Annotated in this window: 48 protein-coding genes and 1 other annotated feature (2 of these 49 cut by a window edge); of the genes, 33 read left to right on the top strand and 15 right to left on the bottom strand. The window is 44.6% G+C overall.

From position 1 onward, the window contains the following. The 3 genes from leuS to QNH36_RS18635 form a co-directional block, all read left to right on the top strand. Positions 1 to 1,931: the 3' portion of a leucine--tRNA ligase gene (gene leuS, locus QNH36_RS18645; RefSeq protein WP_144477161.1), read on the top strand. The gene continues 484 nt to the left of window position 1, outside the view; 1,931 of the gene's 2,415 nt are visible here — the last part of the coding sequence; the start codon falls outside the window, past its left edge; the stop codon is at positions 1,929 to 1,931. A gap of 179 nt (positions 1,932 to 2,110) precedes the next feature. After that, positions 2,111 to 2,422 carry a rhodanese-like domain-containing protein gene (locus QNH36_RS18640; protein ID WP_144477164.1) on the top strand — a complete coding sequence of 104 codons (312 nt, stop codon included), beginning with the start codon at positions 2,111 to 2,113 and terminating at the stop codon, positions 2,420 to 2,422. A 56-nt stretch (positions 2,423 to 2,478) separates the two neighbouring features. Then, positions 2,479 to 2,664, top strand: a complete 186-nt coding sequence (locus QNH36_RS18635) for a sporulation protein Cse60 (RefSeq protein ID WP_144477167.1) — start codon at positions 2,479 to 2,481, stop codon at positions 2,662 to 2,664. Positions 2,665 to 2,977: 313 nt separating this feature from the next. On the opposite strand, the gene QNH36_RS18630 is transcribed toward QNH36_RS18635, so the two are convergent. Further along, positions 2,978 to 4,246 carry a BaiN/RdsA family NAD(P)/FAD-dependent oxidoreductase gene (locus QNH36_RS18630; protein ID WP_283903958.1) on the bottom strand — a complete coding sequence of 423 codons (1,269 nt, stop codon included), beginning with the start codon at positions 4,244 to 4,246 and terminating at the stop codon, positions 2,978 to 2,980. 268 nt (positions 4,247 to 4,514) lie between these two features. Here QNH36_RS18630 and QNH36_RS18625 point away from each other — a divergent pair, with 268 nt between their 5' ends. Next, positions 4,515 to 6,143: a putative polysaccharide biosynthesis protein gene (locus tag QNH36_RS18625; RefSeq protein ID WP_283903957.1), complete on the top strand. Its 1,629-nt coding sequence runs from the start codon at positions 4,515 to 4,517 to the stop codon at positions 6,141 to 6,143. A gap of 42 nt (positions 6,144 to 6,185) precedes the next feature. On the opposite strand, the gene QNH36_RS18620 is transcribed toward QNH36_RS18625, so the two are convergent. Then, the gene (locus QNH36_RS18620) at positions 6,186 to 6,434 is read right to left on the bottom strand and encodes a hypothetical protein (RefSeq protein ID WP_144477176.1); all 249 of its coding nucleotides are present in this window, start codon (positions 6,432 to 6,434) and stop codon (positions 6,186 to 6,188) included. A 104-nt stretch (positions 6,435 to 6,538) separates the two neighbouring features. Between QNH36_RS18620 and QNH36_RS18615 the strand changes: the two genes are divergently transcribed. Further along, positions 6,539 to 7,255, top strand: coding sequence for a pseudouridine synthase (locus QNH36_RS18615; RefSeq protein WP_283903956.1), 717 nt, complete (start codon positions 6,539 to 6,541; stop codon positions 7,253 to 7,255). A 76-nt stretch (positions 7,256 to 7,331) separates the two neighbouring features. Here the strand turns inward: QNH36_RS18615 and QNH36_RS18610 are convergent, their stop codons facing one another. After that, positions 7,332 to 7,553 (bottom strand): DeoR family transcriptional regulator, encoded by a 222-nt coding sequence (locus tag QNH36_RS18610; RefSeq protein WP_079510115.1) that lies wholly within the window; start codon positions 7,551 to 7,553, stop codon positions 7,332 to 7,334. 479 nt (positions 7,554 to 8,032) lie between these two features. Here QNH36_RS18610 and pepV point away from each other — a divergent pair, with 479 nt between their 5' ends. The 3 genes from pepV (at position 8,033) to speD (ending at position 11,386) form a co-directional block, all read left to right on the top strand. Continuing rightward, complete coding sequence (pepV, locus tag QNH36_RS18605; protein WP_283903955.1) at positions 8,033 to 9,448, top strand: dipeptidase PepV; 1,416 nt, start codon at positions 8,033 to 8,035, stop codon at positions 9,446 to 9,448. Between the two features lie 32 nt (positions 9,449 to 9,480). Beyond that, a complete protein-coding gene (gene dat, locus QNH36_RS18600; RefSeq protein ID WP_283903954.1) occupies positions 9,481 to 10,335 on the top strand; it encodes a D-amino-acid transaminase in 855 nt (284 codons plus the stop codon). A gap of 196 nt (positions 10,336 to 10,531) precedes the next feature. Continuing rightward, positions 10,532 to 11,386, top strand: a complete 855-nt coding sequence (gene speD, locus QNH36_RS18595) for an adenosylmethionine decarboxylase (RefSeq protein ID WP_251544745.1) — start codon at positions 10,532 to 10,534, stop codon at positions 11,384 to 11,386. A gap of 687 nt (positions 11,387 to 12,073) precedes the next feature. Here speD and cysK read toward each other — a convergent pair. After that, positions 12,074 to 13,009: a cysteine synthase A gene (cysK, locus tag QNH36_RS18590; protein ID WP_144477190.1), complete on the bottom strand. Its 936-nt coding sequence runs from the start codon at positions 13,007 to 13,009 to the stop codon at positions 12,074 to 12,076. A 222-nt stretch (positions 13,010 to 13,231) separates the two neighbouring features. On the opposite strand from cysK, the gene thpR reads away from it, so the two are divergent. The 5 genes from thpR (at position 13,232) to QNH36_RS18565 (ending at position 18,973) form a co-directional block, all read left to right on the top strand. Further along, entirely contained in the window at positions 13,232 to 13,807 is a 576-nt protein-coding gene (thpR, locus tag QNH36_RS18585; protein ID WP_251544744.1) for an RNA 2',3'-cyclic phosphodiesterase, read from the top strand. Between the two features lie 36 nt (positions 13,808 to 13,843). Then, complete coding sequence (locus QNH36_RS18580; protein WP_251544743.1) at positions 13,844 to 14,815, top strand: NERD domain-containing protein; 972 nt, start codon at positions 13,844 to 13,846, stop codon at positions 14,813 to 14,815. 48 nt (positions 14,816 to 14,863) lie between these two features. Continuing rightward, positions 14,864 to 15,844, top strand: a complete 981-nt coding sequence (locus tag QNH36_RS18575; RefSeq protein WP_283903953.1) for a diacylglycerol/lipid kinase family protein — start codon at positions 14,864 to 14,866, stop codon at positions 15,842 to 15,844. After that, positions 15,831 to 17,972, top strand: a complete 2,142-nt coding sequence (gene pulA / locus QNH36_RS18570) for a type I pullulanase (protein ID WP_283903952.1) — start codon at positions 15,831 to 15,833, stop codon at positions 17,970 to 17,972. Before QNH36_RS18575 ends, pulA begins: the two co-directional genes overlap by 14 nt. A gap of 227 nt (positions 17,973 to 18,199) precedes the next feature. Then, positions 18,200 to 18,973, top strand: a complete 774-nt coding sequence (locus QNH36_RS18565) for a phosphotransferase family protein (protein ID WP_144477204.1) — start codon at positions 18,200 to 18,202, stop codon at positions 18,971 to 18,973. A gap of 6 nt (positions 18,974 to 18,979) precedes the next feature. Here the strand turns inward: QNH36_RS18565 and QNH36_RS18560 are convergent, their stop codons facing one another. Beyond that, a complete protein-coding gene (locus tag QNH36_RS18560) occupies positions 18,980 to 19,258 on the bottom strand; it encodes a YtzH-like family protein (protein WP_144477207.1) in 279 nt (92 codons plus the stop codon). A 147-nt stretch (positions 19,259 to 19,405) separates the two neighbouring features. Between QNH36_RS18560 and trmB the strand changes: the two genes are divergently transcribed. Then, positions 19,406 to 20,050, top strand: a complete 645-nt coding sequence (trmB, locus tag QNH36_RS18555; RefSeq protein WP_144477210.1) for a tRNA (guanosine(46)-N7)-methyltransferase TrmB — start codon at positions 19,406 to 19,408, stop codon at positions 20,048 to 20,050. Positions 20,051 to 20,383: 333 nt separating this feature from the next. After that, complete coding sequence (locus QNH36_RS18550; RefSeq protein ID WP_283903951.1) at positions 20,384 to 21,223, top strand: YtnP family quorum-quenching lactonase; 840 nt, start codon at positions 20,384 to 20,386, stop codon at positions 21,221 to 21,223. A gap of 32 nt (positions 21,224 to 21,255) precedes the next feature. Here the strand turns inward: QNH36_RS18550 and QNH36_RS18545 are convergent, their stop codons facing one another. After that, positions 21,256 to 21,570: a PepSY domain-containing protein gene (locus tag QNH36_RS18545; protein ID WP_144477216.1), complete on the bottom strand. Its 315-nt coding sequence runs from the start codon at positions 21,568 to 21,570 to the stop codon at positions 21,256 to 21,258. 200 nt (positions 21,571 to 21,770) lie between these two features. On the opposite strand from QNH36_RS18545, the gene QNH36_RS18540 reads away from it, so the two are divergent. The 8 genes from QNH36_RS18540 to murC all read left to right on the top strand — a co-directional run bounded on the left by QNH36_RS18540 (position 21,771) and on the right by murC (position 32,006). Then, positions 21,771 to 22,844: a M42 family metallopeptidase gene (locus QNH36_RS18540; protein ID WP_283903950.1), complete on the top strand. Its 1,074-nt coding sequence runs from the start codon at positions 21,771 to 21,773 to the stop codon at positions 22,842 to 22,844. A 64-nt stretch (positions 22,845 to 22,908) separates the two neighbouring features. Beyond that, the gene (locus QNH36_RS18535) at positions 22,909 to 23,427 is read left to right on the top strand and encodes a DUF84 family protein (protein ID WP_144477222.1); all 519 of its coding nucleotides are present in this window, start codon (positions 22,909 to 22,911) and stop codon (positions 23,425 to 23,427) included. A gap of 177 nt (positions 23,428 to 23,604) precedes the next feature. Continuing rightward, a complete protein-coding gene (locus QNH36_RS18530; protein ID WP_144477225.1) occupies positions 23,605 to 24,108 on the top strand; it encodes a hypothetical protein in 504 nt (167 codons plus the stop codon). 322 nt (positions 24,109 to 24,430) lie between these two features. Next, positions 24,431 to 24,745: a thioredoxin family protein gene (locus tag QNH36_RS18525; RefSeq protein WP_144477228.1), complete on the top strand. Its 315-nt coding sequence runs from the start codon at positions 24,431 to 24,433 to the stop codon at positions 24,743 to 24,745. A gap of 86 nt (positions 24,746 to 24,831) precedes the next feature. Then, entirely contained in the window at positions 24,832 to 25,626 is a 795-nt protein-coding gene (locus QNH36_RS18520) for a DUF1444 domain-containing protein (RefSeq protein WP_144477231.1), read from the top strand. 205 nt (positions 25,627 to 25,831) lie between these two features. Beyond that, positions 25,832 to 29,257, top strand: a complete 3,426-nt coding sequence (locus QNH36_RS18515) for a DNA translocase FtsK (protein WP_283903949.1) — start codon at positions 25,832 to 25,834, stop codon at positions 29,255 to 29,257. Between the two features lie 83 nt (positions 29,258 to 29,340). Beyond that, complete coding sequence (locus tag QNH36_RS18510; protein ID WP_283903948.1) at positions 29,341 to 30,441, top strand: nicotinate phosphoribosyltransferase; 1,101 nt, start codon at positions 29,341 to 29,343, stop codon at positions 30,439 to 30,441. 263 nt (positions 30,442 to 30,704) lie between these two features. Further along, entirely contained in the window at positions 30,705 to 32,006 is a 1,302-nt protein-coding gene (gene murC, locus QNH36_RS18505; RefSeq protein ID WP_144477238.1) for a UDP-N-acetylmuramate--L-alanine ligase, read from the top strand. A gap of 199 nt (positions 32,007 to 32,205) precedes the next feature. Here murC and QNH36_RS18500 read toward each other — a convergent pair whose 3' ends face one another. Then, positions 32,206 to 33,321: an aminopeptidase gene (locus tag QNH36_RS18500; protein WP_283903947.1), complete on the bottom strand. Its 1,116-nt coding sequence runs from the start codon at positions 33,319 to 33,321 to the stop codon at positions 32,206 to 32,208. 1,521 nt (positions 33,322 to 34,842) lie between these two features. On the opposite strand from QNH36_RS18500, the gene QNH36_RS18495 reads away from it, so the two are divergent. The 3 genes from QNH36_RS18495 (at position 34,843) to ytxJ (ending at position 36,318) form a co-directional block, all read left to right on the top strand. Then, positions 34,843 to 35,322 (top strand): DUF948 domain-containing protein, encoded by a 480-nt coding sequence (locus QNH36_RS18495; protein WP_283903946.1) that lies wholly within the window; start codon positions 34,843 to 34,845, stop codon positions 35,320 to 35,322. 17 nt (positions 35,323 to 35,339) lie between these two features. Beyond that, positions 35,340 to 35,822, top strand: a complete 483-nt coding sequence (locus QNH36_RS18490; RefSeq protein WP_283903945.1) for a YtxH domain-containing protein — start codon at positions 35,340 to 35,342, stop codon at positions 35,820 to 35,822. A gap of 166 nt (positions 35,823 to 35,988) precedes the next feature. Beyond that, positions 35,989 to 36,318 carry a bacillithiol system redox-active protein YtxJ gene (gene ytxJ, locus QNH36_RS18485; RefSeq protein WP_251544733.1) on the top strand — a complete coding sequence of 110 codons (330 nt, stop codon included), beginning with the start codon at positions 35,989 to 35,991 and terminating at the stop codon, positions 36,316 to 36,318. Between the two features lie 23 nt (positions 36,319 to 36,341). Here ytxJ and QNH36_RS18480 read toward each other — a convergent pair whose 3' ends face one another. Beyond that, positions 36,342 to 38,501: a cell division FtsA domain-containing protein gene (locus QNH36_RS18480; RefSeq protein WP_283903944.1), complete on the bottom strand. Its 2,160-nt coding sequence runs from the start codon at positions 38,499 to 38,501 to the stop codon at positions 36,342 to 36,344. Between the two features lie 372 nt (positions 38,502 to 38,873). Here QNH36_RS18480 and QNH36_RS18475 point away from each other — a divergent pair, with 372 nt between their 5' ends. Together QNH36_RS18475 and ccpA are read left to right on the top strand one after the other, a co-directional pair. Beyond that, positions 38,874 to 39,947, top strand: a complete 1,074-nt coding sequence (locus tag QNH36_RS18475; RefSeq protein ID WP_251544731.1) for a bifunctional 3-deoxy-7-phosphoheptulonate synthase/chorismate mutase — start codon at positions 38,874 to 38,876, stop codon at positions 39,945 to 39,947. 260 nt (positions 39,948 to 40,207) lie between these two features. Beyond that, positions 40,208 to 41,206 carry a catabolite control protein A gene (gene ccpA, locus QNH36_RS18470; RefSeq protein WP_144477259.1) on the top strand — a complete coding sequence of 333 codons (999 nt, stop codon included), beginning with the start codon at positions 40,208 to 40,210 and terminating at the stop codon, positions 41,204 to 41,206. 394 nt (positions 41,207 to 41,600) lie between these two features. Here ccpA and QNH36_RS18465 read toward each other — a convergent pair whose 3' ends face one another. Genes QNH36_RS18465 through QNH36_RS18455 form a run of 3 tightly spaced genes read right to left on the bottom strand, consistent with a single transcriptional unit; the run spans position 41,601 to position 44,089 of the window. Then, positions 41,601 to 42,773: an acetoin utilization protein AcuC gene (locus QNH36_RS18465; RefSeq protein ID WP_251544730.1), complete on the bottom strand. Its 1,173-nt coding sequence runs from the start codon at positions 42,771 to 42,773 to the stop codon at positions 41,601 to 41,603. Further along, positions 42,770 to 43,417 carry an acetoin utilization AcuB family protein gene (locus QNH36_RS18460; protein ID WP_144477265.1) on the bottom strand — a complete coding sequence of 216 codons (648 nt, stop codon included), beginning with the start codon at positions 43,415 to 43,417 and terminating at the stop codon, positions 42,770 to 42,772. The genes QNH36_RS18465 and QNH36_RS18460 overlap by 4 nt, the downstream gene beginning before the upstream one ends. Before the next feature lie 39 nt (positions 43,418 to 43,456). Further along, complete coding sequence (locus tag QNH36_RS18455; protein ID WP_144477268.1) at positions 43,457 to 44,089, bottom strand: GNAT family N-acetyltransferase; 633 nt, start codon at positions 44,087 to 44,089, stop codon at positions 43,457 to 43,459. A gap of 225 nt (positions 44,090 to 44,314) precedes the next feature. On the opposite strand from QNH36_RS18455, the gene acsA reads away from it, so the two are divergent. Further along, on the top strand, positions 44,315 to 46,033 hold the full coding sequence (gene acsA / locus QNH36_RS18450; protein ID WP_144477270.1) for an acetate--CoA ligase: 1,719 nt from the start codon (positions 44,315 to 44,317) through the stop codon (positions 46,031 to 46,033). Between the two features lie 98 nt (positions 46,034 to 46,131). On the opposite strand, the gene QNH36_RS18445 is transcribed toward acsA, so the two are convergent. Further along, entirely contained in the window at positions 46,132 to 49,053 is a 2,922-nt protein-coding gene (locus QNH36_RS18445) for a transglycosylase domain-containing protein (RefSeq protein ID WP_144477273.1), read from the bottom strand. A 142-nt stretch (positions 49,054 to 49,195) separates the two neighbouring features. Beyond that, positions 49,196 to 49,415: a binding site (T-box leader), on the top strand. Positions 49,416 to 49,488: 73 nt separating this feature from the next. Between QNH36_RS18445 and tyrS the strand changes: the two genes are divergently transcribed. Beyond that, the gene (tyrS, locus tag QNH36_RS18440; protein WP_144477276.1) at positions 49,489 to 50,748 is read left to right on the top strand and encodes a tyrosine--tRNA ligase; all 1,260 of its coding nucleotides are present in this window, start codon (positions 49,489 to 49,491) and stop codon (positions 50,746 to 50,748) included. 313 nt (positions 50,749 to 51,061) lie between these two features. Here tyrS and rpsD read toward each other — a convergent pair whose 3' ends face one another. Next, entirely contained in the window at positions 51,062 to 51,664 is a 603-nt protein-coding gene (gene rpsD / locus QNH36_RS18435; protein WP_079510073.1) for a 30S ribosomal protein S4, read from the bottom strand. Positions 51,665 to 52,115: 451 nt separating this feature from the next. Here rpsD and QNH36_RS18430 point away from each other — a divergent pair, with 451 nt between their 5' ends. Continuing rightward, positions 52,116 to 54,002 (top strand): sensor domain-containing diguanylate cyclase, encoded by a 1,887-nt coding sequence (locus tag QNH36_RS18430; RefSeq protein ID WP_283903943.1) that lies wholly within the window; start codon positions 52,116 to 52,118, stop codon positions 54,000 to 54,002. Between the two features lie 285 nt (positions 54,003 to 54,287). Beyond that, positions 54,288 to 55,499, top strand: a complete 1,212-nt coding sequence (megL, locus tag QNH36_RS18425; protein WP_144477282.1) for a methionine gamma-lyase — start codon at positions 54,288 to 54,290, stop codon at positions 55,497 to 55,499. A 56-nt stretch (positions 55,500 to 55,555) separates the two neighbouring features. Here the strand turns inward: megL and QNH36_RS18420 are convergent, their stop codons facing one another. Then, entirely contained in the window at positions 55,556 to 56,035 is a 480-nt protein-coding gene (locus QNH36_RS18420) for a GAF domain-containing protein (protein ID WP_251541162.1), read from the bottom strand. Positions 56,036 to 56,188: 153 nt separating this feature from the next. Here QNH36_RS18420 and refZ point away from each other — a divergent pair, with 153 nt between their 5' ends. After that, the gene (refZ, locus tag QNH36_RS18415; RefSeq protein WP_251541160.1) at positions 56,189 to 56,824 is read left to right on the top strand and encodes a forespore capture DNA-binding protein RefZ; all 636 of its coding nucleotides are present in this window, start codon (positions 56,189 to 56,191) and stop codon (positions 56,822 to 56,824) included. A gap of 25 nt (positions 56,825 to 56,849) precedes the next feature. Here the strand turns inward: refZ and hisJ are convergent, their stop codons facing one another. Next, on the bottom strand, positions 56,850 to 57,671 hold the 3' portion of the coding sequence (gene hisJ / locus QNH36_RS18410; protein WP_283903942.1) for a histidinol-phosphatase HisJ. 18 nt of this gene lie beyond the right edge of the window; 822 of the gene's 840 nt are visible here — the last part of the coding sequence; the start codon falls outside the window, past its right edge; it ends in the stop codon at positions 56,850 to 56,852.

Here is a 57,671-nt window from a genome sequence, read left to right as displayed (position 1 = left end):
GAACAGTTTTAGCGAACGAAGAAGTAATCGATGGTAAAAGCGAGCGCGGCGGACATCCGGTGGAACGCCGTCCGATGAGACAATGGATGCTGAAGATTACTGCGTATGCAGACCGTCTTCTTGAGGATCTTGATTTACTTGATTGGCCGGAGAGCCTGAAGGATATGCAACGCAACTGGATTGGCCGTTCAGAAGGTGCGGAAATCACTTTCAACATCGAAGGACATGAGGGAACATTCACGGTTTTCACAACCCGTCCGGATACACTGTTCGGCGCAACTTACGCGGTGCTTGCACCAGAGCATCAATTGGTTGATAAAATCACTACTTCTGAACAAAAAGCTGCAGTAGAAAAATATATTGATGAAATCAAGAGCAAGAGCGATCTTGAGCGTACCGATTTAGCAAAAGACAAAACTGGAGTCTTCACCGGGGCTTATGCGATCAATCCAGCAAACGGCGAAAAAATGCCAATCTGGATCGCAGACTATGTTCTTGCGTCATACGGAACTGGCGCAATCATGGCAGTTCCTGCGCATGACGAGCGCGACTACGAGTTTGCTAAAAAATTCGAGTTGGAAATCAAGGAAGTTGTAGCCGGCGGAAACGTCCAGGAAGAAGCCTATACTGGCGACGGTGATCATGTAAACTCTGAATTCCTTGACGGCATGAATAAGGAAGATGCCATCAGCAAGATGATTGCCTGGCTTGAAGAAAAAGGCATTGGTACAAAGAAGGTCACATATCGCCTTCGCGACTGGCTGTTCAGCCGCCAGCGTTACTGGGGTGAGCCGATTCCAATCATCCACTGGGAAGATGGCACAATGACAGCAGTTCCAGATGATCAGCTGCCACTTGTCCTTCCTAAAACAACTGAAATCAAGCCATCAGGCACAGGCGAGTCCCCGCTTGCCAATATCGCTGACTGGGTGAATGTGGTTGACCCTGAAACAGGCAAAAAGGGCCGCAGGGAAACGAACACCATGCCGCAATGGGCTGGCAGCTGCTGGTATTACCTTCGCTACATCGATCCGAAGAATGATCAGGCGCTTGCCGATGAAGAAAAATTAAAGCAATGGCTGCCTGTCGATATTTACATTGGAGGCGCGGAGCACGCAGTACTTCACTTGCTTTACGCTCGTTTCTGGCACAAGGTTCTTTACGATGTGGGTGTTGTCCATACGAAAGAGCCATTCCAGAAGCTTTTCAACCAGGGGATGATCCTTGGTGAAAATAATGAAAAAATGAGTAAATCAAAAGGCAATGTCGTCAACCCGGATGAAATCGTCGGAAGCCACGGTGCGGATACACTTCGCCTTTACGAAATGTTCATGGGACCGCTGGAGGCATCGATTGCATGGTCAACAAATGGACTTGATGGATCACGCCGATTCCTTGACCGTATCTGGCGCCTGTTCGTCGATGAAAACGGAAGCCTGAGCTCGAAGATCAAGGATGTGGAAAACCAAAACCTTGAAAAAGTCTACCACCAGACGGTTAAAAAAGTAACAGAAGACTATGAAGGACTTCGTTTCAACACAGCGATCTCACAGATGATGGTCTTCATCAACGAAGCATACAAAGCTGAGGAACTTCCTAAGGGATATGTAGAAGGATTTGTGAAAATGCTTGCTCCGATTGCACCGCATATCACAGAAGAGCTTTGGGAAAAGCTTGGGCACAGCGAGTCTATCACCTATGCAGCATGGCCAGCATATGATGAAGCCAAGCTTGTTGATGACGAAGTCGAAATCGTTGTCCAGGTGAACGGCAAAATCAAAGCAAAAATGATGGTACCTGCCGATGCCAACAGAGAGACTCTTGAGCAGATTGCTATGGGCGATAATACCGTTAAAGAACAAATCGACGGTAAGACAGTCCGCAAAGTGATCGCAGTACCAGGAAAGCTTGTCAACATTGTCGCTAACTAATACGTTTTGCAAAGGATCGCTTTTGCGGTCCTTTGTTTTATAAAATTGAAATACCCCATGAGGTTTTTCCTTTGTATTATAAAAAGAGTTTTTATATAATAAATAGGGGAAAATACAATATGGTATTGGATCCTTGAATAATAAGGATAAATTTTATTGAAAATTGGAGGAAATGACTTATGAATAAAATTGAAACAATCTCAACTGAAGAGCTTCAAAAGAAACTGGAAGCAGGCGAAAAGCTTGAAATGGTTGACGTACGTGAACATGACGAAGTTGAATCCGGCATGATCCCTGGAGCCAAGCACATCCCAATGGGCGAAATCCCTGAAAGAATGAACGAATTCGACAAGGACAAGGAATACATCTTCATCTGCCGTTCAAGCGCACGCAGCGGCAATGTCTGCCACTACATGAACGAGCAAGGCTACAAAGTCCGTAACATGGTTGGCGGCATGATGAGCTGGGGCGGAGAAACAAAGCGCCCATAATTATAAAATTCTGAAAATCTGGCCAGAATGGATGGTAAAAAGGAAGGAAGATTACCTTGATCCAGGTCAGAGTGTTTGATCATGAGCATGAAAAAGATCTCGAACAGGATATGAACGTGTTTCTTGAAAAACTAGATGAAAAAAAACTGCTCGACATTAAATACAATGTCGCGGTCATACCTGAAGAAGAGGATGAAGAGCAGATTTACTGTTTTTCAGCCATGATTGTATACAGAGCCTGAGCCTTGAATCAGGCTCTGTTTTTATGTGAAAAAGATTCGTGACAAGGTACTAACGGGGAATAGTGTACGTCATCCAAGCCATGATGGACAAAAGCTGATGGAGACCGAACAAAAGTGTCCGTCATCAGCTCCATGACGGACAAAAATAGATGGAGAGCTAGCAAAAATGTCCGTCATCCAGTCTATGACGGCCAAAAGCTGGTGGAAACCGAACAAAAGTGTCCGTCATCACTCCCATGACGGACAGAAAAACAGAAAAAAACAAAAAAAGTGTCCACCACGTAAAGTGCGTGTGGACACTAAATACAGATATCTATTTCTCCAGCGCAAATCCAGCTGCATTGGTTCCGGCGAGCCTTCCGGTAACTAGCGCGGATGTGATATTGTAGCCTCCTGTATATCCGTGGATATCGAGGATTTCCCCGCAGAAATATAGTCCTTCTGCTTTCTTGGATGCCATTGTTTGCGGCTCGACTTCTTTGACGGATACGCCGCCGCCGGTGACGAATGCTTTATCAAGCGGCAGAGTGCCGTTGACTTTGAACTCGAATTGTTTCACCGAACTCGCAAAGTTCCTGATCTTTTCATGTCCCAGCTGTCCGCCCTGCATTGCTGGGTCAATTTCATTCCGCTCAAACAGGAACAATAAATAGCGTTCAGGCAAAAGTCCCTTAAGCAGATTTTTCAGCGCTTTTTTTGGCTCAGCTTTTATCAACTTATTGATTTCCTGGAACAATTCTTCTTCCTTCATGTCAGGAAGAGCGTCCAGGGACATGACGATCTCTTTCAGATTCCACTTTTGCATCGCTTTGACGACGAACTGGCTGCAGCGAAGCACGGCAGGGCCGCTGATTCCGAAATGGGTGAAAATCATGTCCATCTTGTGTGTGATAAGCGCCTTTCCTTTAGGGTTCAGGACACTGAGCGCAATCCCTCTCAAGGAAAGCCCCTGCAAAATCTTCTCCTTAATAAAGGGTTCAGAAGAGGTTACGGGCACTTCTGTAGGGAACAGGGTGGTGATGGTGTGGCCTGCTTTTTCCGCCCAGGCGTATCCATCACCAGTCGAACCGGTATGGGGAACGGATTTCCCGCCTACTGCGATGATCACGCTGTCTGCTAAAATCCTGTCTCCATTTTTTAATTCCACTGAATCAACTTTTCCGTCCCTGTAATGCACATCGGCCACAGGAGTATTTGTCTTAATTTCTACTTTTAACTCTCTTAGCTTTGATAAAAGAGCATCGACAACCGATTGGGCTTTATCTGTGACTGGGAACATCCGGCCATGGTCCTCTTCTTTCAGCTTGATTCCGAGCCCTTCAAAAAATGAAATGATATCCTCATTGCTGAAAATCGAAAGGGCACTGTATAGGAATCGCCCGTTTCCGGGTATATGTTTAATGATTTCATCGACAGGGAGGCGATTTGTCACATTGCAGCGTCCGCCCCCGGAGATGGCCAGCTTTCGGCCGAGCTTGTCCCCTTTATCGATCAGCAGCACCTTTGCACCTTTCTCGCCCGCAGCAATCGCAGCCATCAAGCCAGAAGGCCCGCCGCCAAGGACGATTACATCGTATTTCATTGCTTCACCAACTTTTCGTTTCACTTTTATAAATGCAGTTGCGCACTTTTCTTATTATAATGCATCTTTACTTTAAAAACATTGCCATGACTGAGAAATTCAAATCTCTTCAGCCTGAAAACTGGCAGTCAGACTGAAGAAGGAGTAAACTAGGGAATGCAGGAAATTTCTGCATCCGTTGATAAATATCATAGTGCCGGATAGTGTTTATGGTAAAATACAAGTTTGTAAACTGATTTTATTTTATAGATTGAAAAGTAGGGATTATATGTCATCTAAGCTATTACGAGGGACGTTCATACTGACAATTGGCACGATTTTATCCAAAGTACTGGGATTGTTTTATGTTATTCCCTTTTTTGCGATCGTAGGAGATTATGGGACCGCCCTATATTCGTTCTCTTATATTCCATATACAATTTTCATAAGCATCGCCACAGCCGGTGTGCCGCTGGCTGTTTCAAAGTTCATAGCAAAATATAATGCTCTTGAGGAGTATGCCGTCGGAAGGAAGTTATTCAAATCAGGAGTCGCTGTCATGCTTGCGACAGGCATTTTGTCGTTCCTGATCATGTATGTAACGGCTCCGGGTCTGGCTGATATAGTCATGAACACTAGTGGGGAAGAAAATGCGAAAATAACGGCTGAAGATGTGACAACGGTGATCCGGGCAGTCAGTTTCGCGCTGATCGTTGTTCCATTCATGAGCTTGATCCGCGGTTTCTTCCAGGGACATCAATCGATGGGACCATCAGCCGTATCGCAAGTGGTAGAGCAAATTGTAAGGATTGTTTTCGTCCTTGCAGGTGCATTTTTTGTTCTGAACGTAATTGAAGGTGATATGGTTACCGCGGTCAGCGTAGCTACGTTTGCTGCGTTCATAGGTGCACTCGGCAGTCTTGGGGTGCTTGGCTGGTATTGGGTCAAAAGAAAACCGCATTTGGATAAATTGCTGGAAGAAGATAAAAAGACGATGGATATTTCCTTGAAGGACATTTATAAGGAAATCCTTCTTTATGCAGCGCCATTTGTATTTGTCGGGATTGCCAATCCTTTGTTCCAGTTTATTGATATGATGACCTTCAACAGAGCGATGATGGCAATTGGGAATAGCCAGAATGAAGCGAATACGGCGTTTTCAGTGCTGAATTTCCAATCCCATAAGCTAGTGATCATTCCAGTTTCTCTGGCTACGGCTTTTTCATTGACGCTGGTGCCAAGCATCACGAAAGCTTTTACGGAGAACGACCGTAAGGGAATGAGGAGGCAGCTTGACCAAACGTTCCAGGTCCTGATGTATCTGACTGTGCCTGCTGCAGTTGGAATTGCCCTTCTGGCGGAACCAATGTATACCGTCTTCTATGCACATAATGATCTTGGAACAGAAGTACTGGCCACATACGCCCCAGTTGCCATCCTGTTTGCGCTATTTTCCGTAACAGCGGCAATCCTGCAGGGAATCAATGAACAGCGTTTTACGATTTTAAGCCTGTTGACGGGTTTGCTGGTAAAATTGAGCCTTAACATGCCGTTGATCAAACTGTTTGAAACACAGGGGGCAGTGATCTCTACAGCGATAGGTTACATTGTTGCAATCATCATCAATATGGTGGTGATCAAAAAGTTCGCAAGGTATCCAATGGGATTTGTAACGAGAAGGATTATCCTGATCCTTGTGTTCGCAGGGTTAATGGCAGGCGTAACGGCTGCCTTCTATGGAGTGCTTGTCCAGTTCCTGTCACCGGCTGGAAAGCTCGAATCCATCATGATCATTGTTATTTCTGCTGTTGTAGGTGCGGGTGTGTATTTTTATCTTGGTTTCCGGACCAAACTGGTGGACAGGCTCTTTGGGGATCGGGTCACAAAAATCAAGCGCAAATTAAGGCTGCCGGTTTAATAAAGAATGGCCTTCGTTTATGAAGGCCATTTTTAATGCATCCTAATAGTAAAACTGCTGGTCATTGTCGCGGATGTTCAAACGGCGCTCAATCCTATCGACCCTTCGGTCCAGCCGGTCGATCTGATTGTTCAATCTTTGGATTTGCCTTTCGAGCTGGTTGAGCCTCTGATTAAATTGGCCTCCGCCGCCAGGATATCCGCCACCAGGATATCCACCTCCTGGATAGCCTCCGCCTGGCACTCCGGGAAGGGGAATGTACAAGCCTTGCCCTTGCTGTCGGTAATTCATTAAGGTCATCTCCTCGTAATCTGATGTAAATTATGATATTAGTCTATGTATGGCAAAAGGAAATGGAATGGGCTTATGCCCATGTGAATTAGAGGGGGTATACCATGAGAATAGATAAAGTGCTTTCCAACCTTGGATATGGGAGCAGGAAAGATGTGAAAAAACTTTTAAAAGATGGTGCTGTTAAAGTGAATGGCGAAGCCATCAAGGATGCTAAACAGCATGTTGACCCTGAAAAAGACTTCATCACTTTGAATGGAGAGGAAATTCATTATCGAGAGTTTATTTATTTGATGATGAACAAGCCGCCTGGTGTCATCTCTGCAACTGAAGACAACCATGATGAGACGGTCATCGACCTGCTTGAGATGGAGGATTTGGTCTTTGAGCCTTTTCCGGTCGGAAGGCTTGATAAGGATACGGAAGGCCTGCTATTGATCACGAATGACGGACAGTTGTCCCACAGGCTGCTATCGCCTAAAAGGCATGTTCCGAAAACGTATTTTGCAGTGATCGAGGGGGAAGTAACAGAAGCGGACATTGAAGCATTTAAACAGGGTGTCACCCTTGATGACGGCTATGAGACAAAACCTGGGGAGCTTGTCATCTTAAAATCCGGTTTGACTTCCGATATCGAACTGACTATTACAGAAGGGAAGTTCCATCAGGTGAAGAGGATGTTCCAGGCAGTGGGGAAAAGGGTTGTATACCTGAAGAGATTGTCGATGGGCCCGCTTGAGCTTGATGAAACACTTGAACTTGGAGAGTACAGGGAGCTTACCGACGAAGAAGTCGAAATGCTGCAAAACTATGAAGTATAAAAAATCGCCGAGGGTGCTCCCCCGGCGATTTTTTCTTATTTTTAATTGTTTAGTGCCATACGTTTCTATTTTTCTGCTATGACGACATCTTTACTTTTTTCCGGGTCGTTGTCCATTTACCTCGGCTCGGACTTTTCACTAAGTCGTTATAAGCCAGGACATTCAAATCCCTCTGGATGGTTCGAGGAGTAATTCCGAATTCCTCTACAAGATCTTGAGTTGTGACAGTTCCATTCTGACATATATACATGTAGATGGATTTGATGCGGTTTATCATCCGGTTAGTCGAAGGTTTCAAACAACCACTCCCTATCCTTTTTTAAACCCCTTTGTCATTTTCCTGCAACCGACTTTGATTGAAGACGAATCCTCAAGTATGTAGTTTTCTTCTTTCCAGACAGCTCCTTTTGCGTCCATTTTAAAAAGGAAGTCATAAGATGTCCTACCTTTTGGACTATTTTACACTTAAATAATACAAAATTCCAGATTATTCACTGTTTTTTATGAAAATTTAACAATTAGTTATTTATCTGCCTCCCTCTATATGGTTTATATACTTAACGATATGGTTTTAAACAGGCTAAATATGACAGTTGTTAGAAAATTTGAAAAGTTTATTGTGATTGAAAGTTTACGAATAGCGAATGGAAGGAGTAAAATAAAATTCAAGTTTTCAAGTGGGGATTTGCGGTACAATAAGAACATCTTCCCGCTTAGGTGAATCCTTTCAGGGGAAAGAAAGATATACATATAACTCTCATTTGGAGGTTTTTGACCATGACTTCGATCAACTGGACGAAGGAAGTAGAGAAAAGAGAAGCGGATTTGATCAAAGATGCTCAGGACCTGTTGAAAATCAAGAGTGTTCTTGATGAAGAGAACAGCACTCCAGACGCGCCGCTTGGTGAAGGTGTAAAAGAAGCATTGGATTTCATGCTTCAATTGGGTGAAAAGGATGGCTTTACCGCCAAAAATGTTGGCAATCTTGCCGGCCATCTCGAATTCGGGCAGGGAGATGATATTGTGGGTGTTCTCTGTCATGTCGATGTCGTGCCAGAAGGGGATGGATGGTCCAGCGACCCTTATGGCGCTGAAATTCGTGATGGGAAAATCTATGCCCGCGGCGCAATCGATGACAAAGGTCCAACCCTGGCAGCATATTATGCTATGAAAATCGTCAAAGAATTGGGCTTGCCCCTTAATAAGCGTGTAAGAATGATCATTGGCACAGATGAGGAAAGCGACTGGCGTTGTGTCGACCACTATTTTGAGCATGAAGAAATGCCTTCGATGGGATTCGCTCCGGATGCTGATTTTCCGATCATCTATGCTGAAAAAGGAATCGCTGATTATGATTTAGTGTGCAAGGCCGCTGGTATAGAAAAAGAAGGCTTTGATGCCGAAGTAATCGAGTTTTCATCCGGACGCCGATATAATATGGTGCCTGATTTTGCAAAAGCTGTGCTGGCTGTTCAGCAGGGCCAGACAGATATTGTCCAGCGCTTTGACGAATTTAAGCGAAAAAATGAACTGGATGGCAAGGTGACCGTCGAGAGCGGCAGGCTAGTCCTTGAGCTGGAAGGAGTTTCAGCCCATGGCATGGAGCCTGACAACGGAAAAAATGCAGGACTTTTCATGTCTGCCTTCCTTTCGGAATTGAGTCTTGATGGAGACAGTGAAAAATTCTTTCAGTTTGCCGCTAAATACCTGGGTAAGGATTCACGAGGCAGGGAATTGGGTGTGGCATTTTCCGATGATATCACCGGAGACTTGACGATCAATGTCGGCAAACTTTCATATACCCGCGAGACCGGGGGCCGTGCCGGATTGAATATGCGTTATCCGGTTACGACGAATCTGGAAAAAACGAAAGAAATCCTGCATCAGCTTTTGGAGGCTGAAGGATTGGCCATCGAGAATTTCTCGAATTCCAATCCGCATCATGTCGATGAAAATGATTTCCTGATCCAGACGTTAAAAAAGGTTTACGAAGAGCAGGTTGGTGAAAAGGCTGAGCTGATCTCGATTGGCGGGGGAACTTATGCAAGGTCACTGAAATCCGGCGTTGCATTTGGCCCGCTGTTCCCTGGCAGACCTGATATCGCACACCAGAAGGATGAGTATATGATCATTGAGGACCTTTTGCGAGCAACGGCGATCTACGCGCAGGCTATTTATGAATTGGCAAAATAATAGTTTTTTTTAAAATCAAGGAGGGAAATCGAATGGAATATGTAATTGTAGACGATAAGGTGCTGGACAGGACCGAAGCCAAGGTGGATATTGAGGATAGAGGCTATCAGTTTGGTGATGGCGTATACGAGGTCATTCGTGTATACAACGGGAAGATGTTCACCGGGATTGAGCATTTGAACCGGCTTGCAGAGAGTGCCGAAAAAATCAGGATGAAGCTCCCGTACAGCCCTGAAGAACTTTTAGCAAGAATGGAAGAGCTAATTTCGAAAAACGAAGTGGAAACCGGAACCGTGTACATGCAGTTCACAAGGGGAACTTCACCCCGAAATCATGTTTTTCCAGGCGAAGAAGTGGCGACAACCTTTGTTGCATATACGCGCAAGGTACCGCGCCCTGTGGATCCGATGGAGAAAGGTGTACGTGCTATCCTTGACGAAGATATCCGCTGGCTTCGCTGTGACATCAAAAGCCTGAACTTGCTAGGTAATTTGCTTTCGAAACAAAAAGCGGCAGAAGCAGGCTGTTTCGAGGCTATTCTCCATCGCGGAGAAACTGTTACGGAGGGCAGCCATTCCAATATCTCGATTGTTAAAGATGGTGTGGTCATCACCCACCAGGCTGACAACCATATTCTGAATGGCATTTCACGGCAAAAGGTGTTGGAAATCTGCAGGAATGAAGGCATTCCTTTTGAGGAGCGAGCATATACGCTTGGGGAATTATCTTCAGCCGATGAAGTCTTCTCATCTGGTACAACCGTCGAAGTTATGCCAGTTGTCGAGGTGGCCGGTAACCCTGTCGGAAACGGGCAGCCTGGTTCAGTCACGAGGAAGCTTCAAACCCTTTTTAAAGCAGAAATCGAACGCCAATGCGGAAATATCTGATCATGAACCTGCGGCTTAAAAGCTGCAGGTTTTTTTATGCGGTAAGATTCATTTCAGTTCAGAACCCCTTTTGCCATTATCGCTTGCTTTGTTTTTTCTTGGCAGGAATGGGTATCATAAAAATATTTAAAACACCAGGACTGCTTTTGTTCATTCAGACAATGTACAGCAGGAAAACCGAACAGGGGGAACAGATATGAAATTCACACCTGAACAGCATATCGAACTGCATGGATTTAATAATCTCACAAAATCATTAAGTTTTAATATGTATGACATCTGTTATACGAGGACGAAGGAAGAACGTGAAGCTTATATTGAATATATTGATGAACAGTATAGTGCAGAACGGCTTACCAAAATCCTTACTCATGTTGCGGATATCATTGGAGCACATGTCCTTAATGTGGCCAAGCAGGACTACGTGCCCCAGGGAGCCAGCGTGACCATCCTCGTATCCGAAGGGCCGGTCGTCGAGGTGCCGGATGAAGCGTATGATGAATCGCCCGGGCCGCTTCCGGACAATGTAGTTTTACAGCTTGATAAAAGCCATATCACGGTCCATACGTACCCGGAGTTCCACCCGGATGAAGGAATCAGTACATTCCGCGCCGATATCGATGTCTCCACCTGCGGAGAAATCACACCGCTGAAAGCCCTGAATTATCTTATCCATTCCTTCGAAACCGATGTGATGACGATTGATTATAGGGTAAGAGGCTTTACAAGGGATAAAGAAGGGAACAAGCTGTTCATCGACCACGACATAAGCTCGATTCAAAACTACATTCCGGAAAATGTGAAAGATCAATTTGATATGGTCGATATCAATGTCTACCAGGAAAACATTTTCCATACCAAATGCAAGCTAAGAGAATTTGATTTAGATAATTATCTTTTCGGCTATACGAAAGAATCTTTGTCCCCCGAGGAACGGGAAGAAATCACCGAAAGGATCCAAGCTGAAATGGAAGAAATCGTGTCCGGAGTGACACTCCATTCGGGGACGATTTTTGAAGACGAAGACGAAGACGAAGAGATGGACAAATAGCACTAAGAAGACATGTGCTGATAAATCATTAAGACTGCAGACGAACTATTGTTTGTCTGCAGTTTTTCATTTTGTCGGTACAAGAGAGACCCCAAAGCCGGAAAGGAACCCTTATGCCAGAGAAACCGGATGCATAAGGGCAAGATAAAGCCCGGGAGATACCCTTATGCCAGAGAAACCGGATGCATAAGGGCAAGATAAAGTCCGGGAGATACCCTTATGCCAGAGAAACCGGATGCATAAGGGTAAGAAAAAGCCCGGGAGATACCCTTATGCCAGAGAAATCTGATGCATAAGGGTAAGAAAAAGCCCGGGAGATACCCTTATGCCAGAGGAACCGGAAGCATAAGGGTAAGAAAAAGCCCGGGAGATACCCTTATGCCAGAGAAACCGGATGCATAAGGGCAAGATAAAGCCCGAGAGATACCCTTATGCCAGAGGAACCGGATGCATAAGGGCAAGATAAAGCCCGGGAGATACCCTTATGCCAGAGGAACCGGAAGCATAAGGGTAAGATAAAGCCCGAGAGATACCCTTATGCCAGAGAAACGGGATGCATAAGGGTAAGATAAAGCCCGGGAGATACCCTTATTCAGGAGAAACCGAACACATAAGGGTACTAAAACACCAAGAAGGTATGAATCTCCTATAAAAAAACTCGCCATCTCATGGCGAGTCCTCTATAGATTACTCATCGAACCGGAATAAATCGCTTGAAAGATATCTTTCCCCGGTATCGCATGCAATGCAGATGACGACTTCATCTGGCTTAAGCTGTTTTGCGACATTGATGGCTGCGAAGCATGCGGCGCCTGATGATGGGCCGACTAGGATTCCTTCCTCCCTGGCGAGCCTTCTTGCGGTTTCGTAGGCGTCCTCATCTTCGATTTTATGGATCTTTTCGTAAACATCCTGATTAAGGATCTCGGGAATGAATCCGGGGCTTGTGCCAACCAGTTTATGCTTCCCTGGCTTGCCGCCTGACAGGACAGGGGACCCTGCTGGTTCGACAACGTGCACTGCCACGTCTGGGTATTCTTCTTTTAATGCCTCACCCGTTCCGGTGATTGTGCCTCCTGTTCCAGCTGTAGCCACGAACGCGCTGAGCGGTTTTTTTAGTTCCTTCATCGCTTCGATGATTTCCTTTGCCGTTGACATCCGGTGGGCATCAGGATTAGCTTCATTTTCGAACTGCATTGGCATATAGCTGTCTGGTATTTCCTTCAATAACTCTTCTGCTTTTTTGATTGCACCTGGCATTTTTTCATCTCCAGGTGTGAGTACGACTTCTGCGCCGTAAGCTTTTAACAGGTTGATTCTCTCCATTGTCATTGTATCGGGCATGACGAGGATTGCTTTGTAGCCTCTTGCCGCAGCATTCATCGCCAGTCCGATTCCGGTGTTGCCGCTTGTTGGCTCGATGATGGTTGAGCCCGGCTTAAGCTTCCCTTCGTTTTCTGCTGTAACGATCATGTTAAAGGCAGCTCTGTCTTTTACACTTTTGCTCGGATTGAAGTATTCAAGCTTCAGATAAACTGATGCTCCGCTCTCAGGTGCCAGGCGGTTTAATTTTAACAGCGGTGTTTCACCGATTAATGCTGCAATATTATTAACGACTCTCATAAGATAGCCTCCTTGAATGTACTCGATTGCTTTAGTATTCCATCTAAGTGAATAATTGATTATCAGCAACTGAAAAATAATGTTAACTTCTCTTTATCATATAAAAAAAGACTATTCCTATCAACTTGTAGGGATTATAAATGTTCATAAGGAATTTCTGCCAATATTACATGCCATTTGCTACAATAAATTCAAGTGGACGAGAAAGGGTGTATTTCATTAATGGGACAGCATGCTCATTTTTTCTATGCTCTTGAACTTCCTGGGGAAGTCAAAGAAGTATTCAAGAGCAAAATCGAACACCTGCAGGAAGAATTACCATTCAAAACCTGGGTCCATCCTCAGGATCTACATATCACACTGGCGTTTCTTGGGAATGCTCCTGATGACAAAATGAAAGCTGCCAGTGAACGAATTGAAGCAGCTATAAAGTTGAAGACCCCATTTGAGATGAAAATCGATCACCTTGGCTTTTTTGGCCGCAGAGACGCACCACGGATTTTCTGGGCTGGGCTCGAAGAATCACAGGAGTTGAGGGGAGTAAGGCAGGATGTATTCTCAGCTTGCCTGGATTCAGGGTTCACCCTTGAAAAGCGTCCCTTCAGTCCTCATATTACCATCGCCAGGAAATGGATGGGGGAAACTCCTTTTTCCTCTGGAACACTTGAGGCAGTGAACACATTTAAAAACGAACAAATTTCTTTTCAGGCCGGAAGGGTCGTTTTGTACAAGACCCATCTGGGGAAAAGTCCTAAATATGAACCAATCAAACAATTCCCGCTTGCTCCCGGTAAATAAAGCCACTGGGATACAGGTACGAAGGCAGGTCAATCTATGGCACAATTAATCAAACTACAAGACTATGTATCACGCTATGCCCAGGATATTTATCTTTATCCTTCGAGATATGTCCGGCTGAAGAAAAAGCAATGGGAGGGATTGAAGGAGAAATGGGAGAACGGACATGGCCAGCCATATAAAGATTTAAAGAACGAATCATCACCAGAACTGCCTGATTCTATCCTTGATAAAATCAAGAGCAGGATCCGCCAGCCCGGAACAGTAAAGGATGAGGAAATTGTTCCTGAAAGCCCGGGACAAAGTGATGACCACGACATTCTTATGGATGCCGATGCATTATCTTCTATCAGCAGCATTAAAACAGAAGATGAATTGAAGCAGCATTTCCTCGATAATTTGCTGCCGTTCCAGCTTAAGTGGGCAAGTTCCACATTGATAGAAAGATCCTTTATCGCAAAAGAATTCACCCATGACCGGACCCTGAAGTTTTTGCTTCAGCGTTTTCCGGATACCTTCCTCATTTTATATAAACCTATCTTTTTACTGAAAAAAGCGCCGGTTGAAGCAGAATTGGTATTGGTCACTCCTTCTGCAGCTATTTGTATTTCATTTGTTGAAGCAGAAGAGGATGCTGCTTTTGTCGGCTCGAAGGACCGATTCTGGATAAAAAAGACAAAAAATAAGGAAACGAAAATCCTCAATCCGCTGATTGCCTTGAACAGAACAGAGAAAATCGTCAAATCTCTTTTTGATATGTACGGGGTGGATCTGCCTGTGCAAAAATTGCTGTTGAGCCGAAACGGCTACTTTGACTATCCTTTGCCGCCATATGGGGTGCAGTTCATCGATAAACGAAATTTCGAGGAATGGTTCTTGGCCCAGAGAGGAATGAAATCTCCATTAAAGCATATGCAATTAAAAGCGGCACAGGTACTGCTCCAATTTTGCCAGACAACATCGGTCAGGAGACTTGAATGGGAAAACCGCCCTGGGGAAGAAAAGTAAGAGATTTGGCAAGTTAAGAACCTAATAAATAGATAAAGGTTTGGTCATATGGAGAAAACCTATTTCATCGTCAATCCGAATGCGAAAAATGGGAGCTGCAGGGAGATTTGGAGAAGGCTAGAGGCAGAGCTCGAAACCATGGATATCCCGTACCTTGCCTTTTTTACCGAACGAGCGGGACATGCGGAAGAGCTCGCCGGGTCAATTGCGCGCAAGTTAAGCGGCAGGCAGGCAACAATCACGGCAGTTGGGGGAGACGGTACGCTGCATGAAGTGGTGAATGGCACGGCAACGTATCCTAATATTAATATTGGTTTCATTCCCGGCGGGTCCGGTAATGATTTTTCAAGGGGATTTTCCATTCCGCGAAAAGCATCCGAAGCATTGCGTTTGGTGATTGACCAGAGCAATTCCCGGACTTTTGAAATCGACCTCGGAAAAATCCAGCACAAGGAATTACATGAAACCTATTTCATGAATAATATGGGGGTAGGCTTTGATGCCGCGGTCGCAAAAGAATCCAATGAATCAAGGATGAAACTGCTGCTGAACCGTGTTTCGCTGGGCAGGCTTGTCTATGTTTATATTCTTGCAAAAAAACTGCTCACTTTCCGAACCCTCCCTCTTTATATAACGATTGACGGGAGAGGGTTTCATTTTGATAATGCGTGGTTTGTGACCGTTTCGAACCAGCCATACTACGGAGGGGGCATGAAGATTGCTCCGGAGGCTCTGCCGGATGATGCGATTCTCGATGTTACCGTTGTTCACAGGATCTCCAGATGGAAGCTGCTGCTGGTTTTCGCCAGTGTCTTCTGGGGAAAGCACACAAAGTTCAAGGAAGTTGAGCAATATACCGGCAAGTCCATTACCATCGAATCACCAGAGGCAGTGTTGGCCCATGCCGATTGTGAAGCAATTGGGCATACACCTTTGAAAATCCATGTATGTCCAAAAGCAGCAAGGATTTTGACAGAAAAAAACCATCCAGGGCATACCGAGGAGTTGAAAATAAATGATTGCCATTGAAAGGGAGTTTTACGCCTATCTTGATCAAGTAGATCTCATTACAGTTTTGCTGCCTTATTCTTATTTTGATGGTGACTCCAAAGAGTTCCGGCTCAAAGGAGAGGGCGTTGATTTGCCTTTGGCAATCCAGAAAAAGGTATACCTTGAGGAGACAGTGAAATATATTTGTTTGGCCAGTGTCAGGCCGGAAATCGGTAAACCATATAAAGTATCAGATGATCATGGCGGCGAAACCGATCTGCAAATCGGTGCAGTCATCCGTACGGAGGAATTTGACAGGTTATTTTTTTACGAGGGAAATGATCTTGGGGTCAGCTATACACCTGAAAAAAGCACTTTCAAGCTATGGGCTCCTACCGCCGGGAAAATCAGGCTAAAGCTGTTTCGGGATGATCGGCAAAACCCTGAATTCATTAATATGAAAAGATCCGGGAAAGGTGTATGGAGCATTACGGTTGAAAGGAATCTGGAGCTTTATCGGTATTCGTTCCTGGTGTGTATCAATCTTGAATGGAGAGAGGCGGTTGATCCGTATGCAATCGCTTTAACAGTTAATGGTGAATATGGAGTTGTGGTCGACCCAACCAAAGCAAGCCAGGTACAGGACGGTTTTACTCCATTGAGAAATCCGGTGGATGCGATTATCTATGAAGCCCATATCAGGGATCTGACCATGCATCCCAACAGTGGGGCTTCCAGGAAGGGGACCTACCTGGGCGCTGCAGAAATGGACACCATGACTCCGTTGGGGGAGAGTACCGGCCTTGCATATATACGCCAGCTCGGTGTCACCCATATCGAGCTTCTTCCATTCCATGATTTCGAAGGGGTAGATGAACTGGACACTTTCGGTTCCTATAACTGGGGGTATAATCCAGTCCATTATAATGGACCGGATGGCAGCTATGCGACGGATCCGGAAGATCCCTACAGCCGGATAACCGAACTTAAGCAGCTGATTTCTGCGATACACAAAATGGATCTGGGTGTCATCATGGACGTGGTTTATAATCATGTCTACATCCGGGAAGATTCCCCTTTTGAAAAAATAGTCCCGGGTTATTTTTTCCGTCATGATGAACATGGTCTTCCCTCGAATGGAACGGGAGTGGGGAACGATATCGCCTCTGAAAGACTGATGGTGAGGAAATACATCGTTGATTCAGTCCTGTTCTGGCTGAATGAGTACCAGGTTGACGGCTTCCGTTTCGACTTGATGGGAATCCTTGACGTTGAGACGATGACGGCCGTCAGGAAGGCCGTGGATGGTGTAAAACCCCATATGCTGATTATTGGGGAAGGCTGGGATCTCAATACCCCGCTGCCGGGTGACCGGAAAGCCAATATTGCCAACCAGGGGAAGCTTCCGGGGATTGGCCAGTTCAATGACTGGTTCCGAGATTCTATTAAGGGCAGTACCTTTAATATTTATGACAAAGGATATGCACTGGGAAATGAGCGGTATCTGGAAGCAGCTAAACAGGTTATGGCAGGAAGCGTTGGAATCGGCAAGCGGAAAAGCGGCCTGTTCCTCCAGCCTGGCCAGTCGGTGAATTACATTGAGTCACATGATAACCATACCTTGTGGGATAAGCTGAAAATATGCACTCCCGATGTGGAGGATGCTATTTTGAAAAAGCAGCACAGACTGGCAACATCGATGGTCTTGCTGGCACAGGGCATCCCGTTTTTACACAGCGGCCAGGAATTTTTCAGGACGAAGAAGGGAGTCGGCAACAGCTATCGATCTCCTGACGACATAAACTGGCTAGATTGGGACCTTCGTGATGAAAACCTGGATAATATCAGCTACATCAAAGGGATCATTGCGATACGAAAAGCGAACGAAGCTTTCAGGCTTGGAGACAGCGAAGAAATCCGCAGGCGAATGGCGTTTTTGCCATTGCAGGCACCGTTGATCGGATATGAACTGCAAGCAGGCGCAGGATGGGAAAAAATCATCGTGCTGATCAATCCTTCAATGGACCAGCAGCTGGCCGAACTTCCGGAAGAGGCGAAATGGAATGTCCTGGTTGACCATGAAAATGCGTCTGCAGAGCCATTTCGCCATATGGAAGGGAAAAAGGTCTTGCTGGAGCCATGCTCACTGTTCGTGGCGGCAAAATAGCAGGATCCTTGATTTGATAACTTTTTAACAATATTAATTTAGTGCTGTTGGGGTTGACGTACCGAGCCTCTGGGGATAAAATTTATAAGATAGCTATTGTGTGCATTTTCCTATCAATAGCTGTCTTTTTATTTCCGATAATAAGAACAACGGTGATTTTTGATTTTATAGAATCCATTTCCGGTTTTCAGCACAAGGGAAATAGTGATAAATGAAGGTGACTAACTTTGGAACATTTATTTGGACAGGATTGGGAGATCGTTCCTGCTGGCGGCGCAACCGGTGCTGCCTATTTTGCACAGCATGAAGAACAAAGGCTGTTTTTAAAACGAAATTCATCCCCTTTTCTTGCTGTACTCTCCGCAGAAGGAATCGTACCCAAGCTTGTTTGGACTAAAAGGTTAGAAAACGGAGATGTTATAACGGCGCAGCAGTGGATGAATGGAAGAGAGCTGAAGCCCGGGGATATGAACAATGACCGTGTGGCCAGGCTGTTGAAGAAAATCCATGCGTCAGATCCGCTTCTTGGGATGCTCACAAGGCTGGGAAAGAGTCCGCTGAAGCCCGAGATGTTCCTTCAAGCCTTAAATGAAGATTTGGATGTGGAACTGCGTACGAAGCCTGCAGTAATCGATGCGATGAAGTTCCTGACTGAATATGTCGGCGATGTCGACCACGCTGAAAAAGTGGTTTGCCATTGCGATGTGAATCATAACAACTGGCTGCTTACCGAAGACAACCAGTTGTATTTAATCGATTGGGACGGCGCGATGATCGCTGATCCCGCCATCGATCTGGGGCTTCTCCTCTATTCCTATATACCATTGGAGGAATGGGAAGCGTGGCTGGACAAGTACGGCATCAGCCTGACAGAGAACCTCAGGCTGCGAATGAAATGGTACGCGCTCGCCCAGTCGCTTTCATCGATTCAATGGCACAAGAACCAGAATCGCATTCCAGAGATGGAAAAATGGATTGATTTCTTAAAGGCACTTTTTTAATTTTTCTTAGGAGAATTGACCGATATCATCGACCCATTGGGATAACTGATTCCGATTCGTCTCGATATGCTGTTCCAGGTCGGAAGCATTTACTCCGTTCTGGCTATACTGGTAAACATCCTGGAGGATCGTTTTGATGTTGCCATCCACATTCGTGTTGACCATCAGCGATTTAATCAGACGTTCCAGCTGTTGATACTCTGCAACCGATCCGCAGCAGTCAGTGTGCTGGTTGCTTAATATATCCTTTAATAAATTTACCTGGTCATGGTGGCTTAAAGGCACAATGATCACCCTTTCTTTTAAAAGGAATTCACATATAGATTGTGGATTCCTTTTTGCGTTTATACAGCCGGGAGAAATTTCACCTTGAAAACAGTTGGGTTGCATGATATTGTTTGAAACGAATGAAAATAGTACAGAGGTGTCAGGATGAGACTAAGAAACAAGCCTTGGGCTAAAGATAAATTGAAGGAATACTCTAATTTTGTGATCCAGGAGCCGGAGCAGCACCGTGGAAAATGGGGTGAGGTTTTTGAAAAAGACCAGCCGCTTCACATCGAGATCGGTACCGGTAAAGGCCAATTCATCACAGGAATGGCCAAAGCCAATCCGGACGTTAACTATATCGGCATTGAACTGCAGGAGAGCGTCATTGTCAGTGCACTGGACAGGCTGATTGAAGAAGATTTGCCAAACTGCAAACTAATGAATGTGAACGGGGCTGAACTTGCAAAGTATTTTGAAAGCGGAGACGTCGACCGGGTCTATTTGAATTTCTCTGATCCATGGCCAAAAACACGCCATGAAAAACGCAGACTGACTTTCAAATCCTTCCTTGAAGTATACGAATCCATCCTTGTGAAGAATGGAGAAATCCACTTCAAGACAGATAATCAGGGCTTGTTCGAGTATTCGCTCGTAAGCTTTTCACATTATGGCATGAAGCTGAATTACGTCAGCCTCGACCTTCACAACAGCGACTTCGAAGGCAACATCATGACGGAATACGAAGAAAAATTCTCGTCACGAGGCAGCCGGATTTACCGCTGTGAAGTGCAATTTATTTCTAAATAATGAAGACGACCGAACCGGCGATTTTACATCGACCGGTTTTTTAAATTGAAAAAAAGGCGTATTAAATTTCAGTTCGCCAAATTAATTTTATTTTCGCCAATAAAATTGGAAAGCCGCGCAATAAAAATTTATTTTCGCCAATAAAATCTGAAAATCACCGAATAAAAATAGATTATCGCCAATAATATTGTGAACTCCGCCAATTAAAAGAATTCCGTGGAATGAAGCCCCAAAAATGAGCAGCGATTCTATATCAAAATCAAAATAGAAGTTGAATTATTTAAAGATTTAAAATTCCAGTGATACAATCATAAGAAAAAAGGGGGATTGGCAATGGAAAATCTGGAGCTAGGAAATGTTAAGCTAAAGTGGCTGAAGGGCGGGGTGACCCACCTGGATGGCGGAGCGATGTTCGGCGTTGTACCGAAACCGCTTTGGACCAGAAAATATGAAGTGAATGACAAAAATCAAATCGAACTGAGGACAGACCCGATTTTTATTCAGGCAGAGGGAAAGAATTTCCTGGTTGAAAGCGGGATTGGAAATGGGAAACTGAATGAGAAGCAAAAACGGAATTTTGGTGTCCTTGAAGAATCAAGCCTTGATGCGGAACTGGAGCGATTGGGGCTGACTGCCGCTGACATTGACTTTGTTTTGATGACGCATATGCATTTTGATCATGCCTGCGGATTGACGAAAGTGATCGATGGTGAACTGACATCCGTTTTTCCGAATGCAAAAATCATCACTTCTCAGGTCGAGTGGGATGAAATGCGCAATCCGAATATCCGTTCCAAGAGTACATACTGGAGAGAAAACTGGCAGGGAATCGAGCAGCAGGTAGAGGCTTTTGAAAAAGAATGGTCGTTTGGGCCGCTCAAGATGATTCACACTGGAGGACACAGTGATGGCCATTCAATACTGATCATTGAGGATGGAGATTCAACCGTCGTCCACATGGCTGATATCATGCCGACCCATGCTCATCAAAACCCTCTCTGGGTGATGGCGTACGATGATTATCCGATGGATTCGATTTTTGCCAAGCAGAAGTGGCTGGAATATGGAATAAGCAGGAACGCCTGGTTTACTTTTTACCATGATTCTGTGTACAGGGCCGTCAAATTCGACCAAGATGGGAAGATAACTGAAAGCATTGAAAGAAAAAAATAGACCTGCCGCGGCAGGTCTGGGTTTCTTTTCGTCTAATTTAATGGGTAGGCGTCCAATATGGCACCGGTTGCTGCATCTGCGATAAACTCATATTGCTCAACCCTGCCGTCAACATTGCGTGAGACACCGCCTTTGTATACCTGGTATTCAATTGGCGGTTTGGAGAAGGCTTCAACCGTCATATTGATCCATGAACCGCTGATGGGTCCGGATTTTTTAAAAGCGGCCTTTGCATCATTCAGTACTTTTTCAGCTGAGACTGTTTCTTTTTGTGAGGCAAGTTCCTTTACTGCATATGCACCAGCAAGGCCGGCGCCAACGCCGAGGACAAAGGCTTTCCAGTTCATAGTCAAGTACCTCCAAGGTTATATATGGAATTTCAAGTTAACTTCATCATAACAAATCCCTATGCTGGAGCAAAGGATTAATGACCGTACTATTCGTGTGATTGGCAGGAATATGACTGGCAAGCAGAGGAAATGTTCTGTAAAATGGATGGTATACATAATGTTTAGCAAACCTAAACTTTTTTAAAAGGAGCAGTCATATGAACGAGCAAACATTAAGCCTGTTTAAAACTTTGACAGAATTGCCTGGAGCTCCGGGCAATGAGCATCCTGTTCGTAAATTTATGCGCGAGCAGCTTGGACAATATTCTGATGAATTGATCCAGGATAAATTGGGAAGTGTATTTGGCGTGAAAAAGGGAAATCCGGATGGCCCGAAAATCATGGTCGCCGGACATATGGATGAAGTTGGTTTCATGGTAACTTCGATCACGAAAAACGGAATGATCCGATTCCAGACACTTGGTGGCTGGTGGAGCCAGGTGCTTCTTGCACAGCGCGTCCAGATCATTACGAAAAATGGGCCAGTTACTGGTGTAATTGGATCGATCCCTCCTCATCTATTGGATGAGTCGAAGCGCAACAAACCAATGGAAATCAAGAATATGCTGATAGATATCGGTGCAGATGATAAGGAAGATGCGATCAGGATCGGGATTAAACCAGGGCAGCAAATCGTGCCAATCTGTCCGTTCACGCCGATGGCAAACGAAAAGAAGATTCTCGCAAAAGCCTGGGATAACCGCTATGGCTGCGGTCTGGCAATCGAATTGCTAAAAGAAACAAAGGACATCCAATTGCCAAATATGCTTTACTCTGGTGCGACTGTCCAGGAAGAGGTCGGCTTAAGAGGCGCTCAGACGGCTGCCAATATGATCGACCCGGACATCTTCTTTGCGTTAGATGCGAGCCCGGCCAATGATATGTCAGGTGATAAAAATGAATTTGGCCAACTTGGAAAGGGAACATTGCTGAGAATTCTCGACCGTTCGATGGTCACGCACCGAGGTATGAGGGAATTCATCCTCGACATGGCTGAAACCAATGATATTCCTTACCAGTACTTCGTTTCCCAGGGTGGAACTGATGCAGGAAGAGTCCATACTTCCAATCAGGGAATCCCGAGTGCGGTCATTGGCATCTGTTCACGCTATATCCATACAGCAGCGTCCATGATCCATGTCGATGACTATGCGGCAGCGAAGGAATTGCTCGTCAAACTTGTCAAAGCAGCTGATAAAACAACGGTAGAAACCATCAAAAACAATAGTTAATCTACTCAAAATGAGGGGCAGCTGATCACTGCTCCTTTTTCATGGATGAAAGGTGGAAATGGATATGAAAGTGGCAGTAGGTTCAAAGAATCCGGCAAAAATCAATGCAGTTAAGGCAGCGTTTCAAGAAACAGATTATGAGATTGTCTCAATAGATGCTGAATCTGGGGTAAGCGACCAGCCAATGTCAGATGAGGAAACCATCAGAGGTGCTGTCAACAGAGCCATCGAGGCTGCCGAAAAAGGAGAAGCAGGAATTGGCATTGGCCTCGAAGGAGGAGTCCAGCAAACTCCATACGGACTAATGCTATGCAATTGGGGAGCTTTGGCAGTGAAAGGGATGGAGCCGATCATTGCGGGAGGAGCCAGGATTCCGCTTCCGGATGAAGTAGCACAGCAATTGTTGGCAGGTTCCGAACTCGGGCCAGTGATGGACGATTACGCAAAAAAACAAAATGTCCGTAAAAATGAAGGAGCTATCGGGATCTTTACAAATGGACAAATCGACCGAAGCGAAATGTTCACTCATGTCATGAAACTGCTCGCTGGACAATATGAATATAATACGGATAAGACAGTCTAAAGAGGCTGTCTTTTATAGTTTTGATATAAAAAATGGCGAATATAAAGATTTATCGACAAATTTCTGAAAAATATCTTAATTTCCAACAAAAAATGCTTGAGAAGTCTTGTCACCCATCAAACAAGCAAGGTATGATAGAAAAGGAGTGGTTAAGTCCTTAGCAAGGGGGAAAAAAGTATGATGAAGTTCAGTAGGGCATTTGGGCTCGTTATAGTAGGAGTAATTCTGCTGAGCGGTTGTTCTGCCCAGTTTTCAGAGCAAAAGGCTGAAATAAAAAAAGAAGTTTCAAATACATTTGAAACTCAGCCTGAGAAAACGAATAATAGTACTAAAGACATAGAGTATTACTTGCCATCCGAGTTTAAAGTGGAAGAGGAAACGCCAAATAATGTCCTGTTCAATAATGGCTCAAAAACATATATTCTTTTCTATAACCAACACGAGAAAGAAGACAGTAAAGTGGTCTATGAATCTACTGTCAAGCAGCAGAAAGAATGGGACGCCAATGAGACATTCAGTAAAAATGGCAAATTTGGCTATATGCTGGTCAAGCAGCTGAAGGAAAATCAGTATCAGTTAATTGTCGGTATCGGCGGTGTCAAGCTGACCACAGAAACCGAAAACGTAAAAGAAGATGCAGAAGCCATGATGGAAATCGCGAATTCTGTGAAAGTAAAATAAACCTCGACCCTATGCTGTCTGAAGCTAATGTAAGTTCAGACAGCTTTTTGTTTTTTCATGTGAAAGCTATACAAAGTAGAGCAGGGTTCTGACAGGTTTTTGCAATTTCACGTGAAAGCTGTCCAAAGTAGAGTCGTGTTCAAACTCCTTATAGTATTTTTTTTACCTAAGTTGTCTCCCCCCTATCTTCTTATACTTACACAATTGCCGCCAATTGCAGGTGTGGGTAAGAATCCCTTCTCGTAATCAGATTAGTTTCTTTTTTCACCCTGCATGGGTACAATAAGATAAGTAAAATGAGATTTAACCGGGAGGTACCAATATGAAAAACTTGGAGTCAATGGAACAATTCGAAACGTTGAAAAACGATGGAAAACATATATTTTTATTTACGGCGGGCTGGTGCCCGGACTGCCGTGTGATCGAGCCAGTCTTGCCTGAAATCGAAAGCAAGTACAGTGACTATGAATTCGTCTCTGTAGACCGGGATGACTTCATCGATTTGTGCATCCAGCTTGATGTATTCGGAATCCCAAGCTTCATCGCATTTGAAAATGGCAAAGAGCTTGGCCGTTTTGTCAGCAAGAACAGAAAAACACAGACTGAGATTGAAAATTTCATTGAAGGTCTTGCTTAATTCTTTCCCTCCATCTTTTGAGGTGGAGGGAAATTTCATGTAAAATGAGTTTGCAGAAACTCCTGGAGAAGTGGAGGGATACAACAATGGACAGCAGAAAAATGCGTAAAGAGCTTGAAAACCGCCTGCAGCATCCTGACCGGACTTTTTCTTATGACCGGGAAAAGGATCAGTTAAGGATTGAACATAAAAACACTGGACGCGGCATTACGATTGCCCTGCCCGGGATTATTGCTAAGTGGCAGGATCAGAAAGAAAAGGCAATTGATGAAGTTGTCTACTATGTTTCGGAAGGTTTAAATGCGATGGAAAGCCAGCTTGAACTGTCAGGCAAGGAAAAGAACATCTTCCCTGTCATCCGCTCGACGTCATTTCCATCGGAAGCTGAGGAAGGGACACCTTTCCTTTATGATGATCATACCGCTGAAACAAGGATCTATTATGCTTTGGATTTAGGCACTACATACAGGCTGATTGATTCAAAGCTTCTTAAAAAAGAGGGATGGTCAGCAGGCCAGGTCCGTGAGACAGCTTTGTTCAATGTACGTTCGCTTTCCGTCAAACTGAAAGAGGACCGTGTGGCTGATAATACCTTTTATTTCCTCAATACCAATGACGGCTATGATGCGAGCCGTATCCTGAATACAAGCTTTTTGAATGAAATGAAGAAAAAAATGAAGGGGAACATGGCGGTGGCCGTTCCCCACCAGGATGTCCTGATCATCGCTGATGTGGAGAACAACACTGGCTATGATATCCTGGCCCAGATGACCATGAGCTTTTTTGCGAGTGGAAGGGTACCGATCACAGCCTTAAGCTTTTTATATGAAGACGGTGAATTGGAACCAATCTTTATTTTGGGCAAAACAAAAAAGGAATAGGATAGACAGGAGATGAAGCCCGATAATACGGGCTTTTTTTCCTTTATGTACTTCTGATGTAAGCTTTTGTAAATATCTGAGCCTAAAGTTGATTCTCTCAGGAGAATTCTTCTCGTAAAAAATGCTCATTCTTTCAATTTATCTCGAAAAATATTGATTTACTGTTAAAATAAAGAATGAAATGCGAAAGAAAGAGTGATTTAAATTGAGTTGGATTAAAAGAATTTTTACGATGTTCCAAAATGATGATGATGAATTTGATGATATTGAGAGAGAACAATCAGTTCAAAAACCAGTCAAACAAGATCGCAGCCAAAAGAAGGATCTTGAGGCAAAGGTATTGTACCAGTATCCAAAGGGGCAGTTCCGGTTCCCTTTGATTCCCGATGGTAACCCAGGGAATGAGACTCCGCGAAAAGAACGGAAAGAAAGGGTTGGCCCGGTTGAAGAAATAAAGCCTTTTATCAATGAAAAAGGCTCGTTCAGCTTTAAAAATGACAGTATCCCCCGGCAGGATTCCAACCAAAGACCGCGCCGAAAATCTGTAGAGGACACTAAGGACACACACAGAACAAAACGAGCGGAAAAAGTGAAGGAACCATTGAAGACTGGAAGAACAGAGGAAGCTGCTTCGAAATTTCGATATGAACCGCGAAAAGACAGCAAACCGAAATTCACGCAGCCATTCAAGCCAACAGAAATTCCATCTCCGATTTATGCATTCAACAGGCCGCCAAGGAAAGAGCAGAATCAAAAGAGCCTGGAAGATGTAGAGTATGAATTGACGGGGTTTGAAAAGGCACAGGAAAACAAAGCATCACAACCCATACGAAGTGATATCGATTTTATCCAAAAAGAGCCGATTCAGCCAGAACAGCCAATGATAACGGAAAAGCAGGAAGGTATTCTGCTAGAGCAGCCAGCCCAGATTGAAAAGCAGGAGGAAGTTCTGCTAGAGCAGCCAGCCCAGATAGAAAAGCAGGAAGTAGTTCTGCTGGAGCAGGCAGACCAAATTGAAAAGCAGGAAGGCGTCCTGCTAGAACAGCCAGCCCAGATTGAAATGCAGGGAAAACTTCTGGAGCAAGATCACTACATAGAAGATGATCTTGCAGAAACCCAGGACATCAAGACACCTGAAATAGAGGATGAAATTGCTCAATTCAATCTCGAAACAGAAGCACTTGATGTAATCCTTCGTGGTGAAGTGAACGATCATCAAGTTTTCGCAAAAGGGAATGAACTTGAAGAAGACGTTAAACTCCCGGCTGAATCCGTAGCGGTCAATGAACTTACAGATGTACTGGCTCCTCGTCAAAACGAACATGTGTCGGCAGTGGTTCGTGAAGAGTCAGAAGTATTCGTACATCATGAGGATGATGCTGAGAAAGTACAGGGAGCGATAGAGCTGACTGCTCCATCATCTGAAAATCCTAAAGAGAAGGATCATCAAACCTTCGCAGAGGCAAAACAAGAAAATGTCCCTCAGGCAAACACAGCAGAAGAGGCGATTTCTTACACTGAGACAGTTCAGCCTTATGAAGAAGAGGAAACTCTTCTATCTGAGAACTCATCCGAAGAGCCTGTAACGGATCAAGACCTCCAGCAGGAGGAGGAAAAAACAGCAGAACCGAAAAGGCAGCTTCCTTTCAATGTCCTCATGCTTAAGCAGGATAAAAGGAAATGGGAAGCACGCAATATGTCTAAATATCCTTCTTTCATGACAGATGGCCGAAAAGCTGATGCACAAAAGCAGCCAACTGAAGAAATGAACGAAGTCCATCCAGAGGCAGAAACTGAGGAATCTTCATTAGTTGTGACCTCTTCTGCGAACAGTGTCACGCAGGGAAATCATCCAGTCGAGGGAAGCGCTGTTGCTCAGTCGTTCGAGCGTGAGACACATCCAGTCGAGGGAAGCGTTGTTGCTCAGTCATTCGAGCGTGAGGCACAGCCAGTCGAGGGAAGTGCTGATGCTCAGTCGTTCGAACGTGAGACACATCCAGTCGAGACAAGGACGGATGCACAGTCGTTCGAACGTAATGCAGAACCAGCAGCACAGGAGAAAGTGGTCACAGTGCCAGTACAAGAAGCACAAGGGGTAAAAATGCATACAAGCCAGCCGGCGGAAGAGTTGGCACCACCTTCGGTTATGGCTGAAGAAAAAGCAGGCCGAATTTCGGATGGTCCTTCTGAAGTCCATCCGGCAGCGGTATATGACTTCCCTCCGCTTGATTTGTTGAATCCGCCTGTGTTCAAGGCTCCAGACCCGGAATGGCTTGCAGAACAGGAACATATGCTCAATGAAACTCTGAGGAATTTCAATGTTGGTGCAAGAGTGGTCAACGTGACGCAGGGACCATCTGTTACCAGATTTGAGGTACAGCCCGAACCTGGAGTGAAAGTCAATAAAATTACCAATCTATCAGATGATATCAAGCTAAGCCTTGCGGCAAAGGATATCCGGATTGAAGCGCCGATACCTGGGAAGCACACGATTGGGATCGAGGTGCCGAACCATACGAGCAGACCGGTATTATTGAGTGAGATTTTGCAGTCAGCAGGGTTTATGGATCTTGAATCTCCGTTGTCGGTTGCTCTGGGACTTGATATAGCCGGAAATCCAATCGTCACTGACCTGAAAAAGATGCCGCACGGATTGATTGCCGGTGCGACCGGGTCAGGAAAGAGTGTCTGCATCAACACGATGCTGGTCAGTTTGCTTTATAAGGCCCATCCAGATGAGGTGAAGCTGCTGCTGATTGACCCGAAAATGGTTGAATTGGCACCTTACAACCGAATTCCTCACCTGGTAAGCCCGGTCATCACTGATGTAAAAGCAGCGACAGCCTCGCTCAAGTGGGCAGTTGAGGAAATGGAACGCCGTTACGAATTGTTCGCACATACAGGTGTCCGTGACATCAGCAGGTTCAATGAACTTGCCGAGAAGCATCGCAGGTTTTCTGATAAGCTTCCGTATATCGTCATTGTCATCGATGAGCTGGCAGATTTGATGATGATGGCTCCTGGTGATGTCGAAGAGGCGATTTGCCGGATTGCCCAAAAAGCGCGTGCCTGCGGTATTCACTTAATCATTGCGACACAGCGTCCATCTGTTGACGTCATTACAGGATTGATTAAAGCGAATGTCCCAACAAGAATAGCGTTCTCTGTTTCCTCACAGGTGGACTCAAGAACAATTATTGATATCAGCGGAGCCGAAAAGCTTCTCGGCCGCGGAGATATGCTGTTCCTTGAAAATGGTTCATCCAAGCCATTCCGTCTGCAGGGTACATTCGTTACGGACAATGAAATTGATGACATTGTTGCTTTTGTCAGGGAGCAGCGGGACCCGCAATATTTGTTTGAACAGGATGAACTGCTGAAAAAAGCCCAGGTGACTGAAGACGAAGATGAACTCTTTTATGAAGCATGCGAATTTGTCATCGATCAGGGAGGCGCTTCTACTTCAAGTGTCCAGCGCCGTTTCAAAATCGGATATAACCGTGCGGCAAGACTGATTGAGATGATGGAGCAGCAAGGGTTCATTTCTGAAGGCAAGGGAAGCAAGCCAAGGGACGTCCTTATTACGGCTTCGGACCTTGAGTCCCTCCAGGAAACTAGTACATTCAATTAATAAATGGTATTCTTTATTAGCATGTACTTATAATAAGGAATAACTGATATAGAAGTTGGGTTGTTATTGAAGGAGCTTTTTGGATGAAAGAAATTGAATTGAAAATGCAGGGGAAAATCAGCCGCCTGACCAATCATACATTTAAGTTTGATGAAAGGATCCGGGATGGCTGGTTTTCAGCCGTGTATTTTCTCAAGACTCAAGAGCTAGTGAAGAAATATCAGGAAGACAATATCATCACCATGCAATTTTTTCAAAAAGATGAGGCAGTCCTGTGCGGGACAGATGAAGTCATCGCCCTGGTAAAAACATTTGCCGACCATCCTGAGGAACTTGAGATTTACTCACTTAAGGATGGAGATAAAATTTCTCCATTCGAAACGGTCCTGACCATTACAGGTCCTTACCAGAGTTTCGGTTATCTTGAAGGAATCATTGACGGCATCCTGGCCAGAAGGACATCTGTAGCAACGAATGTTTATAATGTCGTCAAGGCTGCAAGCCATTCAGGCAAGCAAAAGCCGGTGATTTTCATGGGGGACCGTGATGATCATTATACGACACAAGCCGGAGATGGGTATGCTGCCTACATTGGAGGAGCCACAGCACAGGCCACACACGCGATGAACGAATGGTGGGGCAAGCAGGGGATGGGAACCATGCCTCATGCTTTAATCCAGATGTTCGACGGTGATATCCTGGCAGCAACCAAGGCTTATCATGAAACATTTCCTCAAGATGATCTGATTGCTCTGGTGGATTATAATAATGACGCGGTTACAGATTCATTGAAAGTCGCGAGGGAATTTGGGGAAAAGTTAAAAGGAGTAAGGGTTGACACTTCTCGTACAATGATCGACCAGTATTTCCTCAGGAACCAGCATCTGCTTGGAACGTTTGATCCTCGCGGTGTGAATGCTGAATTGATTTTCGCCTTAAGGAAAGCACTTGATGATGAAGGTTTTCATCATGTGAGAATTGTCGTCAGCGGCGGCTTCAGTGAAAAAAGGATCCTTGAGTTCGAAAAGCATAATGTTCCAGTCGACATGTATGGAGTAGGCGGCAGCCTTTTAAAATTGAAGATTGGTTTTACCGGTGACAATGTGATGCTGAATGGAAAACATCAGGCGAAATCTGGGAGAAGGTTCAGGCCCAACCCTCGTCTTGAAAAAGTTGAATTCTAATCGCGGCACAGAAGTTTAAAAGAAACTCACTTAGGGAAAAAGTGCATTTATCCACGTTGCCATTTTCTATAATAATTTTGAAATAAGAATGAAACTGTGTAATTTACAGTAATGATGTTATAATGATTCAATACATGAGAGATAAGATAGATAAGATTAAGTTGGCTCGTGCGGCAGTTTCTTAAGGGAGACAGGCTAAATGAGCAAAACAGGATATCTGTCATATACTGTGTTACATACAGACGTTGTTGGAGGTTCTTTATATGACTATTTACCATTTTGTAGGTATAAAGGGGTCTGGAATGAGTGCTTTGGCTCAAGTTCTCCATGATATGGATTATCAGGTACAGGGCTCCGATTATGACAAGCACTTTTTTACCCAGGTTGCCCTTGAGAATTCTGGAATAAAGATCCTTCCGTTTAATAAGGAAAATATACAGCCCGGGATGACAATCATTGCCGGCAATGCCTATCCGGATACCCACGAAGAAATTCAGGAAGGAATGAAACTCGGCCTTCCGATCATCAGATACCACCGTTTCCTTGGTGATTTTATGCAGAACTTCACGAGTGTGGCGGTTACAGGGGCACATGGCAAAACGTCGACTACAGGCTTGCTTGCGCATGTAATGAGGGGTGCCAAACCAACATCCTTCCTGATTGGTGATGGAACCGGGAAAGGTGATAAGGATGCTCAATACTTTGTATTTGAGGCCTGTGAGTATCGCCGCCATTTCCTATCCTATTTCCCTGATTACGCGATCATGACGAATATCGATTTCGACCACCCGGATTACTTCGCCAATATCGAGGATGTCTTCTCGGCTTTCCAGGAGATGTCATGGCAGGTCAAAAAGGGTATTTTCGCATGTGGTGACGATGAACAGCTTCAAAAAATCCAGGCGAAGGTGCCAGTCGTATTTTATGGCTTTGGGGAGGAAAATGATTTCCAGGCCCGGAATATCATTAAATCAACAAGTGGGACTACCTTTGATGTCTTTGTCCGGAATACGTTCTATGACACGTTCTCGATTCCGGCATTTGGAGACCATAATGTGCTGAACTCACTTGGTGTCATTGCATTATGCCATTATGAGAACATCGACTCAAAGGTCATCCAGGAACAGCTTGAAACCTTCGAAGGGGTTAAAAGAAGATTCTCTGAAAAGAAGGTTGCCGACCAGATCATCATTGATGATTACGCACACCATCCGACAGAAATCAAAGCAACAATCGATGCGGCAAAGCAAAAGTATCCGGATCGTGAAATTGTTGCTGTATTCCAGCCGCATACCTTTACAAGGACACAGGCATTCCTGAATGAGTTTGCCGAAAGCCTAAACAAGGCAGATAAGGTTTATCTTTGCGAAATCTTCGGCTCAGCCCGTGAGATTCATGGAAAACTATCGATTACGGATCTTAAAGATAAAATCGATGACGCTGAAATCATCACAGAAGATGATACAACATTGCTGAAGGAGCATGACAATGGAGTCATCCTGTTTATGGGTGCAGGCGATATCCAGAAGTTCCAGGAAGCATATGAAAAACAATTGCAAGTGTAACGCGAAAAGCGTAAGCGCCTTGGTCAGCCCCGACAAACGCTGGAGGGCCTGACAGTGAAGTCGTTCTTTGACTTCATTGGCAGGACCGAAGCGTCTCGAGGGGCTAGACGCTGGAGCTGGACAATTCTCAAAGAAAAAAATTAATACTTACTGATACTAAAAAAGGATGCGGCCAAGTGAGCCGCATCCTTTTTTGTTGTTATTTTAGGTTTTCGGGATTCAAGCCTTCCAATTCCGGAATGACAAATCGGCCGTCTTTTCGGATCAGGACATCATCGAAATAGATCTCTCCGCCGCCGTAATCTGGACGCTGAATATTGACCATATCCCAATGGATGTTGGAATGATTGCCATTGAATGCATCATCATAGCATTGTCCTGGTGTGAAGTGGAAACTTCCATCGATTTTTTCATCGAACAGGATGTCCTGCATCGGGTGGAGGATGTATGGATTCACGCCAATCGCAAATTCTCCAACATACCTTGCTCCTTCGTCGGTATCGAAAATCTTGTTGATGCGATCTGTATCATTCGCAGTCGCTTCCACGATTTTTCCATCCTTGAAGGTCAGCTTCACATTTTCAAAGGTGAAACCCTGGTAAGGGGAAGGAGTATTGTATGTTATCACACCATTGACCGAATCGCGTACAGGTGCTGTATAAACTTCGCCATCTGGAATGTTCAGCTCGCCGGCACATTTAACTGCCGGGATATCCTTGATGGAGAAAGTCAGGTCTGTCCCTGATCCAGTGATTCTTACCTTGTCTGTGCGATTCATCAGCTCTGCAAGGCTGTCCATTGCCTTGTCCATATTGCCATAATCGAGGTTGCAGACATCGAAATAGAAGTCCTCGAAAGCTTCCGTGCTCATTTTAGCAAGCTGTGCCATTGCTGAGTTCGGGTAGCGTAGGACAACCCATTTCGTTTTTGGAACGCGAATATCCCGATGGACTTTTTTGCCGACTGTACTGCCATGGATTTTCATTTTGTCTGCCGGGACATCAGCATGCTCGTTGATGTTATCTCCAGAACGCAGCCCGATGTACGCATCCATTTTACTCATTACATTGGCTTCAAAGTCAGCAATCATATCAAACTGCTCCTGCTGAGCACCCATAAGCAGCGCCCGGTCCACCTGGTGGTCCTTCAAGGATACGAAGGGATAACCGCCAGCCTCGTAGGCTTCTTTTACAAGGGCCGTAACAAGCTCACACTGAAGGCCGAAGTTCTCAATCAGGACTTTTTCTCCTTTTTGAAGCTTGACAGAGTAATTGATCAGGTTTTTCGCCAGCTTCTGTATACGTGGGTCTTTCAAATGAATCACTCCTAAGTATGTAAAATTTAACACATAATCATATTGTAACCGAAACGCCGAAATTTGTGCTCAATTCCTTTCAAGAGTTCTGACAGTTTGGATTGGTAAAGGGAAACATCTGTTAAAAGAAGCATGGGATTTTGACAGGTTGGACTCGAGAAGGAGGGAAGCTGTCAGAATCAGCAGTTTATTTTGACAGGTTGAGTTGGATAGGCGGAAAAGCTGTCAAGAAAAGCATGGAATCTTGACAGGTTGGGCAGGAAAAGTGGAAAAGCTACCAAGAAAAGCGTGGAATCTTGACAGGTTGGGCAGGAAAAGTGGAAAAGCTGCCAAGAAAAGCGTGGAATCTTGACAGGTTGAGCGGGTGAAGAGGAAAAGCTGTCAAAAAAAGCATGGAATCTTGACAGGTTGAGCTGGTTAAGGAGAAAAGCTGTCAAAAAAACCATGGAATCTTGACAGGTTGAGCGGGTGAAGAGGAAAAGCTGTCAAAAAAAGCAGAGAATCTTGACAGGTTGAGCGGGTGAAGGGGAAAAGCTGTCAAAAAAAGCAGAGAATCTTGACAGGTTGAGCTGGTGAAGAGGAAAAGCTGTCAAAAAAAGCAGAGAATCTTGACAGGTTGAGCTGGTGAAGAGGAAAAGCTGTCAAAAAAAGCAGAGAATCTTGACAGGTTGAGCTGGTTAAGGAGAAAATCTGTCAAGAAAAGCATGGAATCTTGACAGGTTGAGCGTGTGAAGGGGAAAAGCTGTCAAAAAAAGCAGAGAATCTTGACAGGTTTGGCTGGTGAAGAGGAAAAGCTGTCAAAAAAAGCATGGAATCTTGACAGGTTGAGCGGGTGAAGAGGAAAAGCTGTCAAAAAAAGCATGGAATCTTGACAGGTTGAGCGGGTGAAGGGGAAAAGCTGTCAAAAAAAGCAGAGAATCTTGACAGGTTGAGCTGGTGAAGAGGAAAAGCTGTCAAAAAAAGCAGAGAATCTTGACAGGTTGAGCTGGTTAAGGAGAAAAGCTGTCAAGAAAAGCATGGAATCTTGACAGGTTGAGCGTGTGAAGGGGAAAAGCTGTCAAAAAAAGCAGAGAATCTTGACAGGTTTGGCTGGTGAAGAGGAAAAGCTGTCAAAAAAAGCATGGAATCTTGACAAGTTGGGCGGTTGAGTGGGAAAAGCTGTCAAGAAAAGCATGGGATTTTGACAGGTTGAGCAGGGAAAGTGGAAAAGCTGTCAAAAAAGGCATGGAATCTTGACAGGTTGAGCAGATATATGAGAAAACCTGTTAAATTCTGCTTCGCACCTCAAACAGGGATGCCCAAAAAGCTATCAGCAATGCAAGAAATCTCACTTTTTAACCATATTATCTTCCTGCAAAACTTAAATATATATAATCACTTAACTGGAATTTTATGTTGTAGAAAGATATGCTAAGAGAGGAAGGAAAAGGGGATGTGTCTATTGAAATAGTTAATGGACAAGGTGGTTTACGTCGCCTTATGCTGGGTAAAATGTACATATGCTAACGGAGGTGTTCAACAGTGGAAATTATTTTGTATTTAAGTGTTGCGGTAATAGCAATCGCATTCTTAGTTTTGGTAGTTTCATTATCCAAAACTCTAAAATCTTTGCAAACAACTTTAGACAGTGTGTCAGGCACGCTTGATGGCCTGGAGAAGCAGTTGGATGGTGTGACTCGAGAAACAACGGAGCTTCTGCATAAAACAAACAATTTGGCTGACGATATTTCCAGAAAATCTGAGAGCTTGAACGGTGTCATTAATGCTGTGAAGGATGTAGGAAATTCTGTTCAGAGATTCAACCAATCGATCCATAATGTTCAAACAATGGTTGACCTTCAGATTGACAGGAATAAGGACAAGATTTCACAGGTTGTTCAGTGGAGCAATGTATTCCTTGAGTTGAAGGACAAGTGGCAGTCAAAAAAAACAGCACGAATTGACCATCAAATGGAAGGCGAACAGATGGTAGCGAGGCAAAGAGAACGTGTTAGGTATTAATGAAAGGTGGAGATAAAATGAACAGGGAACAAAGTCAATATGATGTTAATGGATCAATGAGGGACAGTAACAGTAATAACAACAATTCCAGAGATTTTGTTACTGGTGCGATTGTTGGCGGCCTTGCCGGGGCAATCGCGGCATTATTGCTGGCTCCGAAGTCAGGGAAAGAGTTGCGTGGATCGCTCAATGAGCAAACTTCAACACTTAAAACCAAAGGCGTGGATCTCGCTTCTGTAGCGAAGGAGAAGGCAGGCGGGCTAAAAGAAACTGTGACACAGCAGTCTTCTAATCTTGTTAACAAAGTGAAGGACATGAAAAACCAGGACGGAACATCTTCTTCTGTTTCCGAGGAAGACCCGCTGCAGGAAGTGCCAACTTCCATGGCAGAGACAAGCTCCATGGATAATACGCATACGGCCACTGGAGAAGAAATTCAGAAAAAGCTTGAAGAAACACAAAAGGCTTTTGATGAAACAGAAAGCAAACTGAATCAGTAAGTTTGTCTTGTAAACGGTGAAGTGGTAAGATTACTTCACCGTTTATTTTTATTTAAAGAGCTTTTTTCGCATAGATAATCACTTCAACGTTCTGCAAAGTATTCGCGAATCATCAGGAATGATAAATAGGCAAAGCGATCAGAGCCATGAAAAAGGAGAGAGTAGGATGCAAAAAATTAATTCCATTGAAGAATTCGATAAGCTTGTCGATTCCGGTGAAACGTTCTTCATGCTGAAGCACAGCACAACCTGTCCAATCAGCGCAGCTGGGTATGATGAGTTTGCCAAGTTCGAGCAAAAAAGCAACGGCCAATTATATTATTTAACTGTCCAGGATTCCCGCGATCTATCAAACCATATTGCCGAGAAATTCCATGTTAAGCATGAATCGCCACAGGCTATTCTATTTGTCAATTCTGATGTCGCTTGGCATGCTTCTCACTTTAAAATCACGGCAAAATCGCTGTCTGCGGCAAAAGAAGAGAATCTAAAGTAAAAAAACATCCGAAAGGATGTTTTTTACTTTATACTGACCGGATTTTCAAAAGTGATATTTAACTCGTCCCCTGGTGCAAGACAATCGTCAAACGCTGCTTTATCACCGTTTTTCAACAAAGTGAATCCGCGTGTCTCCTTGGGAATATCGATTTGGGCAAAATTGAAAACATCCTGGAATATGAATGGCTGCACCTCTTTTTGTTTTGTAGTAATCTGGTCTCCGTTAAAGATTTGCTCGTCCATCCCAATCCTGGTACCTTCCCTGACGAACGCTGTTATTTCGTGCTCCAGCTGGATCTGCTGTCCATTAAAGAAGATAGGCATAGTGTCCATCGCCCGTATGCCAAGTAACTCTGTAAGTCTTCGGAGTGTGGGTTCTGTTCCCTTTTCAAAGCGTATCGTATCAAGGTGGTCAAATTTATTATTCAGGCTGGCTGGCACATTATTCACATGAATTTTTCTCATGAACTCCGCAATCTTTTGTTCCTTCCCGTCAATCTTGACATAGAAAGGGCGTGTATCCCTAAGGATTTCTGCCTGATTGAGTTCCTTCAGTGCGTCTTCAATTGTGTCTGCCATCTCAAAGCTGATTTCGTCCCTGTCGGCAACTTGCTGTGAAATCGGGACACGCAGGCCATTGCAGGTCAATTTTGACCTTATTTCATACCTTTCTCCATTGAGGATGATAGTTTTGGCAGGAAACTCTCCAATCAAATCTTCGAGTGTCAGCGCTGTTCTGACACCATCCTGACCCTTCTCGACAGTCAGCTGATCGCCTCCATCCACCTGATCATCAAAAGTACAAGGTATATCATTTTTCAGTAAAACAGGTGGCTGCCCATGTTTGCCGGGTATGGTCACATTCTTGCCATTCAGGCTGACAATCATCGCAAGTCCCGGTTTGCCGTACAGCTTATTCATTTTGATGCCTGCGGCCAGCAGACAGTCTCCTACGGTCAATTTATTGACTTCGAAAAGCCTCACCGGCTGTCCATTCACGTATACCGTATGATACTGGACAGGGGATTGTCTTGCCGCAATCGCGATTCCGATTGGCGTGACAAGCTCGGGTCCTTTCGTGATATGGCTCGCAAATGAAACAGATGAGATGGCATCAAGACCTCGGATGGCAACTCTGTTGTCCGGCAGGTTCAGCTTGTTTGCAAGCCTTCTGGTCAAATCAGGTGTCAGGCTGCCCCCACCGACAAGCATGACTGCTTTTGGTGATTTATCGTTATTCAATCTCAGGATTTCATCACCAATCGTTTCTGCCAGGCGGTCAATCGCAGGGGTGATCCTTTCGATCGCTTCCTCTTTGCTGATGACAGTCTCGAACCCAAGTATGTCGGTAATGGTAATGGATTCATTTTCGAGCAGCTCCCGCTTTGCTTTTTCAGCAAGAGGGAAGTCGAGCAGGAATTCATCGCTGACAGCTTCAGTTATTTCGTCTCCGGCAACTGGCACCATTCCATACGCGATTACAGTCCCTGAATCCGTGAGCGCGATATCTGATGTCCCCGCACCGATATCAACGAGGGCAACGTTCAATCTTCTCATTGAAGCAGGTATCAATACATTGATTGCGGCAATCGGTTCGAGTGTCAGGGCGTCCATCTCCAGACCAGCCCGATCCAAAGCGGCAAGCAGTGACTCCACGACCACTTTAGGAAGGAAGGTTGCAATGATTTCAACAGAAGCCTCTGATCCGCGCTGATCGATCAGGCTCCCGATTACTTCTCCATCAAGCTGGTAATAAAGCACAGAATATCCGACACAATAATAGTGATGCCCCAGATCATTGCTTTTTTCTCCAGCTACGGCAGCTTGTGCAAGCTGGACAGCACTTAGTTCAAGATGGAGGATATCTTGCTTCGAAAACATCGGATTGCCAGAAATATCGATAATTGCTTTTGAACGTTCTGTTTTCAAGGCGCGGCCGGCTGCAGCCACACAAACCTTGGTTAACGGGCCATGTGTAACTTCCAATTCTTCTTTGATTTCAGAAATGATGTCTGATACGGAGAGGACGTCATGGATCTGGCCGTCCAGCATCGCTCGATCCTTGTGTTCACGGATTATGATTTCGATTGCTTCATAATGTCCATCAGTTTCTTCCAGGATGATTCCCACTACGGAACGCGTCCCGATATCTAACGCAAAAAGTTTATTATTAACTTGCAAATTCGTGCACCCTCTAACTTAAAGTATCATATGATGCTTTATCGCTTAAAAGCGTTTAATTATTAAAGAAAAATGCGTGACAACGATATTTTTTTCAGATATAATTACTTTTATTATATTGTATAGCTTAACCACAGTACATGAGGCTCTTTACATAAGGCCCTCTTAATATTATCGGTCTCTGATGCCTTTGCTTTAGGCCAGGGCTCCAGAAAGCCGACGATATTAAAAAAGCACCATACAACTCTATCGCTATAAAGAAGATTCAGGTGATCACTGTTTCTCATCCTGGCATTAAAAGAACCTGGTGTTCTTTTCTTGATGATTCTTAAAGGTAGGGCTAAAATGAATTTCGAAAGGACGGGAAGGAAAATGACAAAAAATCTTGACCAGCTTAGGAATCGTGTGGATGAATTGAATTTAGAGCTTCTCTCATTAATTAATGAAAGAGCCCTGCTCGTCCAGGAAATTGGCCGTGCAAAAGAAACACAGGGCGTCTATCGTTATGACCCTGTTCGTGAACGAGAAATGCTCGATTTGATCAAGGAAAGCAATAATGGGCCTTTTGAAAATTCCACGATTGAGCATATCTTCAAGGAAATTTTCAAAGCCGGACTTGAACTTCAATCAGATGACCACCGCAAAGCTCTTCTTGTTTCCAGGAAGAAAAAGCCTGAAGATACGATAATAGATATTAAAGGATTGAAAATTGGCGATGGAACTCCGGACTTTGTTTTCGGTCCATGTTCAGTCGAGTCATATGAACAAGTAGCCACAGTGGCGGAAGCGGTTAAAGCGAAAGGCTTCAAGTTGCTTCGCGGCGGTGCTTTTAAACCAAGGACTTCACCTTATGACTTCCAGGGATTAGGTGTCGAAGGACTGAAGATTTTAAAAAGAGTTGCGGATGAGTATGATCTAGCTGTCATCAGTGAAATCGTCACACCTGCTGACATTGAAATTGCCGTGGATTATCTGGATGTCATACAGATCGGTGCCCGCAATATGCAAAACTTCGAGCTTCTTAAAGCAGCAGGGGCAGTGAACAAGCCGATTTTATTAAAACGCGGGCTTGCCGCTACGATTGAAGAATTCATTAATGCCGCTGAATACATCATGGCACAGGGAAATGGCCAAATCATTCTATGCGAGCGCGGAATCCGGACATATGAAAAAGCTACCCGGAATACGCTTGATATTTCCGCAGTGCCTATCCTGAAAAAGGAAACACATCTGCCGGTCATGGTGGACGTTACCCACTCAACTGGCAGAAGGGATTTATTGCTGCCGGCAGCTAGAGCCGCACTGGCAATCGGAGCAGATGGCGTCATGGCAGAGGTGCATCCAGATCCAGCAGTCGCTTTGTCCGACAACGCACAGCAAATGGATCTTAAACAGTTTGATGAATTTTTAGAGGGATTAAAATCCACTCCATTTGTAAGAGTGTAAAGTTTAAGAAACCTTCCTTTAAAAAGGAAGGTTTTTTTCATGAGCAATTAGGGGTAACTTAAAAAGAAGACAATATCCAGATCGCAATAAAAATATATAAAAATAAGATGTTCAGATTGCGGGATTGTTGTGGATATCGTATGATTAATAACATAATTAAACTTGTACATATAATCACAAACTCAAAAAATGATTATAGTTTCAATTTTTGCTGTAAACTAAGCGAAAAGTGCCGTTTATTACCTTAAGGAGTGAAATAGATGAATATTACAATATATGATGTTGCACGGGAAGCGAACGTTTCAATGGCAACGGTTTCACGTGTTGTCAATGGAAACCCGAATGTTAAGCCAGCAACAAGAAAGAAAGTCATGGAGGTCATTGACCGTCTTGGCTACCGTCCGAATGCGGTTGCACGCGGACTGGCAAGCAAAAAGACAACAACTGTCGGCGTAATCATTCCCGATATTGCAAGCCCGTTTTTTGCGGAGCTGGCAAGGGGAATCGAAGATATTGCTACAATGTATAAATACAATATTATCTTGAGCAACTCTGACCAAAACATTGAAAAAGAGCTGCATTTGCTGAACACTATGCTTGGCAAACAAGTTGATGGAATTGTTTTCATGGGTGGCAATATTAAGGAAGAACATGTTGAGGAATTCAAAAAGTCACCAGTGCCAATCGTCCTCGCAGGCTCAATCGAGGAAACAGGTGAAATACCATCTGTAAATATCGACTATGAGCAGGCGACATTCGATGCAGTTTCTACTTTTGTAGAAAAAGGCCATAAGGAAATTGCATTCGTGATTGGGCCGCAGCTGGAGCCAATCAACAAGGATAAAAAGCTTGAAGGATACAAGCGTGCATTAAAAGACGCAGGAATTCAGTATAACGAAGAGCTTGTGGTCGAGGGAGATTATACGTATGATTCAGGTCTCGAGGCAATTGAAAGAATCCTCGAGCTCGACAAGAAGCCAACAGCAATCCTGGTCGGGTCGGATGAAATGGCACTTGGGGTCATCCACGGTGCTTTTGACCGAGGATACAGCGTTCCAAAAGATTTCGAAGTAATCGCTTCGGACAATACAAGATTGACATTAATGGTACGCCCTCAGCTTACAACGGTTGTCCAGCCTTTATACGATATCGGAGCAGTTGCCATGCGCTTATTGACGAAATACATGAACAAAGAAAAAGTGGATGAGAATATCGTCGTCCTGCCACACCGGATCGAAAACAGGGATTCAACGAAATAATCTGAGCAGCCTCTTGCAGCAAATGCAAGGGGCTTTTTTAGCAAAATTACGTGAAATCCTCTTATAAAAGATGAAATCCAACGTGATATAAAAAAATACTGCCAAATCTTCTGATACAGCACTAACCAATGAAAGTCTCGGCTGCTTTTATTTAACCTTAACGCCTACAATTTAAAGTAAGCCGACCACTTTTTGAATTAATTCGATCACTTTTCAAATTAATTCGACCACTTTTTCAGTTTTTTCGACCACTTTTCAAATTAATTCGACCACATTTTCGGTTTTTTCGACCACATTTCAAGTTTTTTCGACCAACTCGAAATGTCGACCTTGCCTGCAGCATATCTCCCTTCTGTAAAACAAAAAACCGGGATACAAACACCCGGTTTCGCACTTACACAGTTTCTGATTTTTTATTAGAGCGGATTGGATATAATGCTTTCTCGACTGTCTGGGCATTCTTTTCTGTAATTTCCGGTTTTCGCGGGATTGGCGGGTATAAGTTTTCTGGATCATCCCATTCAAGCGGCAATTCAACAGGTGCCTGATCCTTCCATTCATCGATCCATTCCTGCGGCAAACTGCCATAACAGTTTGAGTTTTCAATCATCTCAAGCCAGATCAGTGACCAGGCTCTTGGTACCACGCGCCAAATGTCGTAGCCTCCGCCGCCAACCGCAATCCACTTGCCACTGCAATATTTATGGGAAACCTCATGGGCAAGCTTGGGAATTTCCCGATAGATTTTCATCGTTGCCGACAGATGGGTCAATGGATCAAGATAGTGGGCATCCGCACCATTTTGCGTCAGAATGACATCAGGCTTGAAGAATTCGACTATTTCAATCAGTGATGTTCGATAGGCATCAAGCCATGAGTCATCCTCTGTGAAAGCATCGACCGGGATATTGAAAGAATACCCGTAGCCTTTGCCCTGCCCGCGTTCATTCACATTGCCTGTACCGGGGAAAAGATAGCGGCCGGTTTCATGGATCGATAATGTGCATACATTCGGGTCATCATAGAATGACCATTGAACGCCATCGCCGTGATGGGCATCGGTATCGATATATAATACCCGTGCATTGTATTTTTTCTGCAGGTATTTAATCGCAACAGAACTGTCATTGTAAATGCAGAAGCCCGAAGCTTTGCCGCGGAACCCATGATGAAGGCCTCCGCCTAGGTGCAAAGCATGATCAGCCTTTCCGTTCATCACATAATCCACTGCCGTCAGCGTGCCGCCAACAAGCAAAGCACTTGCTTCATGCATATTGTCAAAAATCGGCGTGTCTTCCGTTCCCAGTCCATATCCTTCCGCGGTTTCAGCTTTAAGCTTTCCCTGGCCGGCAAGCTTAACAGCGTTTACAAAATTGGGATCATGGACGAGGTGAAGTTCCTCATCCGTGGCCATCCGTGGCGCAACAATCTGACTGTCCTCAATTGCGCCGATTTTACGCAATAAATCCAGCGTAAGCTTCAACCGCATCTGGTTAAAAGGATGGTTGCTGCTGAACCGGTAGTTCAGCAGCTCGTCTGAAAAGACAAACACAGAGCGGTCGGTCATGATGAAACACCCGGGAGATTAGGCCAGAGTACTTGGTGTCCCGCTTTTTTCAGATCCTCGATCACTGCGATTGGATTCATCGTCTGAATCCTTACAACGAGGATTTTGTACCGCTCATCCTTTTGGTCAGGGTAGACAAGTACACTTTGGATATTTGCCTTCCGCATACTGATCAAGGATGCTATCTCGCAAAGCATGCCTGCTTTGTTGGGAACCTTTACTTCAATCTGGGAGCCGGGCTGGTGGGCGCCTGTAAGCTCTACAAGCGTATGCAGCAGATCTGTTTCTGTTACAATACCTACCAGCTTCCTGTCATTGATGATTGGAAGGCAGCTGATATTATGTTCATAGAACACAGCTGATATTTCTTCGACGAAATCCAAAGGGTGCCCGGTGATCACATTTGTGGTCATAATTGATTTTACCGGATTATCAAGCTCCCCCTTATGTTCATCCCAGTGGAAAACCGACGGGGCAGCATCCTTGATATCGCGATCGGAAACGAGTCCGATCACTGCGTGGTCCTTATTCACGATGGGAATATGCCGAATTTTATTTTCCGCCATCAGTTTGATCGCGGCTGCAATGGTATCTTCAGGAAAAAGCGTCGTGACGTTCTTTTTCATAATTTCCTCGACGATCATAATTCCTTCCTCCTTGACTGATGAGGTATCTTTTAAGCTTTAATACATAAAACGGTTCATGAACCGCAGTTGGTCAAACTTTTGCACAGATTCAGGGGGAATTCTCTTGCCAATCCGTGCCATAAGACAGTTTGCCGGGTGCGAACTGATTTCAGGATCATCTGTCGCGTACCAGACAAGACCGCCTGCATTCATCATTTTTTCCATGACTTTTCGATATTCCCATACATTGAGCCCTGTTCCTTTCAGGTCCCAATGCCAGTAATATTCAGTAGTTATAATGATATAATCTTCCATCGCGTCATCCATCATGGAAACCATCAGCAAATTCTTGCCGACTGAGCACCCGCGAAATTCAGGTATGACCTCGATTGCACCAAGTTCGATCAAATCTTCCATTTTTCCCTCAGACCATCTCTCAAGCGGGTCTGGATACAGATAAGTTACATAGCCGACGATCATATGCCCTGAACGAGCCACAATGATCCGTCCTTCAGGCAGACCGGAAATCTCAACCAGCGCCTTGTGCTGCTGGGCTGGAGGCCGGAAAGCCACCAAATCTTCGTGGAATTCATAGCTTGCCAGTTTTTCAGGAGAAATCGGGCCTTCAATGATCAAACGGCCATGAGGAGTCTTCAGTTCTTTTGCGTTATAAGTCTTTTTATGTTCCATTCAGTCACCACCCGTCAACAATTAAAACGATAATTCTATTATACATAAAATCTAACAAATAAAAGCGCTTTCACAAAATTTTCTGTTTTTAGACAAGGACTTTATCAGCAGAAAAAGCTGGCAGGGAAACCAGACTTTCTTTTCTACTAATATTTTAAAAATTGAGAAAATCGAATTTTTATACTATAATGTATTTTAAATAAATAAGCCAAGGGGGATGGATACATGAAAGTGGAAGCGCTGCCAGTGACGCAAGGGAATCATAACTTAAAAAATTATGAAGAGCTTCATGGCCAATTTGATTGGGGTGAAGCTGAAAAAGAGTTTTCCTGGTCTGATACAGGAAGGGTCAACATTGCATATGAAGCAATTGACCGCCATGCAGAAAGTTTCAGGAAAAATAAGATTGCGCTATATTATCAGGATGGGGTGCGCAAGGAAAAATATACCTTCAAAGAAATGAAGGAGCTTACCAATAAAGCTGGTAACGTATTTAAAACATACGCGGATGTGGAAAAAGGGGACCGCGTATTTATCTTTATGCCTCGTTCTCCAGAACTGTATTTTGCAGTTCTCGGGGCGGTAAAACTGGGTGCAATCGTAGGCCCATTATTTGAAGCGTTCATGGAGGGAGCTGTCCGGGACAGGCTTCAAGACAGCGGTGCAAAGGTATTGGTCACGACACCTGAGCTGCTGGAACGTGTTCCTGTCGATGAGCTGCCAGACTTGAAGCATATTCTTCTTGTTGGTGACAACCTGGAAGCTAATGATCGGTATATTGATTTTAAACAAAAGCTTTCTGAAGCAAGCAAAAAGCTGGATATCGAATGGGTTGACCGCAAGGATGGACTGATTTTGCATTACACTTCCGGTTCAACTGGAAAGCCAAAAGGGGTACTGCACGTCCATAATGCGATGATCCAGCATTACCAGACCGCAAAATGGGTTCTAGACCTTAAAGAAGAGGATGTCTACTGGTGCACAGCGGATCCAGGATGGGTAACAGGGACATCATACGGAATCTTCGGACCATGGCTTGCAGGAGCGTCAAATGTAATTATTGGCGGGCGTTTCAATCCTGAGACATGGTACAAGATGATCGAAGAGTACGGAGTGACTGTCTGGTATAGTGCTCCGACAGCCTTCAGGATGCTGATGGGTGCGGGCGATGAGGTCGTGAAAAAATTCGACCTGAGCTGTCTGCGCCATATCCTGAGTGTTGGTGAACCGCTGAACCCTGAGGTAGTCAGATGGGGAATGAAAGTGTTCAACCTGCGCATCCATGATACTTGGTGGATGACTGAAACCGGTGCACAGCTGATCTGTAATTACCCAAGCATGGAAATCAAGCCTGGTTCAATGGGTAAGCCAATCCCAGGTGTTCAAGCGGCAATCGTTGATGACCAGGGAAATGAACTGCCTCCATACAGAATGGGCAATCTGGCAATCAAAAAAGGCTGGCCATCGATGATGCACACAATCTGGAACAACCCGCAGAAGTATGAATCGTATTTCATGCCTGGCGACTGGTATGTTTCCGGTGACTCAGCATACATGGATGAGGATGGATACTTCTGGTTCCAGGGACGGATCGATGATGTCATCATGACCTCAGGTGAGCGTGTCGGACCATTTGAAGTAGAAAGCAAGCTCGTTGAACACCCTGCAGTCGCTGAAGCAGGTGTCATCGGCAAGCCGGACCCAGTCCGCGGCGAAGTCATCAAGGCGTTCATCGCATTGCGTGACGGTTACGAGCAATCCGACGAATTGATCGAAGAAATCCGCCAATTCGTGAAAAAAGGTCTTGCAGCACATGCAGCACCTCGTGAAATCGAATTCCGCGATAAGCTTCCTAAGACACGAAGCGGGAAAATCATGCGCCGCGTGTTGAAGGCATGGGAACTTGACCTTCCAACCGGCGACCTGTCTACAATGGAAGATTAATTGAACCGTTAAAAAGAGCGTGAACAAGTTTCACGCTCTTTTTACATCTTAATAAGGAAAACACCGCATCCATTTGGACGCGGTGTTTTTCTTTATAGCTAGTTTCCAGTTCCATCGCCGCCGTCTCCTCCGCCGGTCCCATCACCATCACCAGGCGGTGGTGGAGGTGGTGGAGGCTTCGGAGGATCCTTTGGTTTTGGATCGGTTGGAGGCGGGTCTTTCGGTTTTGGATCCTTCGGTTTGTCGTCCTTAGGAGGATCCTTAGGTTCTGGTTTTTTGCCAATTTCAATGATATTCGATGGCGCGGATTCTTTTCCAGCTATATCGACAGCTGTGACATAGAATACGCCGTCTCCTGCATTGAAACTCAGTTTTTCTCCTGCTTTGATGCTGCCGACTTTTTTCTTATTGTTATAGATTCGGTAGCCGACAATATCATTTTCTGGGTGTTTGCCCCAGGCAATTGTTTTTCCGGAAAGCTTGATTCCGAGCGCTGCTGGAGTCTTGCCATTTTCACTCAGTTTATCATTCGCAACGAGTATTTTGTTCCAGGCATCCTTTTTAGGGATCAACTGCTGCGGATTCCCGATTTTATGGCCGATGTAGCTTTCCATATATTCGGGGTTCAAAATGACACCTGTATCTGTAAACTCTGCTGGCGTTGAATCAAGGGCAATATAGCGCTTGTCTCCTACAGTAACGAATTTATTTTCAACCAAACTGTCATCAACCTTCGTTGGTGCGTATTTCGCTATGAAATAGTCTGACTCCACAAGGCCTGCTTTCGAACATGCACTTGAAGGAAGCAAACCGGAAACGGCACAATAAGATCGTTTGACAATACCTCCAGGCATCTTGAAGCGTTCTTCCGGATCGACCAGCTTAGGATCGACATCATAGGCCGCATTCATCAGGTCAGCCCAGATGTATTGAGTACGCACGCCATAGGAAAGTCCTTTATATCTTTTTTCGAGTGCTTTAGGTGTATCGTAACCAAGCCATACCCCGAAGGAGACATTCGGATTGGTTGCCACAAACCATGAATCAATATACTCATGTCCAGTACCTGTTTTGCCAGCCCAGTCAGAACCAAATTTCAATCTTCCTTTTACAGCGGTGGCAGTACCACGGTTGATGACGTCACGCATCATATCGATGGTCAGATATGATGTCTGCGGACTGAAGACATCGACTGGTTCAGATTTATGCTGGAAAACGATTTCGCCATTTTTGTCGACGATTTTTTCAATCATATATGCATCAATGAATTTCCCGTTGTTTGCGAATGTACCGAATGCGTTGGTGTTTTCTTCAACAGTAACACCGCCTCGAAGGGAACCAATTGCAGTCGATAAGTTGGAATAGTCATCAGGCTGCAGATTACTAAAGCCCATCTTATCCAGGAAATTCGCGGGTCTCTGGCCGAGGATGCTCTTATAGGCCAGGACAGCAGGTACGTTGTAAGACTTCATCAAAGCATGTCTGGCAGAGGTCAAACCGCTGTATCTCATGTCATAGTTATTTGGCCACGCTTTGCCCTTTCCATTTAAAAATACTTGAACATCCGGTAAAACAGAACCGGGATGCAATTTACCGAGCTCCATTGCAGGAGCATACACCAGAAGCGGCTTCATCGTCGATCCGTTCTGTCTTGGAGCCCTTGTAGCATGGTTCGTCTGTTCCCGTTTAAAGTTACGGCCACCGACAAAGCTGATGATTTTGCCAGTTTTGTTTTCAATCAGAGTAGCGCCGATTTCCACAGGTTCTTTGACAACCATCATTTTGTCCGGATCATCAGGATCAGGAACTTCCTGAGGTTTTTCGCTTCCATAGTAAGGATAATTTTTCGCAGTTTCCTGCATTTTTTCATAAATCTCTTTATTGATGGTTGTGTAAATCTTATAGCCGTTCTGACGAAGATCACGGTTGGCTAGTGCCTCATATTCAGCCATCAATTCATCATCTTTTTTCAAATCGTCGGCTTCATAGCCATCACGTTCAGCTAAAAGATTAGCCAAAATATCGATTGAGCGTTTCTCGATTTCAAATGTAAGGAATGGATATTCCTCAACTGTATTATCACTTGGAACCTCTTTCACAAAGTCTTTCGTAATATCGTAGTTGATTGCTTCATTGAACTCCTTATCGGAAATGAAGCCGGCACCGTGCATCCTTGTGATGACGGTCTTGTATCTCGACACGCCAGGTTCAAGTCCTGCAGGATCCTTAAGCTTGCCGTGGTCGCTGCTGAATGGCGTGTAGCCAAATGGACTCTGTGGAAGTCCGGCGATGAAAGCAGCTTGAGGCAGAGTCAAGTCTTTCGCGTCTTTTCCGAAAATCCCGTTTGCTGCGGCCTGGACACCGGCAATATTGCTGCCGTTCGCGTTACGGCCGAATGTAGCGACATTCAAATAAGCTTCGAGAATCTCTTTTTTATCGAAGAATTTTTCGAGGCGGAGGGCGAGAAGGATTTCTTTCGCTTTTCGCTCGAATGAAACTTCATTCGTCAGGATCTGGTTCTTGATGAGCTGCTGCGTCAGTGTGCTTCCCCCGGAGGATGTCGACGAGTTTGTGACCTCCTGGAAAAGGGCACGCAGGATCGCTTTAGGCACGACACCATCATGCTCGTAAAAATACTCATCTTCTGTTGCCACGACCGCATTGACCAAATACTTTGACATATCGTCAAGCTTTACTTCCTCGCGGTAAAGGTCGGTTCTGAGCTTGCCAAGATAAACATCGTTATCAAAATATAAATCCGATGTTTCTTCATAGTTGTAAATATCCTTCTTCATATTTTCATATGGCCGGATTGGTTCATCTTTGACAAGGGATGCAAAATACCCGGCCCCTGTTCCTGCGGCAAAGCCCGCACCGAGGACCAGTACAATAATCAATAAAAGCAATATGTTCCAGACAACCGAGTAAGTAATCCGGGCTCCTTTTACGGTCTTTTTATTCGTAAAAAAAGCACCAAAGGATTTAAGCTTCTCTTTCCAAGCCTGTTTTCCTTCATGCATTCATATCATTCCCCCTAAAATCACATACATTATAGCATAAACAAGCTGTCGAATAGACTCTAATCTTAATTTTTCTGAAAACTTATGTCGAATTTGACAACATATATCGCTTTATGGTAAAAATGCTTTATTAACTTTATAGCAAAAAGCTTTGAAGGGAATAAGTAGTGCTTCTGTCCATGTTCCAGAAAGCCGGCGGCCGCTGTGAGCCGGTACAAACAGAAGGATGAATTACCTCCCCGAGCGCCGCAGTGAACTGGATTCATAGTAGCCGCGGACGGTTTAACCGTTATTTTATGGAGTGGAAGACTTTTTATTTTAGTTTTCAAGCCGGGTGGTACCGCGCATTTAGCGCCCCTGCATTTATTGCAGGGGCGTTTTTTATTTTCGCAAAAAATCCGGTTACGAAATATATTTTGAATGGAGGAATTAGAAATGGAATTATTGAAAGACCTCGAGTGGCGCGGGATTATCTACCAGCAAACAGATGAAGAGGGAATGAAGGACCTGCTTTCAAAGGAGAAAATCTCACTGTACTGTGGTGTCGATCCAACAGCTGACAGCATGCATATCGGGCATCTTCTTCCATTCCTGACACTGCGCCGATTCCAGAATGCGGGCCACCGTCCGATCGTCCTTGTTGGCGGAGCAACCGGATTGATTGGCGATCCGAGCGGCAAGAGTGAGGAGCGTAAACTGCAAACGCTGGAGCAAGTACAGATTAACGTTGATGGAATTAAGAAGCAGCTAGGTAAAATTTTTGACGTAGAAGGCGATAATGGTGCACTGATGGTCAACAATTACGACTGGGCAGGTTCCATGGATGTAGTGACATTCCTGCGTGACTTCGGCAAGCATGTCGGCGTGAATTACATGCTGGCAAAAGATACGATCGCTTCAAGACTGGAAACAGGGATCTCCTTCACAGAATTCACCTACACCATCCTGCAGGCAATGGATTTCTTCCATTTATACGAAAAGCATGACTGCAAACTGCAGATTGGCGGAAGTGACCAGTGGGGCAATATTACCACCGGACTTGAACTGATCCGTAAAATGTCTGCAGAAGGCTCCAAGGCATACGGTATGACGATTCCGCTTGTAACGAAAGCTGATGGAACCAAGTTCGGCAAATCAGAAAGCGGAGCAGTATGGCTCGATCCTGAAAAAACTTCTCCATACGAGTTCTACCAGTTCTGGATCAACACCGCCGATGCAGATGTTGTGAAATACTTGAAGTTCTTTACTTTCCTCGAAAAGGAAGAAATTGAAGCTCTGGAAAAAGCAGTTGAAGAAGAACCGCATCTGCGCAAGGCACAGAAAGCTCTTGCTGAAGAAATGACTCGCATGATCCATGGTGAAGAAGCCCTTCAACAGGCAATCAGGATTTCCGCAGCACTTTTCAGCGGCGACATCAAAAACCTGAGTGCGGACGAAATCAGACAAGGCTTCAAAGATGTTCCTTCTTTTACAGTAGAAGGGGAAGAAGAACAAGGATTGGTCGACTTGCTGGTGGCTGCCAAAATCTCGCCATCGAAGAGGCAGGCACGTGAAGATGTATCAAATGGTGCAGTCTCCCTTAATGGAGAGCGCGTAACCGATACAGCATACGTCCTAAGCGATGCCGATAAGATCGAAGGGCAGTTTACGATTGTCCGCCGCGGCAAGAAGAAGTACTTTATGATTAAATACTAGAGTTTTTCGCTAATTTTGATGTTTTATGCGGAGAACATCATAAAAACAGCCTCCTGGGATACCGGGAGGCTGTTTCTTCTATAAGAATGAAATCAGTTTTTCACTTTTTCGACCACTTTTGCAAATATATCAGCGGATTTTTAAATATATCGACCATACTTTCAAAAATATCGGCGGATTTTCAAATATATCGACCACAATTGAGTAGATATCGACCAACCCGAATATAATAGGCTGGCTCATGTGAAATGTTGGTGGAATAAATGAAACAAAAAACCCCGGCCAAATCGGCAGGGGTTTTTCAAACACTCTATTAACGAGAGTAGAATTCAACGATAAGAGCTTCGTTGATTTCAGCTGGAAGTTCAGAACGCTCAGGCATACGAGTGAAAGTTCCTTCTAGCTTGTCTGCATCGAAAGTCAAGAAGTCAGGTACGAAGTTGTTTACTTCGATTGCTTCTTTAACTACATCAAGGTTGCGAGACTTTTCACGAAGTGTGATTGTCTGGCCAGGAGCTACGCGGTAAGATGGGATGTCTACGCGTGCGCCATCAACCATGATGTGGCCGTGGTTTACTAACTGGCGAGCTGCACGACGAGTGCGAGCAAGACCAAGACGGTAAACAACGTTGTCAAGGCGAGCTTCAAGAAGGATCATGAAGTTTTCACCGTGCTTACCAGGCATTTTGCCTGCTTTGTCGAACAAGTTACGGAACTGGCGCTCAGTAACTCCGTACATGTGACGAAGCTTTTGCTTCTCTTGAAGTTGCAATCCGTATTCGGAAAGCTTTTTACGCTGGTTAGGACCATGAGGACCTGGTGCGTAAGGGCGTTTTTCTAATTCTTTACCTGTACCGCTTAGTGAAATTCCAAGACGGCGGGATAGTTTCCAGCTTGGGCCGGTATAACGAGCCATGAATGACTCCTCCTTAGTTTTTATTTTGTAAAATAAAAACAGATTGTGATTAACCATCATGGGTATTTTGTTTTCATGTACCTTCGCCCTAGCAGCAGCGGGTTACGAGATACACCATCAAACCAGGTTTGAGGAACAAAATACATACATCATGCAGATCACATAGGCTGCGATATTTTACACAAAGAGTATTATATAATTTCTGTGCCAATAAAGTCAAGGGGATATTTCAAGTCATTGCCTTTTTAAGATGAAATTCTTCCGAAAACTTTGGTTTATATATCATACTATTTTACTAGGTCTATGATATAATAAATAGTAATTATTTTATTTTTCAAATATTTGGATATTGCCTTGCCACGTGATGAATCATTTTCTCTTAATCAGGCTGCTGCCTGTAAAACAGCTACTTACAAATCGCTGTGAAGTGATTTTAAAACAGGTGATACATATGGAAGAATTGGTAGAACGGGAAACAATATTGGAATTGAAAAGCAGGTTCTTTGAATTAATCAGCACGGGCAGATTGTCTGTCACGGACATCCTCTCGCAAATGTTGACTTTGCTAAAAGAACTTCTCCAGGCAGCTGAGGTCGATTTATATAGATGCGAGGAATGGGAGCATGGCATGATTCTTGAGGCCACGACCCGCAGCGATCTGAATGAGGAAATTACGGGTAATTTCCCGGAATGTCTCATAGGCAAACTGACTGAAACCCCACAATCATTTAAAAAAAATCCAGAATTTCTCCCGCAATATGATTTAGCGTTTGTCCTAGATGCAAAGGGAAATGTTAAGAATTTATGTGCTATTCAAATGAATGGCGCTTCAGGTGAGCGCCTTTCGGACAGCCTTCTGGAAAGGCTTGTTGACGAGTGTGCTTTGTTCATAAAAAAAATCCACACCCTTGCGGAGACAACGGAAGAAGAAAAACGGTATAAGCAATTATTCAGGGTAACGAAAAAATTCCACTCGACAATGGATATGGATGCTGTGCTCGATGAAATCATTACCACATTAAGAGAAGTGTATCCTTCGTTCACCTATTATCTCCTGCTGTCCCATGACCACAAGGGCTACGGAGAGTTGCCGGTAAAAGACCTTGAGTACAACAGTGAAAATCAGACTGCCATGCAATCTTATGTGAGCGGTAAGATTCAGTTCGAGGACTCAGTCATTGATAAAAACTCCATCATGTATGCACCTTTAAAAGGAAGACAGGGCGTATACGGAGTGCTGCAGGTCATTGCCCCGGACTCGCTTGTGTTTCCGCAAAACGAAGTAGAATTCATTAAACTCCTTGCAAATACCGCCGGAAGCGCACTGGAGAATGCGAAGCTTTACGAGCAATCAAGGAAGCTTATTGCAGATTTGCAGCTAATTAATGAAACATCTCATCAATTGAATACAAGCCTTCGCCTCACAGATACGATGAAGTTTATATGCGGAAGGATCATCAAGTCCTTCGATGCCAGGGAAGTCGGTTTTATCATGCTTGATGAAGACAATCTTGATTACTCCGTCCTTCAGGGAAGCACCAGTTTCTTCTTTTCAAAGGAGGCTTCCAATTATATTTTGAAAGTCGCCAAACGGGTCAAGCAGGATCTGGAACCATTGTTCATAGGGGATATTTCATATGATATCGGGGGTGCTTCTACGCATTTCCGCTCGGTAATGTGTGTACCGATGATCCAGAGCGGTGATTTAAAGGGGTTCGCGCTTGTCATGCATGAGGAGCCATATCACTTTGCATTCGATACATTCAAGCTGCTGCAGTCCCTCATCCACCATTCGACTTTAGCTTTCACCAATTCGATGCTTCGTGAAGAATTGGAGAAAATGGTCGTGACGGATCATTTGACAAAGCTGTATTCCCGAGGCTATCTGGATGAAAAAATGAATCTGTCGATGCTTGAGGATGCGCAGGGAACCTTCATCTTAATTGATATTGATAATTTTAAATGTGTGAATGACCAGTATGGCCACCAGGTTGGAGACGAAGTGCTCATCCAGCTGGCCCGGCAGATAGCCAAAAATATCCGCGGCACGGATATTGGTGCCAGATGGGGCGGGGAGGAACTCGCGATTTACCTGCCAGGAGCTCCACTGGAAATCGGAGTCATGATTGCCAACAGGCTTGTAGATAAAGTCGAGAAACATACGAATCCAAATGTCACGATTTCATGCGGCGTTTCCACATGGATCAGGGGACAGGAAGATACGACCAAGACCGTGTTCAAAAGGGCGGACCAGGCTCTTTATAAAGCAAAAGGCTCCGGTAAGAACAAAGTAGTGGTCCAGAATGAAAACCAGTTTGATTTTAGTGATGAGGTTTAAATTTAACATTGGGAATTGGCCAGCTAGCGTCTAGTCCCTCAAGTCGTTTCGGTCCGCCAATGAAGTCAAGGACGATTTCATTGGCGGACCTCCAACGCTTGTCAGGGCTGATCAAGGCGCTCACGCCTTTCTAAGAAGCACTCAGAAATGAGTGCTTTTTCCGTTTAGCAGAACACAGGACTTTTTCAGCTGCTGTGAGTGAAATCACTTTCCATATCAGGGCAAATATCATATCCTGTTTATGGGGGTATTTTGTAAACGCTTACAAATATAGGAGGAATCGAAATGGGAGAGAAAAGATTCGAGACAGAAGTAATCCATGCAGGATATAAATCGGACGAATTCAGGGGAAGTCTTGCTCCCCCGTTATTTCAGACCAGCACGTTCACTTTTGACAGCGCGGAGCAAGGGGAAAGGCGTTTCGCCGGAGAGGAAGAGGGATTCATCTATTCCCGGCTTGGAAACCCGACTGTTGCCATGCTGGAAGAGAGGATGGCAGCGATTGAAAAAGGGGAAAAGGCACTTGCGTTTGGGTCAGGGATGGCTGCTGTCTCTGCGATATTAGTGGCACTGACGAGATCTGGGGACCATATACTTTGCTCACAGGGTGTATATGGCTGCACATTTGGCCTATTGCAGCTTATGAAAGAAAAATATGATATCAATCATGATTTTTCGATGATGGCGACAAGGGAAGAAGTGCTGGCCGCTATTACCCCGGAGACAAGAGTCATCTATATCGAGACACCAATTAACCCAACGATGAGACTGGTTGACTTGGAGATGGTTGCAGACGTCGCGAAAGAAAAGGGTATTCCGGTCGTCGTCGATAACACCTTCAGTTCACCATATCTGCAGAATCCGCTTGAGCTTGGATGCGATTTCGTCATCCATAGCGCAACAAAATATATTTGTGGGCATGGAGATGTGATTGCTGGTGTAGCTGTAGGTCCTAAGGAGATCATGTCTAAAATCGCGATGACTACCCAAAAGGATATCGGCGGGGTGATTTCACCTTTCGATGCATGGCTGCTGCTTCGCGGCTTGAAGACACTTCCTGTAAGGATGGACCGTCACTGTGAAAATGCTGAAAAACTGGCATCCTATTTGTCCGGGCATCCGGCAGTGGAAGAAGTCATTTTCCCTGGCGATCCAAAGCATCCTGATTACGCAATCGCGAAAAAGCAAATGCGCAAACCGGGCGGACTGATTTCCTTCAACATAAAAGGTGGCCAGAAAGAGGCACAGGCATTCATCAACAAATTAAAACTCATTAAAATCGCCGTCAGCCTCGGTGATGCAGAAACATTGATCCAGCATCCGGCGACAATGACACATGCGGTCGTGCCGAAGGAAGCGAGAGAAAAAATGGGGATCAGAGAGAATATGCTAAGGCTTTCGGTTGGACTGGAAGCGTGGGAAGATTTAAGGGATGACCTTGAGATGGCATTTGAATCAGTAAGAAAAGAGAGCACAATGGAAACAGGCTCTATTTAATAAAACAAATCAAACCCCTCCCGGAAATCCAGGAGGGGTTCAGTATGTTCGTTCATTTAGATAGACTGTGCAAGCACTTCAACGAATTCCTCCAGCTTTTGCTGGTCCAATTCATCAAAACGATTTTTTTCAGGCGAGTCGATATCAAGGACACCAATAACGTTTCCATTTTTCAGGATTGGTACGACGATTTCAGATTGGGAGGCAGCATCACAGGCGATATGGCCAGGGAAGGCATGGACATCTTCAACCCTTACTGTTTCTTTTTTGGATGCAGCCGTACCGCAAACACCTTTTCCAAGTTTAATTCTTACACAGGCAGGAAGTCCCTGGAACGGTCCGAGGACAAGCTCGCCATCCTCCATCAGATAAAAGCCGACCCAGTTGATGCGGTCAAGAAACTGGTTCAAAAGTGCAGAAGCATTGCTCAAGTTGGCAATAGAATTCTTTTCATCCTCAATTAGTGCTTTCAGTTGTTTAATCACCAAGTCGTAATTTTTTTCGCGGCTTCCGCTGTATGTTTCGACGTTAAACATCGTTATTCCCCCTAATTCATGAAGTTTTACTCTACATTGTATCAAAAATCGGCGAAACAATGGAGACTTTGTCGAGCTTTTTATAAAGGAAATTTTAATGATTTCCAGAAAGATAAACAGTAAGGTTAATTGCGGAAAGCGAGGGGCGGAGCAATGAGAAAAAATTCAAAAGCTGCGATTATTGATGCGGCCATCTACTTATTCAATACGAAGGGGTTCAATGGAACATCAGTGAGGGACATTGCAGCAAGGGCAGACGTGAATGCAGCGAATATCTCATATTACTTCCAGAACAAGAATGGACTCCTCGAAAATTGTTTTACGGTTTTTTTTGAAAGCTATCTTAAAGAGCTGGAGAAAGGTTTTTCTTTCCTTGAATACGGTCCAGAGTACTGCCTGAATGCGATGGTTGAAAATGTATTGAGATACCAATGCGAAAACATTCAATTAACAAGGTTCATATTAAGAGAGATGACGATCGACTCGCAAGTTGTCAGGGAAATCATGTCGACCTACCATGTAAAAGAACGTTATATGTTCAAAAAGGTCCTTGAAGCCGGGATTGAGAACGGAGAATTCAAAAAGCATTCAGTCCAGTACAGTATTTTGCAGTTAAAAGGTCTTCTCCAGATGCCGTTTTTGAATACCCATTATGTTACAGAAGTTCTTCATGTACAGCCGCATGAAAAATATTTTGCGGACAAATACAGCGATGAGATTTCACATTGGATCAAAGGAACCCTTTGCACGGAACAGCAGGCTCATCAGAAAATGTTAATAAATATATAGGAAACCGGAAAATCTGCCGGTTTCCTTATTTTTTTATCCCCATGAATTCCAGTCCCTGTCCCAGTTCCTTTGCCTGATGGGCATCAGATCCGTACACGAGCTGGATTCCGCGTTTTTTGGCTTCACTGATTACCCATTCGGGCGGATAGGGTTCACGGCATAATGGCTTTGCCGTACCGGCTCCGTTGTAATCCAGTTCATAGCCAAGTTCTGACACCTTCTCCAGTATTTCAATGATTTCATCTGTACAATCATTTCTGAGCTGGTATTTCAGCTGGTATTTATTAGCCAGGGTCACATGGCCGATTCTTTTTGGCTTATACGGCCCCAAATCAGCGAGGATTGATTTCAGTACTGTTTGATAATAATGCCGGTGAACCTTTTCCACTGAACCATAAGCTTCCACCATTTTCCCGAAATGGTCTGGACTATAATCCAGGCAATCATATGTACCAGACTCGTTCTTTAAAAAATGGACCGACATTACGCCGTCATCTAGAAGCGGCCCGTATTTGTTCAGAAAATCGGCCGTTTGTCCTTCAAACCCTTCGATAAAATCAATCTCAAATCCGGTATTGATTTTTATTTTTCCCGCATATTTCTTCTTTGCTTCTGCGATGGTTTGAAAATAGGAATCCAGGTCTTCGGGCGCCATTGCGCTGTCCTGTAATGGCGTCGGGTCGATAAATCCTTCCGGCAATGGAGCGTGCTCGGCAAACGTGATTTCACTGTAGCCGAGCTGAAGGGCCTTTTGTATATAATCATCGATTTTGTCATTTGTCCCGTGAGGGCAAAAAGCCGTGTGGACATGTCCGTCTTTCAGGGAAATGCACCTCCAGAAGTGATT

It is taken from the genome of Mesobacillus sp. AQ2, assembly GCF_030122805.1.
In the GTDB taxonomy this organism is placed as follows: domain Bacteria; phylum Bacillota; class Bacilli; order Bacillales; family Cytobacillaceae; genus Mesobacillus; species Mesobacillus oceanisediminis_A.
The sequence above is the reverse complement of the archived record's forward strand: the minus strand, read 5'-3'. Positions and strand labels throughout refer to the sequence as shown.

Bases quoted from the DNA above. Each gene is read 5' to 3' on its own strand.
- refZ (WP_251541160.1), top strand. From the start codon at position 56,189: ATGAGAAAAAATTCAAAAGCTGCGATTATTGATGCGGCCATCTACTTA.
- QNH36_RS18455 (WP_144477268.1), bottom strand. From the start codon at position 44,089: ATGGAACATAAAAAGACTTATAACGCAAAAGAACTGAAGACTCCTCAT.
- murC (WP_144477238.1), top strand. From the start codon at position 30,705: ATGACTATTTACCATTTTGTAGGTATAAAGGGGTCTGGAATGAGTGCT.
- speD (WP_251544745.1), top strand. From the start codon at position 10,532: ATGAAATTCACACCTGAACAGCATATCGAACTGCATGGATTTAATAAT.
- QNH36_RS18475 (WP_251544731.1), top strand. From the start codon at position 38,874: ATGACAAAAAATCTTGACCAGCTTAGGAATCGTGTGGATGAATTGAAT.
- QNH36_RS18525 (WP_144477228.1), top strand. From the start codon at position 24,431: ATGAAAAACTTGGAGTCAATGGAACAATTCGAAACGTTGAAAAACGAT.
- QNH36_RS18510 (WP_283903948.1), top strand. From the start codon at position 29,341: ATGAAAGAAATTGAATTGAAAATGCAGGGGAAAATCAGCCGCCTGACC.
- QNH36_RS18540 (WP_283903950.1), top strand. From the start codon at position 21,771: ATGAACGAGCAAACATTAAGCCTGTTTAAAACTTTGACAGAATTGCCT.
- rpsD (WP_079510073.1), bottom strand. From the start codon at position 51,664: ATGGCTCGTTATACCGGCCCAAGCTGGAAACTATCCCGCCGTCTTGGA.
- dat (WP_283903954.1), top strand. From the start codon at position 9,481: ATGGAATATGTAATTGTAGACGATAAGGTGCTGGACAGGACCGAAGCC.
- acsA (WP_144477270.1), top strand. From the start codon at position 44,315: ATGAAAGTGGAAGCGCTGCCAGTGACGCAAGGGAATCATAACTTAAAA.
- QNH36_RS18640 (WP_144477164.1), top strand. From the start codon at position 2,111: ATGAATAAAATTGAAACAATCTCAACTGAAGAGCTTCAAAAGAAACTG.
- QNH36_RS18465 (WP_251544730.1), bottom strand. From the start codon at position 42,773: ATGACCGACCGCTCTGTGTTTGTCTTTTCAGACGAGCTGCTGAACTAC.
- QNH36_RS18550 (WP_283903951.1), top strand. From the start codon at position 20,384: ATGGAAAATCTGGAGCTAGGAAATGTTAAGCTAAAGTGGCTGAAGGGC.
- QNH36_RS18630 (WP_283903958.1), bottom strand. From the start codon at position 4,246: ATGAAATACGATGTAATCGTCCTTGGCGGCGGGCCTTCTGGCTTGATG.
- thpR (WP_251544744.1), top strand. From the start codon at position 13,232: ATGGGACAGCATGCTCATTTTTTCTATGCTCTTGAACTTCCTGGGGAA.
- tyrS (WP_144477276.1), top strand. From the start codon at position 49,489: ATGGAATTATTGAAAGACCTCGAGTGGCGCGGGATTATCTACCAGCAA.
- QNH36_RS18420 (WP_251541162.1), bottom strand. From the start codon at position 56,035: ATGTTTAACGTCGAAACATACAGCGGAAGCCGCGAAAAAAATTACGAC.
- QNH36_RS18520 (WP_144477231.1), top strand. From the start codon at position 24,832: ATGGACAGCAGAAAAATGCGTAAAGAGCTTGAAAACCGCCTGCAGCAT.
- cysK (WP_144477190.1), bottom strand. From the start codon at position 13,009: ATGAGAGTCGTTAATAATATTGCAGCATTAATCGGTGAAACACCGCTG.
- ytxJ (WP_251544733.1), top strand. From the start codon at position 35,989: ATGCAAAAAATTAATTCCATTGAAGAATTCGATAAGCTTGTCGATTCC.
- QNH36_RS18430 (WP_283903943.1), top strand. From the start codon at position 52,116: ATGGAAGAATTGGTAGAACGGGAAACAATATTGGAATTGAAAAGCAGG.
- QNH36_RS18620 (WP_144477176.1), bottom strand. From the start codon at position 6,434: ATGAATTACCGACAGCAAGGGCAAGGCTTGTACATTCCCCTTCCCGGA.
- QNH36_RS18490 (WP_283903945.1), top strand. From the start codon at position 35,340: ATGAACAGGGAACAAAGTCAATATGATGTTAATGGATCAATGAGGGAC.
- QNH36_RS18445 (WP_144477273.1), bottom strand. From the start codon at position 49,053: ATGCATGAAGGAAAACAGGCTTGGAAAGAGAAGCTTAAATCCTTTGGT.
- pulA (WP_283903952.1), top strand. From the start codon at position 15,831: ATGATTGCCATTGAAAGGGAGTTTTACGCCTATCTTGATCAAGTAGAT.
- QNH36_RS18545 (WP_144477216.1), bottom strand. From the start codon at position 21,570: ATGAACTGGAAAGCCTTTGTCCTCGGCGTTGGCGCCGGCCTTGCTGGT.
- QNH36_RS18530 (WP_144477225.1), top strand. From the start codon at position 23,605: ATGATGAAGTTCAGTAGGGCATTTGGGCTCGTTATAGTAGGAGTAATT.
- pepV (WP_283903955.1), top strand. From the start codon at position 8,033: ATGACTTCGATCAACTGGACGAAGGAAGTAGAGAAAAGAGAAGCGGAT.
- QNH36_RS18625 (WP_283903957.1), top strand. From the start codon at position 4,515: ATGTCATCTAAGCTATTACGAGGGACGTTCATACTGACAATTGGCACG.
- QNH36_RS18580 (WP_251544743.1), top strand. From the start codon at position 13,844: ATGGCACAATTAATCAAACTACAAGACTATGTATCACGCTATGCCCAG.
- QNH36_RS18460 (WP_144477265.1), bottom strand. From the start codon at position 43,417: ATGATCGTCGAGGAAATTATGAAAAAGAACGTCACGACGCTTTTTCCT.
- QNH36_RS18575 (WP_283903953.1), top strand. From the start codon at position 14,864: ATGGAGAAAACCTATTTCATCGTCAATCCGAATGCGAAAAATGGGAGC.
- ccpA (WP_144477259.1), top strand. From the start codon at position 40,208: ATGAATATTACAATATATGATGTTGCACGGGAAGCGAACGTTTCAATG.
- trmB (WP_144477210.1), top strand. From the start codon at position 19,406: ATGAGACTAAGAAACAAGCCTTGGGCTAAAGATAAATTGAAGGAATAC.
- QNH36_RS18615 (WP_283903956.1), top strand. From the start codon at position 6,539: ATGAGAATAGATAAAGTGCTTTCCAACCTTGGATATGGGAGCAGGAAA.
- QNH36_RS18535 (WP_144477222.1), top strand. From the start codon at position 22,909: ATGAAAGTGGCAGTAGGTTCAAAGAATCCGGCAAAAATCAATGCAGTT.
- megL (WP_144477282.1), top strand. From the start codon at position 54,288: ATGGGAGAGAAAAGATTCGAGACAGAAGTAATCCATGCAGGATATAAA.